General features: G+C 48.8%; 50 protein-coding genes (2 of these 50 only partly in view). 16 read left to right on the forward strand and 34 right to left on the reverse strand.

What is annotated here, in order from left to right; translation table 11 throughout:
* The 6 genes from gcvP to GA0116948_RS01640 form a co-directional block, all read left to right on the forward strand.
* Positions 1-1,250, forward strand: the 3' end of a protein-coding gene (gene gcvP, locus GA0116948_RS01615; RefSeq protein WP_089708341.1) for an aminomethyl-transferring glycine dehydrogenase. 1,612 nt of this gene lie to the left of the window's left edge; the window shows 1,250 of its 2,862 coding nt (coding positions 1,613-2,862); its start codon lies off the left edge, out of view; its stop codon occupies positions 1,248-1,250.
* Positions 1,251-1,480: 230 nt separating this feature from the next.
* Entirely contained in the window at positions 1,481-2,020 is a 540-nt protein-coding gene (locus tag GA0116948_RS01620) for a hypothetical protein (protein WP_089708344.1), read from the forward strand.
* A 33-nt stretch (positions 2,021-2,053) separates the two neighbouring features.
* Positions 2,054-2,968, forward strand: coding sequence for a hypothetical protein (locus tag GA0116948_RS01625; protein WP_089708346.1), 915 nt, complete (start codon positions 2,054-2,056; stop codon positions 2,966-2,968).
* A 139-nt stretch (positions 2,969-3,107) separates the two neighbouring features.
* The gene (locus GA0116948_RS01630) at positions 3,108-3,452 is read left to right on the forward strand and encodes an MmcQ/YjbR family DNA-binding protein (RefSeq protein ID WP_089708912.1); all 345 of its coding nucleotides are present in this window, start codon (positions 3,108-3,110) and stop codon (positions 3,450-3,452) included.
* Between the two features lie 32 nt (positions 3,453-3,484).
* A complete protein-coding gene (locus GA0116948_RS01635) occupies positions 3,485-5,368 on the forward strand; it encodes a CocE/NonD family hydrolase (protein ID WP_089708348.1) in 1,884 nt (627 codons plus the stop codon).
* A 49-nt stretch (positions 5,369-5,417) separates the two neighbouring features.
* Positions 5,418-6,128, forward strand: a complete 711-nt coding sequence (locus GA0116948_RS01640; protein ID WP_089708350.1) for an FKBP-type peptidyl-prolyl cis-trans isomerase — start codon at positions 5,418-5,420, stop codon at positions 6,126-6,128.
* A gap of 74 nt (positions 6,129-6,202) precedes the next feature.
* On the opposite strand, the gene GA0116948_RS01645 is transcribed toward GA0116948_RS01640, so the two are convergent.
* From GA0116948_RS01645 to GA0116948_RS01680, 8 genes are all read right to left on the reverse strand, one after another.
* A complete protein-coding gene (locus GA0116948_RS01645) occupies positions 6,203-7,198 on the reverse strand; it encodes a chorismate synthase (protein ID WP_089708352.1) in 996 nt (331 codons plus the stop codon).
* A 36-nt stretch (positions 7,199-7,234) separates the two neighbouring features.
* Positions 7,235-8,503, reverse strand: a complete 1,269-nt coding sequence (aroA, locus tag GA0116948_RS01650) for a 3-phosphoshikimate 1-carboxyvinyltransferase (protein WP_089708354.1) — start codon at positions 8,501-8,503, stop codon at positions 7,235-7,237.
* Between the two features lie 43 nt (positions 8,504-8,546).
* A complete protein-coding gene (aroB, locus tag GA0116948_RS01655; protein WP_240619111.1) occupies positions 8,547-9,575 on the reverse strand; it encodes a 3-dehydroquinate synthase in 1,029 nt (342 codons plus the stop codon).
* Positions 9,576-9,580: 5 nt separating this feature from the next.
* Positions 9,581-10,669, reverse strand: a complete 1,089-nt coding sequence (locus tag GA0116948_RS21385; protein ID WP_089708356.1) for a chorismate mutase — start codon at positions 10,667-10,669, stop codon at positions 9,581-9,583.
* An 81-nt stretch (positions 10,670-10,750) separates the two neighbouring features.
* Entirely contained in the window at positions 10,751-11,590 is an 840-nt protein-coding gene (locus tag GA0116948_RS21390; RefSeq protein WP_089708358.1) for a prephenate dehydrogenase, read from the reverse strand.
* Complete coding sequence (locus GA0116948_RS01670; RefSeq protein WP_089708360.1) at positions 11,587-12,744, reverse strand: pyridoxal phosphate-dependent aminotransferase; 1,158 nt, start codon at positions 12,742-12,744, stop codon at positions 11,587-11,589. Before GA0116948_RS01670 ends, GA0116948_RS21390 begins: the two co-directional genes overlap by 4 nt.
* A gap of 512 nt (positions 12,745-13,256) precedes the next feature.
* Positions 13,257-14,081 (reverse strand): prephenate dehydratase, encoded by an 825-nt coding sequence (locus GA0116948_RS01675; protein WP_089708362.1) that lies wholly within the window; start codon positions 14,079-14,081, stop codon positions 13,257-13,259.
* 558 nt (positions 14,082-14,639) lie between these two features.
* Positions 14,640-14,852 (reverse strand): hypothetical protein, encoded by a 213-nt coding sequence (locus tag GA0116948_RS01680; protein ID WP_089708364.1) that lies wholly within the window; start codon positions 14,850-14,852, stop codon positions 14,640-14,642.
* A gap of 152 nt (positions 14,853-15,004) precedes the next feature.
* On the opposite strand from GA0116948_RS01680, the gene GA0116948_RS01685 reads away from it, so the two are divergent.
* Together GA0116948_RS01685 and GA0116948_RS01690 are read left to right on the forward strand one after the other, a co-directional pair.
* Positions 15,005-15,571, forward strand: coding sequence for an RNA polymerase sigma factor (locus GA0116948_RS01685; RefSeq protein ID WP_089708366.1), 567 nt, complete (start codon positions 15,005-15,007; stop codon positions 15,569-15,571).
* A gap of 11 nt (positions 15,572-15,582) precedes the next feature.
* Positions 15,583-16,689 (forward strand): S1C family serine protease, encoded by a 1,107-nt coding sequence (locus GA0116948_RS01690; protein WP_089708369.1) that lies wholly within the window; start codon positions 15,583-15,585, stop codon positions 16,687-16,689.
* 72 nt (positions 16,690-16,761) lie between these two features.
* Here GA0116948_RS01690 and GA0116948_RS01695 read toward each other — a convergent pair whose 3' ends face one another.
* The 12 genes from GA0116948_RS01695 to GA0116948_RS01750 form a co-directional block, all read right to left on the reverse strand.
* Positions 16,762-17,478, reverse strand: coding sequence for a carboxypeptidase-like regulatory domain-containing protein (locus GA0116948_RS01695; protein WP_089708371.1), 717 nt, complete (start codon positions 17,476-17,478; stop codon positions 16,762-16,764).
* Positions 17,479-17,742: 264 nt separating this feature from the next.
* Entirely contained in the window at positions 17,743-18,678 is a 936-nt protein-coding gene (locus GA0116948_RS01700; RefSeq protein WP_165798314.1) for an aldose 1-epimerase, read from the reverse strand.
* A 168-nt stretch (positions 18,679-18,846) separates the two neighbouring features.
* A complete protein-coding gene (locus GA0116948_RS01705; protein ID WP_089708374.1) occupies positions 18,847-20,529 on the reverse strand; it encodes a sodium/sugar symporter in 1,683 nt (560 codons plus the stop codon).
* 270 nt (positions 20,530-20,799) lie between these two features.
* Positions 20,800-21,957 (reverse strand): NAD(P)/FAD-dependent oxidoreductase, encoded by a 1,158-nt coding sequence (locus GA0116948_RS01710; RefSeq protein WP_089708376.1) that lies wholly within the window; start codon positions 21,955-21,957, stop codon positions 20,800-20,802.
* A 144-nt stretch (positions 21,958-22,101) separates the two neighbouring features.
* Entirely contained in the window at positions 22,102-22,503 is a 402-nt protein-coding gene (locus GA0116948_RS01715) for a DoxX family membrane protein (protein ID WP_089708917.1), read from the reverse strand.
* 159 nt (positions 22,504-22,662) lie between these two features.
* Entirely contained in the window at positions 22,663-23,919 is a 1,257-nt protein-coding gene (gene ilvA, locus GA0116948_RS01720; protein ID WP_089708378.1) for a threonine ammonia-lyase IlvA, read from the reverse strand.
* 170 nt (positions 23,920-24,089) lie between these two features.
* Positions 24,090-25,133, reverse strand: coding sequence for a ketol-acid reductoisomerase (gene ilvC, locus GA0116948_RS01725; RefSeq protein ID WP_089708381.1), 1,044 nt, complete (start codon positions 25,131-25,133; stop codon positions 24,090-24,092).
* Between the two features lie 108 nt (positions 25,134-25,241).
* On the reverse strand, positions 25,242-25,775 hold the full coding sequence (gene ilvN / locus GA0116948_RS01730; protein WP_089708383.1) for an acetolactate synthase small subunit: 534 nt from the start codon (positions 25,773-25,775) through the stop codon (positions 25,242-25,244).
* Positions 25,776-25,804: 29 nt separating this feature from the next.
* Positions 25,805-27,553, reverse strand: a complete 1,749-nt coding sequence (ilvB, locus tag GA0116948_RS01735) for a biosynthetic-type acetolactate synthase large subunit (protein WP_089708385.1) — start codon at positions 27,551-27,553, stop codon at positions 25,805-25,807.
* A complete protein-coding gene (gene ilvD, locus GA0116948_RS01740) occupies positions 27,519-29,198 on the reverse strand; it encodes a dihydroxy-acid dehydratase (protein WP_089708387.1) in 1,680 nt (559 codons plus the stop codon). Before ilvD ends, ilvB begins: the two co-directional genes overlap by 35 nt.
* Before the next feature lie 408 nt (positions 29,199-29,606).
* Entirely contained in the window at positions 29,607-30,518 is a 912-nt protein-coding gene (locus GA0116948_RS01745; protein ID WP_089708389.1) for a branched-chain amino acid transaminase, read from the reverse strand.
* Between the two features lie 380 nt (positions 30,519-30,898).
* A complete protein-coding gene (locus GA0116948_RS01750) occupies positions 30,899-31,798 on the reverse strand; it encodes a sugar phosphate nucleotidyltransferase (protein WP_089708391.1) in 900 nt (299 codons plus the stop codon).
* 341 nt (positions 31,799-32,139) lie between these two features.
* On the opposite strand from GA0116948_RS01750, the gene GA0116948_RS01755 reads away from it, so the two are divergent.
* Together GA0116948_RS01755 and GA0116948_RS01760 are read left to right on the forward strand one after the other, a co-directional pair.
* Positions 32,140-33,042 (forward strand): 1-aminocyclopropane-1-carboxylate deaminase/D-cysteine desulfhydrase, encoded by a 903-nt coding sequence (locus tag GA0116948_RS01755; protein WP_089708393.1) that lies wholly within the window; start codon positions 32,140-32,142, stop codon positions 33,040-33,042.
* Between the two features lie 160 nt (positions 33,043-33,202).
* Entirely contained in the window at positions 33,203-33,952 is a 750-nt protein-coding gene (locus tag GA0116948_RS01760) for a hypothetical protein (RefSeq protein ID WP_123891679.1), read from the forward strand.
* A gap of 96 nt (positions 33,953-34,048) precedes the next feature.
* On the opposite strand, the gene lipB is transcribed toward GA0116948_RS01760, so the two are convergent.
* Complete coding sequence (gene lipB, locus GA0116948_RS01765) at positions 34,049-34,780, reverse strand: lipoyl(octanoyl) transferase LipB (RefSeq protein ID WP_089708919.1); 732 nt, start codon at positions 34,778-34,780, stop codon at positions 34,049-34,051.
* A 72-nt stretch (positions 34,781-34,852) separates the two neighbouring features.
* Between lipB and GA0116948_RS01770 the strand changes: the two genes are divergently transcribed.
* Together GA0116948_RS01770 and GA0116948_RS01775 are read left to right on the forward strand one after the other, a co-directional pair.
* Positions 34,853-35,932, forward strand: a complete 1,080-nt coding sequence (locus GA0116948_RS01770) for an RluA family pseudouridine synthase (RefSeq protein WP_089708397.1) — start codon at positions 34,853-34,855, stop codon at positions 35,930-35,932.
* Between the two features lie 390 nt (positions 35,933-36,322).
* Complete coding sequence (locus tag GA0116948_RS01775) at positions 36,323-38,065, forward strand: T9SS type B sorting domain-containing protein (RefSeq protein ID WP_089708400.1); 1,743 nt, start codon at positions 36,323-36,325, stop codon at positions 38,063-38,065.
* A gap of 66 nt (positions 38,066-38,131) precedes the next feature.
* Here the strand turns inward: GA0116948_RS01775 and GA0116948_RS01780 are convergent, their stop codons facing one another.
* The 8 genes from GA0116948_RS01780 to GA0116948_RS01815 all read right to left on the reverse strand — a co-directional run bounded on the left by GA0116948_RS01780 (position 38,132) and on the right by GA0116948_RS01815 (position 43,980).
* Complete coding sequence (locus GA0116948_RS01780) at positions 38,132-39,064, reverse strand: hypothetical protein (protein WP_123891680.1); 933 nt, start codon at positions 39,062-39,064, stop codon at positions 38,132-38,134.
* Between the two features lie 237 nt (positions 39,065-39,301).
* The gene (locus GA0116948_RS01785) at positions 39,302-39,571 is read right to left on the reverse strand and encodes a hypothetical protein (RefSeq protein WP_089708404.1); all 270 of its coding nucleotides are present in this window, start codon (positions 39,569-39,571) and stop codon (positions 39,302-39,304) included.
* Between the two features lie 348 nt (positions 39,572-39,919).
* Positions 39,920-40,789, reverse strand: coding sequence for an anti-sigma factor (locus tag GA0116948_RS01790; protein WP_123891681.1), 870 nt, complete (start codon positions 40,787-40,789; stop codon positions 39,920-39,922).
* A gap of 17 nt (positions 40,790-40,806) precedes the next feature.
* Complete coding sequence (locus GA0116948_RS01795) at positions 40,807-41,358, reverse strand: RNA polymerase sigma factor (RefSeq protein WP_170876062.1); 552 nt, start codon at positions 41,356-41,358, stop codon at positions 40,807-40,809.
* 62 nt (positions 41,359-41,420) lie between these two features.
* Positions 41,421-41,999 (reverse strand): peptide deformylase, encoded by a 579-nt coding sequence (def, locus tag GA0116948_RS01800; protein ID WP_089708411.1) that lies wholly within the window; start codon positions 41,997-41,999, stop codon positions 41,421-41,423.
* A gap of 77 nt (positions 42,000-42,076) precedes the next feature.
* Positions 42,077-42,484, reverse strand: coding sequence for a Holliday junction resolvase RuvX (ruvX, locus tag GA0116948_RS01805; RefSeq protein WP_089708413.1), 408 nt, complete (start codon positions 42,482-42,484; stop codon positions 42,077-42,079).
* A gap of 63 nt (positions 42,485-42,547) precedes the next feature.
* Entirely contained in the window at positions 42,548-43,414 is an 867-nt protein-coding gene (locus GA0116948_RS01810) for a UbiA-like polyprenyltransferase (protein WP_089708921.1), read from the reverse strand.
* Between the two features lie 32 nt (positions 43,415-43,446).
* Positions 43,447-43,980 (reverse strand): RNA methyltransferase, encoded by a 534-nt coding sequence (locus GA0116948_RS01815; RefSeq protein WP_089708415.1) that lies wholly within the window; start codon positions 43,978-43,980, stop codon positions 43,447-43,449.
* Between the two features lie 154 nt (positions 43,981-44,134).
* Here GA0116948_RS01815 and mutS point away from each other — a divergent pair, with 154 nt between their 5' ends.
* Complete coding sequence (gene mutS / locus GA0116948_RS01820) at positions 44,135-46,741, forward strand: DNA mismatch repair protein MutS (protein WP_089708923.1); 2,607 nt, start codon at positions 44,135-44,137, stop codon at positions 46,739-46,741.
* 7 nt (positions 46,742-46,748) lie between these two features.
* Here mutS and GA0116948_RS21175 read toward each other — a convergent pair whose 3' ends face one another.
* Positions 46,749-46,895 (reverse strand): hypothetical protein, encoded by a 147-nt coding sequence (locus tag GA0116948_RS21175; protein ID WP_165798315.1) that lies wholly within the window; start codon positions 46,893-46,895, stop codon positions 46,749-46,751.
* Between the two features lie 485 nt (positions 46,896-47,380).
* Positions 47,381-47,869 (reverse strand): DUF6702 family protein, encoded by a 489-nt coding sequence (locus GA0116948_RS01825; protein ID WP_089708417.1) that lies wholly within the window; start codon positions 47,867-47,869, stop codon positions 47,381-47,383.
* Positions 47,870-47,938: 69 nt separating this feature from the next.
* Between GA0116948_RS01825 and GA0116948_RS01830 the strand changes: the two genes are divergently transcribed.
* The 3 genes from GA0116948_RS01830 (at position 47,939) to GA0116948_RS01840 (ending at position 51,961) form a co-directional block, all read left to right on the forward strand.
* Positions 47,939-48,598, forward strand: coding sequence for a HupE/UreJ family protein (locus GA0116948_RS01830; RefSeq protein ID WP_089708419.1), 660 nt, complete (start codon positions 47,939-47,941; stop codon positions 48,596-48,598).
* Between the two features lie 62 nt (positions 48,599-48,660).
* Positions 48,661-51,000, forward strand: coding sequence for a M1 family metallopeptidase (locus GA0116948_RS01835; RefSeq protein WP_089708420.1), 2,340 nt, complete (start codon positions 48,661-48,663; stop codon positions 50,998-51,000).
* 139 nt (positions 51,001-51,139) lie between these two features.
* Positions 51,140-51,961 (forward strand): alpha/beta hydrolase, encoded by an 822-nt coding sequence (locus GA0116948_RS01840; RefSeq protein ID WP_089708422.1) that lies wholly within the window; start codon positions 51,140-51,142, stop codon positions 51,959-51,961.
* Positions 51,962-52,147: 186 nt separating this feature from the next.
* Here GA0116948_RS01840 and GA0116948_RS01845 read toward each other — a convergent pair whose 3' ends face one another.
* From GA0116948_RS01845 to GA0116948_RS01855, 3 genes are all read right to left on the reverse strand, one after another.
* Positions 52,148-53,773 carry a RagB/SusD family nutrient uptake outer membrane protein gene (locus GA0116948_RS01845; RefSeq protein ID WP_089708425.1) on the reverse strand — a complete coding sequence of 542 codons (1,626 nt, stop codon included), beginning with the start codon at positions 53,771-53,773 and terminating at the stop codon, positions 52,148-52,150.
* Positions 53,774-53,795: 22 nt separating this feature from the next.
* Positions 53,796-57,164 (reverse strand): SusC/RagA family TonB-linked outer membrane protein, encoded by a 3,369-nt coding sequence (locus GA0116948_RS01850; protein ID WP_089708427.1) that lies wholly within the window; start codon positions 57,162-57,164, stop codon positions 53,796-53,798.
* Positions 57,165-57,619: 455 nt separating this feature from the next.
* Positions 57,620-57,671, reverse strand: partial view of a FecR family protein gene (locus tag GA0116948_RS01855; protein WP_089708429.1) — the 3' portion only. Its footprint extends 959 nt past the window's final position; 52 of the gene's 1,011 nt are visible here — the last part of the coding sequence; its start codon lies beyond the right edge, outside the window; the stop codon is at positions 57,620-57,622.

The following is a 57,671-nucleotide window of genomic DNA, read 5'->3' on the forward strand; positions in this document are numbered from 1 at the left end:
ACTACCAGATTGTAGACGAACTGAGCGACTATCTTTGTAAAATCACCGCCTTCGACGCCTGCTCTTTACAGCCCAATAGCGGCGCCCAGGGCGAGTTTTCCGGACTGGTGGTGATCCGTAATTACTTTGCCAGCCGTGGCGAAGACCACCGCAATGTAATCCTCATCCCCATCTCCGCCCATGGCACCAACCCCGCCTCCGCCGTAATGGCCGGCTTTAAGGTGGTAGTCGTGAAAGCCCTGGAAAATGGATATATAGACGTAGAAGACCTGAAAGCCAAAGCGGCCCAGCATGCCGATCACCTGGCCGGTATTATGATCACCTACCCGTCTACCTACGGCGTGTATGAAGAAAGTGTGAAAACCATCTGCGACATCGTACACCAGCATGGTGGACAGGTGTATATGGACGGTGCCAATATGAATGCCCAGGTAGGCCTTACCGCCCCGGGACTCATCGGTGCCGACGTTTGCCACCTGAACCTCCACAAAACCTTCGCCATCCCCCATGGCGGTGGCGGCCCTGGTATGGGTCCCATCTGTGCACGTGCCCACCTGGCGCCTTTCCTGCCAGGCCACGTTTCGCTGGGCGGTCAGCAGCAGCACGCGGTATCCGCCGCCCCGTTTGGCTCCGCCAGCATTCTGCTGATCTCTTACGCCTACATTCGCCTGCTGGGCGCTCAAGGGGTAAAACAAGCCACCAACTACGCCATCCTGAATGCCAATTATATGAAGGCCCGCCTGGAAAAAGATTACGAAATACTCTACACCGGTTCTAACGGCACCTGTGCACACGAGTTCATCGTAGACCTGCGCCCCTTCAAAGCCACTGCGGGTATTGAAGCCGAAGACATCGCCAAACGGTTGATGGACTATGGCTTCCACGCTCCTACCATGAGCTTCCCCGTAGCAGGTACCATCATGATTGAACCTACCGAAAGTGAAGACAAGGGAGAGCTGGACCGCTTCTGCGATGCCCTGCTGAGCATCCGCGAAGAGATTCGCGCCGTGGAAAATGGCCTGGCCGATAAACAGGACAATGTGCTGAAGCACGCGCCACATACCCAGCCCGTTATTACCGCCGACGAATGGACGCGCCCCTACAGCCGCCAGCAAGCCGCATTTCCACTGCCTTATGTGAAAGAAAACAAATTCTGGCCCTCCGTAAGCCGTATTAACAATACTTATGGCGACCGTAACCTGATCTGCACCTGCGAACCGGTAAGCGCTTATGAAGAGGCTACTGCGTAAGACCATGTGCTTTTAAATATTTGTATCAAATCCCGCTTCTCATAAAGCGGGATTTTTTTTGCACACCCAACACGCTTCCGCCCCGCCATGGCGGGGTAGTAAGTATACTACTACCTTCCCAATAACCTATTGCTGTTTAAACACATATAAAAAATAGATAGTATTAAAATAATTTGCATATATTAGCATGGAAAACCTGGAAAACCGAATAACTGAAAACCCTTTTAACTATGTCTTTTATCACAACGGAGGAAAATTTCCTGCTGCAAGCCGCCTTGCGCCGGAATAAGTCCCGCATTATCAGCTTCGCGCTCATCGGCATTGCCTTGCTCTCGGTAGCTGCCATTGCGCCACCGATCATTTCCACCCTTACACATTCCGATGAAACAGCTGCACTTTCCTATACCAATATTTGGTTTTGGGCATGGGTATTTGCTTTTGATATTTCGCTGGTTTTTGCCCTGATTAAAGTAACAGACGTTCGCTATTGGGCCATTAAGAAAGATCTAATGACACTCGAAAAAGAAACTATGGAAGCACCTATTGAGGGCGTTTATTATGAAAATAACAACACGCAGACCAACTTCATGCTGCAACTGGCCGACAATAAAAAGAAAACATTTTATTACATGGATGGTGCCCTCCGTGATTATCAGCGGGGTTATAAGCTCAACATTACCTACGCCAAACAATCGCGCGTGATACTGGCCATCAATAATAAAATAGCAGAAAAAAAAGAAGCCATCACAGACACCGAAGTAGAAGCATAACAACCCGGCATATCATTTAACCTAACCTTTCCTATGAAAATACCTTTACAAAAAATCGCCCTGCTGCTCCTGTCAGGTATACTGACAATAATAGCCTGCAAGAAAGAGAATGGCCATACTGGTAAAGCCACCACTGGCACAAAAGACACGGCCTTCCTGCTAACCAGCATTCACCGCAATGGTATTACCCTCGATAGCCTGGTATACGATACCACTACCCTGCTACTCAAAACAATTGTGTCGCCTACGATAGATGGTACCGGCATTTATTCAATATTGGAATTTTCATACAATAATAACAACCAGGTACAGCGCATTGACCATTACAATGCAGATGGCCAGGAGTACCAAACCGATTCACTTTCCTGGAACAAGGAAGGATTTGCCGTATTTACTTCCACACCCGGCGCAGCTTTTACAGACAGTACCCAGTATACGCTCAATACCGATGGGCAGGCCACATCGGTAGGAAATAAAGATACCCTGATGTATCAACTAAACGGGGAAAACACCGTAGCCTACAGTATAGCACAACTCACGGGCGGTAATACCACTACTTTTGAACATTTTACCTACTATGGCATACCAGATAATTATACAACCAGTCATCACAAAACGGTACTGACCTACGACACGGGCCTCAACCCTTTTTATAATCTGTACCGCAATTGCCCTTTCCTGGTAGACTACTGGCAGCCACAATTAGATTATGCCTTTGATGCGATGAACAATCCGGCCACGGCCACTTACATCGAACAGGATTATACCTCTATTTACGACACGCAAAACGAGGTCACTGATAACACTACATTCACCTACGTATACGACAGTATTTCGCACTACCCGTTACAACAGTCGTATTCCGTATCGGTAAATAATCAAAACGGGCCGCATAAAGAGCAGTACGTGATTGATTTTAATTACACGACCATTGTTAAGCAAAAATAACTCCTACGAACCGATTACATTAACTGAGAAGGGCCGGGTGTTTCCACCTGGCTTTTTTATGCCTACCACCCATCCCCGCCTGCCTCCACTGGCCATCCCACTTTTGCAAAACCGCGCCCCTTGTCGTACATTACCGGCTATGAACATCGAAGCATTCCAGCAATATTGCAGCTCCCTGAAAGGTGTTACCGAAGAATTTCCTTTCGGCGAAAATACCCTCGTGTATAAAGTAGCCGGGAAAATGTTTGTACTCACCGATATCGACACCTTCGAATCCATAAACCTGAAGGCCGACCCGGAAGAAGTAATAGAACGCCAGGAGCGCTATAGCAGCGTAACACCCGGCTATCACATGAACAAAAAATACTGGATCACCGTTGAAACAAACGGTGATGTGCCGAATAAAATCCTCCAGGAATGGATCAAACAATCTTACGACCTGGTGGTAAGTAAACTGCCCCGCAAAGACCGGGAACAACTGTAATCACTGCTATCTCTTTAAATCGACATTTATTTATGAAAAAATGGCTACTGCTGGCCCTTTCAGCGTGCTGTTCCGCTGTCTATGCACAACAAACAATCGATTCTGCCTGGGTAACCTCCCATTTTGTGAAAAAAGAAATCAGGATTCCCATGCGGGATGGCGTACTACTTTTCACCTCCGTATACCTGCCCACCGACCATACGGAAAAACATCCCATCATTATGACGCGCACCCCTTACTCCTGCGCGCCTTATGGAGCAGATAAGTTTAAGGAGTTATGGAAAATGTCTAATAAAAATTTCCTGCGCGAAGGCTACATTCTCATCACACAGGATGTACGGGGCCGCTGGATGAGCGAAGGCCAGTATGAAGACGTACGCCCTTTCCTTCCCAATAAAAAAACCAAACAAGAGGTGGATGAAGCCAGCGATACTTACGACACCATAGACTGGCTGATAAAAAACCTGGAAGGCAATAATGGCCGCGTAGGTATTTATGGCATTTCCTATCCCGGATTTTATAGTACCATGGCGGCTTTGAGTAATCACCCCGCCCTAAAGGCGGTGAGTCCGCAAGCACCGGTAACAGACTGGTTTATTGGCGACGACTTTCACCACCACGGCGCTTTTTTCCAGATGGATGCGTTCGACTTCTACACCTCTTTTGGCGCACCCCGCCCACATCCTACCACCGAAGGGCCTAAAGGGTTTGATTATTACACAAAAGACAGTTATAAATTTTACCTGAATGCTGGCTCACTGCCAGGCCTCACCCAACTAATGGGCGATACCATTGCCTTCTGGAAAAGCCTGATGGATCATGGATCTTACGACGCCTGGTGGAAAGCCCGCAACGTGCGCAACTACCTGAACACCGTGAAACCCGCCATGCTGGAAGTAGGCGGCCTGTTCGACGCAGAAGATTGCTTTGGCGCATGGGGTGTGTACAAAAGCATAGAACAAAATACCAAGGGTGCTAACAACAAGATCGTGATGGGACCCTGGTACCACGGCGAATGGGCATCCCATGATGGCACCCACCTTGGCAACGTGCGCTGGGGCAGCAATACAGCCCGGTATTACCAGGACAGCCTGGAATCGGTATTCTTCAATTACTACCTCAAAGATAAAGGCAGCGATGATCTGGCCGAAGCCACTATATTTTTCACCGGCGAAAACCAATGGAAACACTTGCCCACCTGGCCGCCAGCGGCCATGCAGGAAACGCCCATATATTTGCAGGCAGGCAACCAGCTAAGTTTCTCCAAACCCGCTACCGGCGAAAGTTTCAGCGAGTACACCAGCGATCCGGCCAAGCCTGTACCTTATGTACCGGAAGTACATATGTCGCGCACCATTAGCTACATGACAGACGACCAGCGCTTTGCAGAACGCCGGCCCGATGTACTCTCTTTCCAAACAGCCGTACTCACCGACAATGTAACCCTGGCAGGCCCAGTGGTGGCAGACCTGGTAGCCAGCGTGAGCAGTACCGATGCCGATTTTGTGGTGAAGGTGATCGATGTATTTCCAGATGATTTTGCCTACGAAAGTAATGCGCCCACCGAACACCGCCGCCTGGTGTCCAGCACCTACCCCATGGGTGGTTATGAAATGCTGGTACGGGGCGATATTATGCGGGGCAAGTTTCGCAACAGCTATGAAAAGCCAGAGCCATTTGTACCCAACAAGCCTACCAACGTGAAGTTTACGCTGCCGGATGTGGCCCACACTTTCTTAAAAGGCCATCGCATCATGATACAGATACAAAGCAGCTGGTTCCCGCTGGTAGATCGCAACCCACAGGTTTTTACAGATATCTATCACGCCTCGCCCGCTGTTTTCCAAAAAGCCAGCATCCGCATTTATCACGATGCGGCGCATTCTTCCAGTGTGCTATTGCCAATTGTTAAATAGTTGTCTTTTTCACCTAATTTGCAGGACATTTATAAACCTACACGTCACTATGATGAAAAAATATTTATTGTTGGGCGCACTGGGAATGATCGCCGCACAAGGCTTTGCACAAACCAAGGCTAAACAAGCCGTAAAAAGACCAGTGGCTACTTCACCCTTGTTAAAGACTTCGCTAGACTCTGTGAGCTACGCTATTGGCCAGGATATTGCGAATAATTTTAAAGCACAGGGTCTCGACAATATCAATACCGCCATCCTGATAAAATCTATCCAGGATGCGCTGAAAAGTAAAACACCATTACTCACTAAAACGCAAAGCGATATGTCTATCAGCAATTATTTACAGCAACTAAAGGGAGAAAAAGCGAAGAAGAATAAAGAGGCCGGTGAAAAATTTCTCGCTGAAAATAAGACCAAACCCGGCGTGGTAACGCTTCCCAGCGGCTTAGAATATCAGATTCTGAAGGAGGGTACTGGCGCTAAGCCCACCATTAACGATAAAGTTAAAACGCATTATCATGGCACCCTGCTCGATGGTACGGTGTTCGACAGTTCCGTGGAAAGAGGTGAGCCTATTTCCTTCCCTGTAAGTGGTGTGATCAAAGGGTGGACAGAAGCCTTGCAGCTTATGCCTGTAGGTTCTAAATGGAAGCTCTTCATCCCTGCAGATCTTGCTTATGGCGACCGGCAGGCAGGCCCGAAGATTGGCCCTGGTTCTACCCTTATATTTGAAGTAGAATTGTTATCTATCGAACAATAACTTTCTGGCGACAACGCCTAAAAATGCCTTTCCAATTTAACACTGGAAAGGCATTTTTTATCCTACCATCCATTCTATTTCCAGATCCTGGGTATGCGCTGCACTTGCAGCAGCAGGTCTGCCAGTACCATGGCCGTTACGGCTTCCAGTACTACCGGTACCCGCAGGGCAATGCACAGGTCGTGCCGGCCCTTTACGCTAAACGTTTCCACTTCACCACTTTTAATGTTCAGCGTGTTTTGCTCCTTGGGGGTGCTGGACGTGGGTTTCACAGCAATGCGAAACACCAATGGATTGCCATTGGTTATGCCGCCCACTATGCCGCCAGCGTTATTGGTGGCTGTTTTTCCGGAGGCATCAATAATAGCATCATTATGTTCCAGGCCTTTCATCTTAGCGGCAGCAAAGCCAGCGCCAAACTCAATGCCCTTCACCGCCGGTATAGCAAATACTGCGTGGGCGATGAGCGACTCTACTGAATCAAAGAAAGGTTCTCCCAGGCCAATGGGCAACCCATCTACCGTACATTCTACGATGCCACCTACAGAATCTTTGGCTGCAATGGCAGCTTCCAGGCCGGCTGCTGCATCGGCAATGCCGCCTACTTCCGTAATGCGGGCCGTAACATGAATGGTATCTCCCAGCAGCTTCTTGGCAATAACGCCAGCCGCCACCAGGTTCAGGGTAAGGCGTCCGCTAAAGTGGCCGCCCCCGCGATAATCTTCGTAGCCACCAAATTTTTCCGTTGCTACAAAGTCTGCATGACCAGGGCGGGGAAACGCGCGCAGCTTTTCATAATCGGCACTGCGGGTGTTGTTATTTTCAAACAGGATGGTGATGGGCGCACCGGTAGTGTGATCATTAAACACGCCGGATTTAAGATGGGGTAAATCTTCTTCTTTGCGTGGCGTAGTGCCACGGGCGCCGCCCTTACGGCGTTCCAGGTCAGGCAGGAAATCTTCTACCGTAAGTGGCAGGCCAGCCGGCACCCCGTCTATATTCACGCCCACACTGGCGCCATGCGACTCTCCAAAAACATGTACCCTGAATAAGCGACCAAATGCGTTCATTATAACAATTGTATTAAGTAGTAGGTAAAAATTATTCTATGGCACCGCCACTTCGCTCACCTGTGCGCCCAGTTGCTGCAAGTGATCAAAAAACTCCGGATACGATTTATTAATGGCATCCGCTCTTTCAATCGTTACAGGCGCATCGGCAGTGAGTGCGGCCACAGCGCAGGCCATGGCAATGCGGTGATCGTTGTGCGAATCTACCACTGCCCCTTTCAGGCCGGTGCCACCATGTACCAGCATTTCATCGCCATTCAGGGTTATACGAATACCCATTTTGCCAAACTCCTTTTGCAGCGTTACCCCGCGATCACTCTCTTTGTGGGCTAGCCGGCTCACGCCGTAAATTTTCGTAGTGCCGTGGCAGTTAGCCGCCAGCGCTACCAGCGGAGGAAAAAGGTCGGGGCAGTCTGTGGCATCGAAGGTAAATGACTGTAGCGGAGCCTTGGTAATGTCTATGGTGAATACACCGGACAACAGTTGCGCCCCCGCGCTTTCCAACGCCTGGAGGATGGCCTTGTCTGACTGTGCAGAATGGATATTGATGCTGCTGACTTCCGCTTTGCCCGCCACAGCGGCGGCCACCAGCAGGAATGCGGCGCCGCTCCAATCGCCTTCCACGCTGTAATCAGTAGGCTTATACGTTTGGCGCGCACCGAAGTGAAACTTTTCAAAGTTTTCGTTCTCCACCTTCACTCCAAAAAGTTCCATGATCTGTAAGGTGAGATCAATATAGGGTTTGCTCTTTAAGTCTTTCACCGTAATGGTTACATTTTCTGCCACGGCACCATAGGCCATGAGCAGGCCAGTGAGAAACTGGGAACTAAGTGAACCATCTATCTCAATATTTTTGGGTTGCAAGGGTCCTTTGATGAACAAGGGCAGTTTGCCCTGTTGTGTTTTGCATTCCACATCCAGCAATGGCAGTACCTGCTCAAAGAAGTCCATAGGGCGGGTCGTTAAACTGCCGTGACCATTAATGCTGATGCCGAGTGAAGACAGCGCTGCAATGGGCGTAAACATGCGAATGCCCAGGCCAGACTCCCCGCAATTGATCTCATCATAAAAAGGTTCCACTCCTTTGCTGGATACTTCGTAGTGGCTGGCCTCCCGGCGCACCATAGCACCGAGATTTTCCGCTACTTCCAGTGCAGCCAGGCAATCGTTGCTCAGGCCGGGATTGCGGATAATTGTTTTACCCTTGCTTAGCAAAGCCGCTGCCACAGCGCGTTGCATAGCGCTTTTGGAGGGATTTGCGGTGACCGTGCCTTTGATCACGGAGGGTGATACCGTTACTTGCATATCTGTTAATTCCCCGAAGGATGAAGATGATGAATAAGTTTTGTTACAGCATTTCCAGCAGCTGTTGCAGCTCCGTTAGCAAGATCGGCTCCGTAGTAGCCTGCCCTATGCTTTCGAGTAATACAAAATGAATGAAGTCTTTTTCCCGCTTCTTGTCCAGCCGGAAAATATCATACACAGCCTTTTTATCGGATGTTAATGCCACAGGCAATTGATAGGCTTGCAGTAAGCGGATAAGCCTTTGCGTTTGAGCCGGCGGCAATCCCTTCTTGATTTCAGAAAGCCGGGAAGCCGCCACCATGCCAATGCTCACTGCTTCTCCATGCCCTATGTGTTCCAGCTTCTCTACCGCATGTCCCAGGGTATGACCAAAGTTCAACCAGCGCCGTATGCCGGTTTCAAATTCGTCTTCCAGTACAATGCGGGTCTTGGTATTCACAGAACACTCCACCAGGTATTGCAGTACAGCTACATCACCATGCAAAGCCTGGTCTACATGCGTTTCCAGATACTCAAATAAGGCTGCGTCCTGAATGCAGGCGTATTTAATGATTTCAGCAAATCCGTTATGCCATTCCGCCGGCGGCATGGTACTGGGCAGTGTATAGTCGAACAAAATAAAAGCTGGTTGGCGGATAGTACCCAGCAGGTTCTTATGCATGCCCTGGCTCACGCCGTTCTTGCCACCCAGGCTGGCATCTACCTGCGCCAGCAAGGTGGTGGGCACAAAACCAAAGGGTACACCCCGCATATAAATGGCCGCTACAAAACCAGTAACGTCGGTGGTCATCCCGCCGCCCACACCTACCAGTGTGGTCTTGCGGTCGGCTTCCAACGCGGCCAGCTGGTCTATTAGCTGGCCTACTACGGCCATGTTTTTATGATCCTCTCCTGCCGGTACAATTATTTTTTTCCATCCTTCCAGTGCAGCGGCATAGTGCCGGTTCACGTTCTCATCCACCAGCAGCACACTGCGCTGCGGGTCTGTAAAAGTACCGAGGTTGGCCAGGGTTGCCCCCAGGTGATACAAGGTAGTATGTTGCGAGAACCGGTGCGTTTCAGTCTTCATCATTATTTTTATTGTTCGTTCATCACACGGTTCTGGCGGCTGATAGATTCCAGGTGTACAGCATCGAAATATTTTACGATAAATTCCTTGGTCAGACCTACCTTTTCGCCTTTCCTCACACTACGCTCCAGTATTTCGTTCCAGCGGTTAGTTTGCAGGATGGTAATGTTATTTTCTTTTTTGTATTGGCCAATTTTTTCTGCCACGCGCATACGGTTGCCCAGCAATTGTATGATCTCATCATCTATCTGGTTAATCTGGCCACGCAGTTTGTCTAGAGCAGAATTAAACGCTGCTTTGTCGCTATGTTCCCGGCGCCATTGTATACCATCCAGCAGTTCGGCCAGGCGTTCCGGCGTAATCTGTTGTTTGGCATCGCTCCAGGCGTGATCGGGATCTACATGTGTTTCTATCATCAGGCCATCGTAATCCAGGTCTATCGCTTCCTGTGATACTTCCTGGAGAATGTCGCGGCGTCCGCTAATGTGACTAGGATCGCAGATGATCGGCATGCCTGGCAGGCGGCGTTTCATTTCGATGGGCAGATGCCACATCGGAGCATTGCGGTATTCAGTATTGCCGTAGCTGGAAAAGCCACGGTGAATGAGTCCTACTTTCGTGATACCCGCGCGCTGTACACGTTCTACAGCACCCACCCACAGTTCCAGATCGGGGTTGATAGGGTTCTTAATCAACACAGTGGTATCTACACCACGCAGCGCGTCGGCGATTTCCTGCACAGAGAAAGGATTCACCGTGCTGCGGGCCCCAATCCAGAGTACGTCTACGCCAAAGTGTAAGGCGTCTTCCACCTGCTTGCCGGTAGCCACTTCCACGGTGATGGGCAGGCCGGTTAGCTCTTTAGCTTTTTGCAACCATACCAGGCCCTTGGTACCAATGCCTTCAAAGGAACCGGGGCGGGTACGGGGTTTCCAGATGCCGGCGCGCAGCATGTCTACCTTGCCGGTCTTAGCCAGCGCCAGGCAGGTAGCCAGCGTTTGCTCTTCTGTTTCTGCACTGCAGGGCCCTGAAATAATCAGCGGCTTTTTGTCCGAAGCGGGGTCGGAGAACTTTGTTTTGGAGAGGATCTGTTCCATGATATTTTGTAATGTTTTAAAGTTACGGATTTTATGATGATCAGCGGAAGTGGCCGCCGTTATTGGTTTATACGTGTATTGTTACTTCAGTATTTTCTTAATCTTATTGGCCCGCTGAATGGCTTTGTAAAAGGAATTGTAGTCTTCATTTTCAAGCATGCTTTTCATGGACTGCAATTGATGGATATGCTCATCCAGTACGTCCAGCACATTATTGCGATTGTGTTTAAAGATAGGCACCCACATATCCGGCGAGCTTTTAGCCAGGCGCACGGTAGATGCAAAACCTCCGCTGGCCAGTTCAAAAATACGGCCTGCCTCCCTTTCCTTTTGCAGCACGGTAAGCGCCAATGCAAAAGAGGTGATGTGCGAAATGTGCGACACATAGGCCGTATGCAGGTCATGCTCTTTTGCATTCATATACACAAGGCGCATCTGCAATTTTTCTACCAGGTCTTCCACCATTTCCACAGCGTCTTCATCGCTGCGCTTCACATCGCACAGCACCATGGTTTTGTGGAGGAAGAGTTGGGACGTTGCGGCATCCGGCCCCGAATATTCGGTACCGGCCATGGGGTGGGCGGCTACAAACCGGCCACGGTGGGGATGGTCTTTCACCAGGTCCAGTATTTTTTCTTTGGTAGATCCTACGTCCATGATTACCTGTTTGGTGGCCTTGTCCAGTAAGCCTGGCAGCAGGTGCAGCACGGCATCTACCGGTATGGCCAGGATCACCAGGTCACTTTGTGCAAAGGCTTCGTCCAGCGGCAGATAAGTATCTATTAAACCGAGTGCCTTGGCGCGTTCTAGGTTGGCCTGGTTATTATCTACCCCGATGATGGTAGTGGCCAGATGCTGCTCCCGCAGGCTGATGGCCAGCGAGCCGCCAATTAAACCGGTACCGATGATGGTGATGGTCATTGTTTTTTTGCTTTTTTAATACGGCGGATCGCCTCTTCAAAAACTTTTTCGTCCTTACATAAACTCACCCGCACATAGCCGTTGCCGTTAGTTCCGAAGATGCCGCCGGGTGTAATAAATACAAATGCCTGCTGCAATACCTCATCGCTCAGCGCGTACCCGTCTTTATAACCGGCAGGAATTTTTGCCCACACGAACAGACCTACTTGTTGTGGATCGTACTGGCAGCCCAATACATCCAGCAGTTCCAATACTTTTTTACGGCGGCCTGCATAAATTACATTAAGGCCATCGTACCAATCTTTGCCAAGCTCCAATGCCTTTACAGCAGCAGCTTGCAAGGGCTGGAACATACCGGAATCCATATTGCTTTTAAAGCGCAGCACTTCGTTAATATATTGTTCCTTTCCTACCAGCATACCTACCCGCCAGCCAGCCATGTTAGACGATTTGCTGAGGGAGTTCAGTTCCAGCACCACATCTTTAGCACCTTCTACCGCCAGCAAACTTTGGGGCCGATCGTTGAGGATAAAGCTATATGGATTGTCGTGGCAGATTAAAAGCTGGTGTTGTCTGGCAAAGGCTACTAGTTTTTCGAAAAAGCCTCTATTGGCCTGTGCGCCGGTAGGCATATGTGGATAGTTCACCCACATGATCTTCACCTTGCTCAGATCGCGCTTGCCCAAAGCATCCAGGTCGGGCAGCCAGTGATTGGCTTCCGTTAGGTCATAATCCACCACAGTGGCCCCACTTAACTCCACCGCTGAGCGGTAGGTGGGATATCCGGGATTGGGTACCAAGGCTTCATCGCCCTCTTGTAAGTAGGTCATGCAAATATGCATAATACCTTCCTTAGAGCCAATCAGCGGCAGCACTTCAGTATCGGGTTGCAGCGTTACATGGTAGAAACGCAGGTACCAGTCGGCAATAGCCTTTCGCAGGGCAGGAATACCCTTATAACCCTGATAAGCATGGGTATCGGGCCGGTGAGCCTGTATGGTCAAGGCCTCTATCACCGAAGCATGGGGCGGCAAATCAGGACTTCCAATCCCCAAATTAATCACGTCTTTACCTTCCGCATTCAACTGATCTATTTCCCTCAGCTTCCGCGAGAAATAATACTCTTGCGTCCCTTGTAATCTTTTCGCGACCATTTAATTAATTATGAATTGTGAATTATGAATTATGAATTATGAATTATGAATTATGAATTATGAATTATGAATTATGAATTATGAATTATGAATTGTGAATTGTGAATTATGAATTATGAATTATGAATTGTGAATTGTGAATTGTGAATTATGAATTATGAATTATGAATTATGAATTATGAATTGTGAATTGTGAATTATGATTTCGTTTACGAATTACAAGTAGGAACTACGCACCAAGCATTTATAATTCATAATTCATAATTACTGTTTACTAATTTCATTTCGTTTACGAATTACAAGTAGGAACTACGCACCAAGCATTCATAATTCATAATTCATAATTCATAATTACTAATTTCATTTCGTTTACGAATTACAAGTAGGAACTACGCACCAAGCATTCATAATTCATAATTCATAATTCATAATTACTAATTTCATTTCGTTTACGAATTACAAGTAGGAACTACGCACCAAGCATTCATAATTCATAATTCATAATTCATAATTCATTTCGTTTCTCCTTTTTGGTAGATGCCTAGCACTTTTAGGCCGGGGACTAGGGGGAGAAGGGAGGCCTTGGCTTTTTCGAAATGGGCCAGGTCGTTGAATTCCATGTCTGCGAGGAAATAGTAGTTCCATTGCTTAGCAGGTATGGGAAATGATTGCAGTTTAGAGAGGTTGATGCCTGCATCTGCAATACTGGTAAGTACTTTGGCCAGACTGCCAATGCGGTGGTCTGTTTCAAAATATACAGATGCTTTGTTGGCGTCTGCGGTGGGTGCTACCGGTATTTTGGAAATAGCCAGGAAGCGGGTATAATTATTTTTTTCGGTTTGTATGTTCGGAGCAATGATGTCCAGTTCATAAATTTCGGCGGCCAGCTTACCGGCTATGGCGGCAGTGCTTTTCAGTTTTTTGGTACGTACGTTTTTAGCACTAAGGGCCGTGTCTTCCGTTTCCACCAATTTAATGTGGGGATATTTTTCCAGGAACTGTATGCACTGCAGCAACGCCATGGGATGAGAATGCACCTCGCGGATGTCGTTTATCGTTTGGCCTGGCAGCACCATCAGGTTTTGTTTGATCTGGAGATAGATTTCGCCGGTTACATGCAGCCCTGAATTTTTGAGCAGGGTGTAATTGGGCAATATGCTCCCGGCAATAGAGTTTTCGATGGCCATGATACCTGCATCGACTGTTTTCTCTGTTTTAACCTTTTTAACCAGCTCCGCAAAAGAGGCGCAGGCCTCAATGGTGGTGTGCTTTCCGTAATAGCCCTGTGCTGCGATCTGGTGAAAACAGCCTTCGAATCCTTGAATTGCGATACGCATATCGTACTGTTATTAATGAATGGAGTTTTTAATTTGTTGCTTTACCAACCAAATGGTCCCTGAAACGAAAAGGGGCCGCCGCTGTGCGGGACCCCTTTTTTTCGTTGAAAGATTTTTATGCTTCAAGTTATTACAAAAGAGTCCCGGTCTTCCCTGCAAAGAAGAAGTAATAAAACTCAAAGTAATAACCGAAAGACTTTTGTAACATAAAACGTATAATGACTTAAAATAAAAAAAGGCCCCTTTGAAGGAGGCCTTTGTAGTTTCTTTTATATGTATACTTACAAACGACCTCCTATTTCCGGAACCAGAAATAGTAAAAACCAAAATAGCTAAAAGTCGGATGTAAAGACATGTGCATTGTTGAATTGTACTACAAAAATACAATCCACTTTTAAATATCCAATACCAAAGGGAGAAATTTATATATTATTCAATAAAAATTGGGAAAGCTGTTCAAAAATCTAATTAAGGAACAACATTATGGTATATGGTTATAAAAAAACCGCTACGTAGCAACGTAGCGGCCAGGTATTAATACCTTTATTTCTTGCGAAATTATTTCTTCAGCGTGTCAACAGCAGCTTTAGCGGCAGAGTCAACGGAAGTTGCTACAGAATCAATTGGCTTAGCAACAGAGGTAGCAGCAGAGTCGATAGTGGTAGAGGTAGCTACAGAATCAGTGCTTTCGGATTTAGTACCGGAACCGCAAGAAGTTACAAATACGCCCAGGGCGATTGCGAAAAGACCAACTTTCAGGAAATTTTTCATCGTACTATGTTTTAAAGTTTAAAGTTATTTATCCTTTATACCTGGAAATAGGAAAAGGTAACCCGGGATCACCCATTTTTTTTTAAAAAGATTTTTGCCCTACTTTGGGTTACAATAAGGCATAAACCCGTATTAATAAGCAGATACTATACGTGAAGCATCAACCGTACATAGAAAGGGATAGATTATTACTGGAAGGATTGGTGAGTAACAAGGATAATGCATTGGAAATCATTTATTTGGAAAATTTCCCCGTTATTCTTAGGATGATTTTACAACACCGTGGCAGCGAAGACGATGCCCGGGACGTGTTTCAGGACGCCATGATTGTATTGTTTGAAAAGGTGCAACGGGGGGATTTTACCCTGTACAGCCAGCTAAAAACTTTCCTTTATTCGGTATGCCGCCATCTCTGGCTCAAAAAAATGCAGGGCCCCCAATCGCTGGAATTGCATGTATCGCTGGAAGAGCAAACCGCCATGGAAGATGCCGTGGAGGAGAAAGTAAAAAAAGATGAGCAGTTTTATGTAATGGAAAAGTCGCTGAACAACATGGGCGAACCCTGCCGGACCATCCTCGAAGATTATTACCTCCGTAAACGCTCTATGCAGGACATTGCCGATAAATTTGGCTACACGAATGCAGAAAACGCTAAAAATCAGAAGTATAAGTGTCTGATGCGCCTTAAAAAAATGTTTTTTGACCAATATAAAAGATAAGGAGAAGTACCGTGAAAGACGATCTGAATCTCATAAGAGATATTGAACGTTACCTGGAAGGGGACATGAGCGAACAAGAACGTAGCGCTTTTGACGCCCTGCGCCGTAAAGATGCAGTGGTAGATGCCGAAGTGGCCCGCCATCAGTTGTTCCTCCAGCAGTTCAGTGATTTTGGCCGCCGCCAACAATTACAAGAAAATTTAAAACGCATTCATAGCGCCATTGATATGGATCGCCTCCGGGAAGCCGTATCGCCCGAGGAAGCACCCGTTTCGGGGAAGGTGATCTCCTTCCGCCGCCGCGTGTTTACCGGGGTGGCTGCTGCTGCCTGTATTGCCATTGTAGCCTCGTTGTCTACCATTGCCTGGACGCAGCACAACGCCCGCCGCAGCACCAATGCACAATATGAAGACGTACGCCGCGTACTTAGTAATATACAACGCTCGCAGAATGCCATTATCAACGATATTAATAGTAAGAACCACGCCCCCCTGAACCCGGGTACTTATGGCGGAACAGGCTTTGCTATCTCCACCAAAGGTTACCTGGTAACTAATTACCACGTGATCAAAGGTGCCGATTCTATGTACGTGCAGAATAGCAAGGGCGAGTTTTTCAAGGCCATCAGCGTCATGGAAGACATTTCCAGCGACCTGGCCATCCTCAAAATCAGTGACTCTACTTTTAAAGGTCAGCCCCTGCCCTATTCCATCCAACCACAAAAAGTGCAATTGGGCGAAGAAGTGTTTACCCTGGGTTTCCCCCGCGACGAGGTTGTATACGGCAAGGGCTACATCAGTGCCCAAACCGGATTTAATGGCGATACCGTAGCCTACCAGGTATCTATCCCAGTGAACCCTGGCAATAGCGGCGGCCCCCTCATCAATAATAAAGGAGAGGTTATTGGCGTCATCAGCGGCAAGCAAACCACCGCCGACGGTATAGCCTTCGCCGTAAAATCTGCTCACCTGAAACGCCTGCTGGAAGAAATTCCAAAGGAAAAATTGAACCGCAAGGAATGGAGTAATCACAATTACCTGGAAGCAATGAGCCGCCAGGACCAAATATCCAAACTACAGGATTTTGTGTACATGGTGAAAGTGTACAACAGTCATTGAACTACTACGAAGTATCTATAAAAAGGCGCATCTACCTGATGCGCCTTTTTTTTATGGAAGGACCCATATTCTTTATTTCTTGATCCAGCCGTGGTAATTATCCGCTATCCAATAAATCAGCTCTTCACTGGGTTGCTGGCGCAACACATTGTACTGCGGGCGGAATTTCTGCATAAACAATAGCAGCGAATCACCCTTCATGCCGGTTACATGACTTACCAGCAGCGGCGTATAGCGGGAGTCTATGTATTTCTCCATTTCATTTTGTACGTAGATCTTCTGGAATTTACGCTTGTCTTTTTCCTTGCGGGAAAAACGGGTGATAGGGCTCACAGATATACCGAAGCCCTCGGGGGTAGCATTGCCCGCCAGGGGAATGTCTTTTGCATCGAGCCAGGGCTGAAACTGGGCGCGACGGTCTATGGAGTCCAGTTGATAAGGTGTGTATTGCGACTTTACTTCCAGGCTTGGCAGAAAACGCTGCTGCTTGTCCAGCAAGATGTTTTTGGTGTAAGTGCCACTGGACTGTGGCACGGCAATGGTCTGGGTAATGTAACCAACGAAAGTAAAAATAATGCTGTCGCCCTGGTGAGCGTCTATCTTGTAGAAACCACCAGCGTCGGCGTAATTGCGTTTGCCCGTATTCTTATTAAGGACAGAGGCTCCCGGCATTACTAGTTTGTTTTCATCCAGCACGGTACCTGTAACGGTTACCTGCTGGGCTTTTGCTTGTGCCATGGCCATGCAGGCAACGCCGATCAGTACGGCAAATTTTAATCTTACGCGCATATTTGTGGTATAAAGGTCAATAGTTCCGGGTTACCTCAAAGTTCAGTCTTTTACACTTACAACCTAACACAATTTTTGCACCGGAATATTCTAAGTAGGTCAATGACAACATAATGAGGTATACATAGAATTATCTACAGACCAAGCGACCAGCATGCGGTAAGCCAATATCGATGCAGGGGTGATAGGAAACTGTGGGTTATAAAAAAGACTCAAGGTGTTGCCGTAACGGTGACCTTGCAGGTGTACTCTATACAAACCTTACTATTGCCTGATCTTATAAGTAGTTCTAAAAGTCTTGCTTTCGCCAGGCGACAGTTGCACCAGGCCTATTTTGTTGTTGAAAGCATCCGGGGCGCCACTGAGGCATTCCACGGCTATGCTGCGGCGGTGTGGTGGGGTGTACACTTGCAGCACAGGATAACTGGCATCCGGGTAGAACTCGATGGCCAGGCCTTTTTCCGGATCATACAGTCCTGCTGCCGGAGCGGGTTTGGCAAGATCACGCAGAAAAGAATTATCAAGTTCTACCCCGGTAAGGGTGCTGCGCTGGCGAAATTTATCGTAAGGCAGCAATTGCCCCGTAGGTAATAATTTTTCGTTGAACGCTACCAGGTGGGTAGCTGCAAATTGTAGTTCCAGTGCATCTATACTGCCACCGGTGGTAAAATAAGGATGCCAGCCGTCCATGATAGGAATGGGTACATGACTATGGTTTTCCAGCGTGGTAGTTACGGCCAGTTGATGTTCGGGCAACAGGCGGTATTCTACCAGGCAATCGTAATTAAAAGGATAACCGGCATCATCTGCGCGATAGGTGTACTGCAAGGTGATGGCGGCATAAGATTCGATGGCAGTTTGCTGCACCAGTTCAAAACTCACATCAAACAGCAGGCCGTGTATATCGCTTTTCAGGATCTCATAATGCTGCCCGTTCCAATTGTATTGGCGATCCGTCATCCGGCAGGCGAAGGGACTGAGTTTTACATTTTTAAAACTATTGGTAAGATCGGCCTTAAGTGCAGCGATATTTTTATAACTGTCTATCACATTCAGTGGCTGGCCTTTATGCTGCACCACAAATGCGTGCAACATAGCCCCATGTGCCGGCACTACCTGCACTTCCGTGCCAGTACTGTTGTCTTTTAAAACGATAATGTCTAGTCCTTCCTGCGATACTGGAGAAATGCTAAATGCCACGTTAAATGTTTTACGGACAACCAAGTTAATAAAATATTCCAAATAGCGCCGGGCCCCACAACGTACACAACCGTTTGTGCAGGTACTAAAAAACACATCCGCTTTTTTTATTTCCAAGAACAGGAAAAATAAAAAGCGGATGTTAACAGCTTTCCCCTAAAAACGCATTTACCAGAATACGGTATACAACGCCGTAATCATACCCACCACCAGTAGCGCAATCACCACGAAGCCCGTGGAAGGCTTGAACATAGCGGCGTCTACTTCCAGGCCGCGCGGATTATGCTTACTCTTCGGATCCAGCAGCGATATAATGATCATACCAATGATGCATATCACAAACACAATACCCATCCGGTCTATGAAGGGTATTTCAAAGTGCCGGCTGGAAGGGTCTGGATTAAATTTAGACCAGCCACTGGCAGACAGCGCGGAGAGGTCTGCAAACTTAGGCAGCACTTTTAGGATGAGCGACATTACAAAACCACCTATCATGGCAAACATGGCTGCACCAGCGTTGGTACGTTTCCAGAAGAAGCCCATGATAAACATGGCAAAGATACCTGGCGATACAAAGCCGGTGTATTCCTGGATAAATTGAAAGCCGCCTTTTTTATCAATGCCCAGAAAGTTAGATATCACCACGGCCAGTATCATGGCCACGATCACGGTAACCCGCCCAACGGAAAGGATTTTCTTTTCATCTGTTGCGGGGTATAATTTTTTGTAGATATCCAGGGAGAAGATGGTAGAAATACTGTTGGCCTTACCCGCCAGCGAAGCTACTACCGCCGCCGTGAGGGCTGCGAAAGACAAACCTTTCAGGCCTGGCCCTAATAAGTTAAGCAACACGGGATAAGCCTTGTCTGGGTTCTGCGCTGCCCCTACACCGATGGTCTGCTGAAACTCTCCGTGCTGGTACAACACATAAGCAGCAATACCGGGTAATACCACGATGATAGGCATGAGCATTTTGAGGAAACCGGCAAAAAGCAACCCATTGCGTGCCGTTTTCAGGTCGGCGCCCAGGGCGCGTTGCGTGATGTATTGGTTACAACCCCAGTAGTTCAGGTTCACAATCCACATACCACCTACCAGCACAGAAAGGCCGGGCAGGTCCAGGTAATTGGGATTGTCTTTATCCAGGATCATGTGAAAATGATCCGGCGCTTTTTCGGTGAGAAGGTGAAATTGGTTCATCAACCCATGCACGGCAAACTTGTCGCCCACCAGCCCCAGGGCCAGGTAGGTGGTAGCCAGCCCACCCAGGATGAGGAAAAACACTTGAATAACATCGGTGAAGCCAATTACTTTCATGCCCCCCAGGGTAATGATAACGGCAAAAACCGCCAGCGCAATCATACAGGTATAAAACTCTATCCCAGAAACGGCGTGAATGGCAATGGCCCCCAGGTACAGGATGGAAGTAAGGTTCACCACCACATAGAGCAGCAACCAAAACACCGCCATGATAGCCGCCACCGTGTTCCCATATCGCTGGGAGAGAAATTGGGGCATGGTGTAAATCTTGTTCTTCAGGTAGATGGGCAGAAAAAATACGGCCACGATGATCAGCGTGGCAGCAGCCATCCACTCATAGGTGGAAATGGCCAGGCCCATCTTAAAACCAGATCCAGACATCCCGATCATTTGCTCCGCAGAAATGTTGGACGCAATAAGCGATGCCCCGATGGCCCACCAGGTGAGCGAGCCTTCTGCCAGGAAAAAATCCTTACTGTCGGAAATGGCTTTTTTCTTTTTGTTGTAGATGTAAATACCGTATCCCGCTACAATAACGAAGTAGACAACAAATACGATAATGTCGAATGGTTGCAATAAATTCTTTTGCATAATATTTCAAACGTGGTTGTAATGTATAATTCGTGGACGAATAATTGTTTTTTAACGCGGATCAAGATAGCAAAGAAAAATAGATAAATGTACAGTTTACGCTTAAAAATTATTAATTGTCATATTGATATTTTTTATCGGGAATTAAAAACAAGCTACAAAGCGATGGTAAACTAATTTTATTTGCGGATTCATGCAAACGTTTGCATTAAATCCTTAATAACCGGCTACCAGTAAGCATTTCCTGCTTTTCAAGAGATGTTTTTGGGTCTAAAAAGTATAAGCCGTAGCCTCCGATTCCGGCACCATCATCTCTGCCAGTCGCTCTCCTACTGCCGACCCGATAGCGACCCCCATGCCCCCCATGCGCACACCCAGGAAAATATGGGGCGCTTTCTCTTCCAGGATGGGCTGCTTGCTGGCACCAAAGGCCATGATACCCGTCCACCGGCTGTCGATGGCTACCTTACGCCCGGGTAATATTACCGTGTGCAACTTGTCTTCCAGCGCCTCCTGTATAACCGTATTCAGCGCAAAATCGGTGGTAGCCTCCCCGGCAAAGTCCAGGTTTCGGCCGCCGCCCAGCAGTATCCGGCCTGCTATTTCCCGGAAATAGAAATATCCTTCCTCCAGGTGAAATATGCCTTTAAAGGGCAGGCCGGGTACCGGTGCCGTAATGAGCACCTGTCCACGGCCAGGTTGCAGATCCAGGTCGGGGAACAGGGTTTTGGTGAAGGCGTTGGTGCATACCGCTACGGCCTTTGCTTGCAAGGGTACCGGCGGCAGGCCGCTGGCCTGTATCTCCACGCGCACACCTTGTGTCAGGGAGTGCAGTGCTGTAACATTGCACCCGGTTTGTATTGCTATGCCTTGTTGCAACGCCAGGTCCAGCAGGCTGCGCATCATGCGGCCGGTATGCAGGCCACCTTCAAAATTGTTGCGTACCAGCGCGGCCACATTTTTTTCGGAGAAACCAAAGTCTTTTATGGCGGGATTGTAGAGGGTAAATGCGGCTGCTCCCAGCACCGGGTACAGCAACGTATTAATTTCTTCCAGGCGGTTCAGTGCAGGCAAAGCGGCGGTGGCGATCAGCTCATAGCTGCCCGCCTCCTCATATCCTATGCGGTCGTCTCCCAGCCGGGCGCGCAGCAAGCGCAGGCCCTCCCGGCGAAAAGCCACCAGCGCGGCCACTTCGGCCGCCGGCATGGTTTGCAAGTCGTTCAGTAATTCGGTAAGGCTACCGATGCAGGCAAAACCTGCATTCCGGGTACTGGCCCCCGCCGGCAGCACACCACGCTCCACCACCAGCACCCTGGCGTTTGGCTGCCTGGCCCGCAATGCCAATGCGGTAGATAACCCTACGATGCCGCTGCCAATCACAATATAGTCGTACTGCAAAAAACTTTCCTGTTCCCAAAAGCTTAACATAGCTGTAAATTAAGGCATAGCCACCATTTTGGGGGCGCGGCAGGAAATTAATCGGCCTTCATTTCCACCTGCCTACTGCAGGGCCAAGGGGCCAAGGGTCCTAAAGCCCGGTCAGCGGTACTGCGCAGGTAGCCGCCATTAGTCTTATCGCCTTAGCAGGTTATCCACCGCGTAGGCATTCTGCGCCAGGAAACGCAGCAGTATAAAGTACAAGCCGCCATACAATAATTGGGTGCCAATGGCTTCCCAGTTTTCTTTTATGGCGCAACCAAAGATCAGCAAGATCATGAGTAGCGCACCGGCAATAAGGGCGTAGCGGGTGAGCAGGCCCAGGATGAGCAAGGCTCCGATGGCAAATTCAACGAAAGGAAGCGCATAGGCAAAAGGGGTTACCAGCGCCAGGGGCAGGGTGCCATCGTAGCCCTTTATCATACCGCCGGCAAATACAGACAGCTTGGGTATACGCACCAGCCCATGCCCAAACATGGCCATTCCTATGGTAATGCGCAGCAGTGCGTAAGACAATTGTTCATTGGTAATTTTCATGGTCGGAAAAAATTTACGGGTAATACAAAGCGCAGCAACGCCCATGCGTGGCACTGGTATAATACTACGGAAAATTAGTAAGTCATGCCCAAAAAACAAATACCGCTTTATACAAGGTCTTCAGCTTGCATAAAGCGGCTTTTTATATTAAGCAATAACTTACACTAAATAGCCAAATAAGTCGTCGTGCTTATTCAGTTCTGTATAATTGAGTTTATACCGTTGCATGTTGGCAATGAGTGCCTGGTAGTCGTCGCGATGTTTCAGCTCAATGCCTACCAGGGCAGGGCCGGTATCTTTGTTCGTTTTTTTAATGAACTCAAAACGGGTAATATCATCATCCGGGCCCAGGATATGGTTGAGGAATTCCCGCAATGCGCCGGGGCGTTGGGCAAAACGTACAATAAAATAATGCTTCAGCCCTTCGTACAACAAAGACCTTTCTTTGATCTCCTGCATACGGTCTATATCGTTGTTGCTACCACTTACTACGCACACTACCTTTTTGCCTTTGATGGCATCGGCCATATCGTCCAGGGCGGCGATAGACAGGGCCCCTGCGGGTTCTACCACGATAGCGTCTTCATTATATAATTTCAAAATGGTGGAACATACTTTGCCTTCCGGTACGATCACCATTTTATCCAGCACCTTTTCGCAGATCGCATAATTGAGATCTCCTACTCTTTTCACCGCAGCGCCATCCACGAAGCTGTCTATGCCGGTAAGCGTTACGGGGCCGCCTTCGGCCAAGGCCCGCGTCATGCTGGGCGCACCTTCCGGCTCCACGCCTATCACCTGGGTCTGCGGGCTAAAGGCCTTGAAATAAGTGCCGGTACCTGCTGCCAGTCCGCCACCGCCAATGGGTACAAAGAGGTAGTCAAAGTTTTGTTGATCTTCCAGTATTTCCACGGCCACGGTACCCTGGCCGGCAATGATCTTTGGGTTATCAAATGGCGGAATATAGGTCATGCCATTGGCCTTGGTAAAAGCCTGGGCTTCTGCCGAACAATCGTCGAAGGTGTCTCCCACTAGGCGTATCTGGATATTGTCGCCCCCGAACATGGTGACTTGCCTTACTTTTTGATTGGGGGTAATGATGGGCATGAATATAACGCCTTGCATGTTTAATGCCTTGCAGGCGAATGCAAATCCCTGTGCATGATTGCCTGCGCTGGCCGTTGTCACGCCTTTGGCAATGAGGGAAGGTTCCAGGTTGCGGATCATATTGTAGGCACCCCGTAATTTATAACTGCGTACAACCTGCATGTCTTCCCGCTTCAGGTACACATCGCATTGATAACGGCGCGATAAAGTGGCGCTATAAGTAAGGGGGGTACGGTTTACCACGGGTTTTAACAGCGCTGCTGCTTCCTGTATTTGTGCTACCGATACAAGGTTCTCTACTAACGACATAAAATATTTTTTCCAGGTTCACCAGCCGCTTATGGGGCATGATGAGCAGTGAACTAAAAAACGAAAACCGGAAGCCCATACTGCAAGAAAGCGTAAAGCCCTTTACAGTTTTGTACTTCCGGCATCTTTATCCGTGGAGGAAGGAAGGGTCTGTTACGCTTCCATTCCGCTTATTTACCCGGACGCAGTTTACGTACTGCTGCACCTGCCTGCCACATTTCGCTTTCGCGCAGTTCTTTGAGTTCTGCGTCCAGCTTTTCGCGGTAATCAGGGGTGCTGTTGGAAGCGATAGAACGGGCGGCTTCTTTGCCCGCTGCCACACTGGCGTACAGTTCTTCAAACACGGGTTGGGTAGCTGCTTTAAATTTCTTCCACCAGTCTAGCGCACCGCGTTGGGCCGTGGTAGAACAGTTGGCGTACATCCAGTCCATCCCGTTTTCTGCCACCAGCGGCATCAGCGACTGGGTCAGTTCTTCTACGGTTTCGTTGAAGGCTTCTGAAGGAGAGTGGCCATTTTTGCGCAGCACTTCGTACTGTGCGGCAAAAATTCCCTGGATGCAGCCCATCAGCGTACCACGTTCGCCGGTAAGATCGGAGTATACTTCTTTCTTAAAATCTGTTTCAAACAGGTAACCGGAACCAACGCCAATACCAAGGGCCACTACGCGGTCTTTTGCCTTACCGGTAGCATCCTGGAAAATAGCATAACTGGAGTTCAGGCCCTGACCCGCCAGGAACATGCGGCGCAAAGAAGTACCGGAGCCTTTAGGCGCCACCAGGATCACGTCTACATCTGCAGGCGGGATAATGTTGGTTTGTTCTTTATAGGTAATACCAAAGCCATGGGAGAAGTATAACGCTTTACCCGGCGTGAGGTGTTTTTTCAAACTAGGCCACAGGCTAATCTGGCCTGCATCAGACAGGAGGAACTGGAGAATAGTACCTTTTTCAGCAGCTTCTTCGATCTCGAACAGCGTTTTGCCAGGCACCCAGCCATCAGCTACGGCTTTATCCCAGGTTTTAGAATTTTTACGCTGACCAATGATCACGTTAAAACCATTGTCTTTCAGGTTCAGTGCCTGGCCGGGACCTTGCACGCCATATCCAATGATTGCAATGGTGTCGTTTTTCAGCACTTCTCTTGCCTTTTCCATGGGAAATTCTTCCCGGGTGACTACTTGTTCCTGTACGCCTCCAAAATTGATGGTTGCCATGTAATATTTGTTTGTTTAAGCGGTTTTAAAATCAGCTGCGGCCTTAGGACGGCAGCGCTTTTTAAAGCGGATGAAGAAATGATGGAATTATTCGTGTATGCGTATACGTTAGAACTCAGCCTCCTTCAGCGACAGGTCTTTCAAATGCTCGTGGAAACGGCGGCTCCATTTTACAATGGCTACTCGCCCGCTCTTAGAATATTCGATCAGCCCGTAAGGTTCCAGTTGCTTCAGCATGCTTAGTAGCTCCTGCTGGTGGCCGGTTTTCTCTATCACCACATAATCAGGGGTGATGGTGAGAATACGGGCATTGTTATCGCGGATCAGTTGTTCTATGTTGTTATTATGCAGCCGTGTGGTGGCTATTTTGTACAGCGCCAGTTCCTGGTATACCACATCTTCCTCCTCGTGTACAAAGGCGCGGTGTATTTCTATCAGGCGTTCTATCTGGCCTACCACCTTTTCCAGCTTTTCCCGGGTGGATAGTACGGTAATAATGAACTTATAAACCCCCGGGATTTCGGTTTCTGCGGTGGTGAGGCTCGTGATATTTATTTGCCGGCGGGTAAAGATCACCGTGATGCGGTTGGTGATCCCGATCCGGTCTTCTGTGTACACCGTTACTGTATATTCTTTTTGCATAAAATCTGGGTTGTGAAAGTAGGTAATGATTAATCCAGCCGAATGTCGCCAACGCCGGCACCGGTGGGCACCATTGGAAACACGTTCTCTTCTTTTTCCACCACCACTTCCAGCAGGTAGGCGCCTTCATGCGCCAGCATGGTGTCTATAGCGTCGTCTATGGCATCGCGGCTGCTTACTTTCTGGCCCGGTATGAAAAACCCTTTTGCAATCTGTATAAAGTCGGGGTTTATCATTTCGGTAGACGAATAGCGCTTATCAAAAAATAGTTGCTGCCACTGGCGCACCATGCCCAGGAAGTTATTATTCAGGATCACGATCTTCACGCCGATCTTCGATTGGTTTATAGTACCCAGTTCCTGTAAAGTCATTTGGAAACATCCATCTCCAATAATGGCCACTACTTCTTTATGAGGGGCACCCATTTTAGCGCCCATGGCGGCTGGCAGGGCAAAGCCCATGGTACCCATGCCACCGGATGTAATGTTGGTATTAGGTTCGGTAAATGCATAGTAACGGGAAGCTACCATCTGGTGCTGGCCCACATCAGTAACGAGGATAGCCTTGCCTTGAGTTTTCTCTGAGATACGGCGAATCACTTCCGCCATTTTCAGTTCGCCACCGGCAGGGTACAGCTCGTGCTTTTTCACTTGCTCGTATTCCAATTGATCGCCTTCGCGGAAAGTGGCCACCCAGGCAGCGTGGCTGGCGGCCTGCACTTGCGGCAGCAGCGCTTCTAAAGCAGCTTTAGCATCGGCATGCACCGGTATATCGGCAGGAATAATTTTATTGATCTCGGCGGCATCGATCTCGATGTGGATCACTGTGGCCTGGCGGGCGTATTGCTCCACATCTCCGGTTACCCGGTCGTCGAAACGCATGCCTACGGCGATGATCAGGTCGCACTGATTGGTGTTGATGTTAGTGGCATAGTTACCATGCATGCCCAGGTAACCTACGTACAGCGGATGGTTTACCGGTACGGCGGAAAGCCCCAGCAGGGTGGAAGCGATGGGGATGCCAGCTTTTTCTGCCAATGCGATCAGCGCTTTTTCCGCACCGCTCAGCAACACGCCATGGCCACACAGGATGTAGGGGCGTTGGGCCTTGTTAATGGCCTGGGCCGCCGCGGCAATCTGGTCTGGATTGAGCGTGGGCAAAGGCTGGTAGCTGCGAATGTATTGACAGGGTTTATAATCGAAATCGGTTTTGTCAAATTGGGCATTCTTGGTAATGTCTACCAGCACGGGTCCTGGACGGCCACTCTGGGCAATGTAGAATGCTTTGGCCAGGGCACCGGCAATATCTTCTGCCCGGGTTACCTGGATGTTCCATTTGGTGACAGGCATGGTAATACCAATCACGTCGGTTTCCTGGAAGGCATCGGTGCCCAGCAGCGCTGCCGCCACCTGGCCTGTAATGCATACCAGGGGGGTAGAATCTACATAAGCATCGGCTATGCCCGTTACCAGGTTAGTAGCACCCGGCCCACTAGTGGCAAACACTACGCCTACCTTGCCATTGCTGCGGGCATACCCTTGCGCGGCATGTACGGCGCCCTGTTCATGGCGTACCAGGATATGATGCACCCGGTCCTGGAAATCGTAGAGGGCATCGTAAATGGGCATAATAGCGCCGCCGGGATAACCGAAAATAGTTTCTACCCCTTCGGCCACCAGGGAACGGATCACGGCTTCTGCACCGGTTATATTTTTAGCAACGGTAACTGCCGGAGCGGACGATTTAGGCTTCGTCGGTAACACATCCTTCTGTTGCATCTTTTACAGTTTTAGCATATTTAAATAATACTCCTTTAGTAACTTTCAGCGCGGGCGCTTTCCATTGGGCGCGGCGTGCTGCCAGTTCTGCATCAGAGAGCAATACGTTGATGGTATTATTTACGGCATCGAGTTCTATCACGTCGTTATCTTGTACCAGCGCAATCCCGCCACCTTCAAAGGCTTCCGGTACAATGTGGCCTACTACGAAGCCATGTGTACCACCAGAGAAACGGCCGTCGGTGATCAACGCTACGCTTTTGCCCAGCCCTGCCCCGATGATAGCCGAGGTAGGTTTCAGCATTTCCGGCATGCCGGGGGCGCCTTTTGGGCCCACGTAGCGAATGACGACGACATCGCCATGTTGCACCCTGCCCGACTGTATGCCTGCAATCAGTTCAAACTCTCCGTCGAACACGCGGGCGGGGCCGGTAAATTTTTCGCCTTCCTTGCCGGTAATCTTGGCCACAGAACCTTTGGTAGCCAGGTTGCCATAGAGCATTTGTATATGCCCGTTGATCTTCAATGCCTGTTCTACCGGGGCAATAATATGTTGGGTGTCAAAATCAATGTCTTTTACATCTGCCAGGTTTTCTGCGATGGTCTTACCGGTTACGGTCATACAATCCCCATGCAGGTAGCCTTTTTTAAGCAGGTATTTCATCACTAGGGGTACTCCGCCTATTTTGTGCAGGTCTTCCATCAGGTATTTGCCGCTGGGCTTCAAATCGGCCAGCAGTGGCGTACGATCGCTGATGTCCTGAAAATCTTTGAGGGTAAATGGCAGGTCTACCGATTTGGCAATGGCAATGAGGTGCAATACTGCGTTGGTACTGCCACCCAGTGCAATAACCATGGTGAAGGCGTTTTCAAATGCCTTACGCGTCATGATGTCCCTGGGCTTAATGTCGCGCTCCAACAAGAGGCGAATGTATTTGCCAGCCGCCAGGCATTCTGCTTCTTTATCCTTGCTGATAGCCGGGTTAGAAGCGCTATAAGGCAGGCTCATGCCCATTGCTTCTATGGCAGAACTCATGGTATTGGCCGTATACATGCCGCCACAGGCGCCTGCGCCGGGGCAGCTATGCTGAACGATGTTTTTAAAATCGTTATCGTCCAGGTTCCCCGCCATTTTCTGACCCAGGGCTTCAAAGGCGGAAATAATGTTGAGGTCTTGTCCTTTGTATCTGCCGGGGGCAATGCTACCACCGTACACCATAATGGAAGGACGGTTTAGCCGGCCCATGGCCATCAGCGAACCAGGCATATTTTTATCGCAGCCGGGAATAGTAATAAGGCCATCATAATACTGTCCACCGCAAACGGTTTCAATGGAATCTGCAATCAGGTCGCGGCTCACCAGCGAATAGCGCATACCATCGGTACCATTGGTCATGCCATCGCTTACACCAATAGTATAAAAACGAAAGCCCACCAGGTCGTTGGCCCATACCCCTTGTTTCACAATATCTGCCAGCCCGTTCAGGTGCATATTGCAGGGATTGCCATCATATCCCATACTTACAATGCCTACCTGGGCTTTTGTGAGGTCGTGTTCTGTAAGTCCTAACGCGTAGAACTGGGCTTGGGCAGCCGGTTGTGTTGGGTCTTGTGTGAGCGTTTTGCTATACTTATTGAGTTCCATTTATTAGTTATTTCCGGTACCAAATTACCCGGCAATGCCGGTTAGGTCAAATCGACTATTGCTGCATTCCCGCTGTTCAAAACCCGGCAATTTTCGTCAAAACGCCCATTGGCAGGGCATTTCAGGTAAGCCGTTTTACGAGTTTCAACCCGCGGGGATATTTAAAAAAGATTACTTCCACTGTGAAAGGGCCATCCTTCCTGCCGGCCACCCGTTGCCCTGCTGCTGTTTCTCCTTCCGGGTATGCTCATCCGCCAGGGCGGTAATGAAGCCGGTAAGGAGTATTGAATGCGGGAAAAGGGTAGTTTTTCCAGATTCATTTCCACAAACCGGCACGGCAAAGCAGCAGGTGTATGGAAATGGCCGGATGGTAATAAGATAAAGACATTAAGCCTGTACGGGTAAGATTTACACGACTTCGGCTGGTTTATATACTTCCTTGAACTCCGCTTCCAACACACGGGCTTTGTAGGCTTTCTGAAGGTATTTACCTAAAGAATCGGCCCAGGGCTTAGTAAAAGGCTGGCCATCCAGCGATTCCCAGCCAATCAGTTCGGCAGCGGTACCACAGAAAAAGGCGCTGTCTGCTGCGCGCAATTCTTCGATCGTCGATAATTTTTCTTCTAGTGGAATATTGAGTTCGTGGCAAAGTTCAATAACAGTGGCGCGGGTAATGCCAGGGAGGATGTTGCCAGTGGGCGGGGTAATAATTTTACCGTCTTTTTCGAAGAAGACATTAGCACCGGGGCCTTCCGCTACATAACCATTGATGTCCAGCAGCAGCGCTTCATCGTATCCTTTTTCTTTGGCTTCCTGCGAAGCCAGGATAGAATTTACATATAGGCCAGAAGTTTTGGATTCTATTGCAAATGCTTTCGGGTTAGGGCGTTGGTAAGAGGAAGTCATTACCCGCAGTTGTTTTTCACCCAAATAAGCGGCCCAATCCCATGCGCAGATCAAAATTTCTGTTTCCAAAGCCGCCTTCAGCGTCATATTCGGCGGACAGAAAGCCAGCGGGCGGATGTAGGCTTCTTCCATTTTGTTTAGCTCCAACACCTTGTAACAGGCGGCGATCAGTTCGTCATTATTGAACGGGTATGGCATATGTATCAGTTCACAAGAACGTTTAAAGCGGTCGAAGTGTTCTTGGGCTTTAAAGATCTTCACTTCTCCTTTTATGGTTTTGTAAGCACGGATGCCTTCAAATACAGCATAACCATAGTGCAATGATTGTCCATACAGGTCGGTTTTTGCTTCGGCGGCTTTCAGGTACTCGCCATTTAGATACAAGACGGTGTTTTGGTCGTAATAACTATACATTTTTTTCAGGTTGTTGATTGCAAATGAAATTACAGGGCATAAAAAAAGCCTTCCTCGTGGCGGAGGAAGGCGTTCTATATCGTTCTATGATTATACACGTTTACCTATCCTCCGATCTGGTGGCTAATAATGACAATGACTATCACGACGAGGCTAATGGCCCAGTTTAACTGAGGAACGATGTGATTAATTTTTATATTGTCTTTATTTACCCACATAGGAGGTATCGTATTTTACGACTTTTACAAAAGTATAGCCCGTTAGATTATAAAACAATAACCTTTTAAATGTTTAGATAAATATCAAATTAAGTAAAATTCCTTTCGATTATTTCAAATTCACCCCTAAAACATGCAAAAGTTTTAATAAAAACACGTTTTTTATTTCCACAACACCGGTGGATACTCGCCAGCGGTTACCAAAGCACTTAGGCTGGCCTGCACGCCGGGGGCGTCTTCTTTGTAAGTAACGCCAAACCACTGGGCGCTAGTGGGCAGTATGTTTACCACCCCTTTACCGTGAATGAAATCGTCTACCACGATCGGGATAAAGAACTCTGATTTGGGTTCCTGTCCTTTTTCGGTGAGGAAGGTTTTAAATAAGCCTTCGCTCAGGCTAAACACGGAGGGTGCAAAGCCCCAGAAGTTCATAGATACGGGGGTTTTAGCGTCCAGGGGATGCTTGCCGGCGGCATCTTCATACACAATCTGGTCTGCATCTTTATACACTTTGGTCCGTTCGTTAATGGCGGCCAGGTTGCCCTTGCCATCGTCTGCACATACTCCGCGCGATACCGAGCCGTGTTCGCTGATGGTTTTGCCCAGCTCATAACCCACTACGCTATACACATTCTCTTTACAATCAGTAGAAAGGAATTTGGCCATTTTTTCAAAAGAATCACGACCATAGAAATCGTCGGCGTTAATCACCGCGAAAGGCTCATTGATGGCGTTTTTAGCGCACAAAATGGCATGTGCAGTACCCCATGGTTTGGTACGGTCTGCCGGCAGGGGATAATCGCCCAGGAAGGCGTTCATTTCCTGATACACATAGGCCGTTTCTACCCGGCCCTTGAGCTTAGGCTCAAAAATATCTTTAAAATCCTGTTCGAAATCTTTGCGTATAATAAATACGATTTTGCCAAATCCGGCGCGGATGGCATCGTAAATAGAATAATCGATAATCGTTTCTCCGCCAGGCCCAAATTGCTGGATCTGTTTGAGGCTACCGTAGCGGCTGGCCATACCTGCTGCCAAAATCAGTAATGTAGGTTGTTGCATTGCGAGTTATTAACGTTTATGAGGACTAATTCCCCGGCAAAAAATCTGGGGTTAAAAGTAAGGATTAAATTGGTTTTGTTGCCATGCAACGGCGGTCTGGCACTCCCCGGAACACGCCGCTACCAAGGCGGCACTGCTACATCAAACACAATGCCCGAAAGCCCGGCTAATTCCTTTTAGCACGCAAGCCCTTGCTACGCTTAGGTATCAGCCTTTCTGCAACTACTTGTTATGCTGCCGCAACGGGGCGCTGGGAAGAAAAGATTATTTTTACCGGCACTGAAAAAAAGTTTTCTATCTAAATTCTTGAATTACAAGCGTTCAGCATACACTTATTCAATATGATACTACCGGTTTTCCCATCCCCACCTGTATCATCTTTACAGCCAGACTGGCTGCCGGTGGGCATTACCGCCCACATGTTGCGGCTGGATCAATTGCACTCCACGGTATCGGGCAATAAATGGTACAAGCTCAAATACAACCTGGAAGCGGCATTGGCCGAAGGCCGGGACACCCTGCTCACCTTCGGCGGCGCATGGAGCAATCACCTGGCCGCCACTGCGGCGGCCTGTAACATGCTGGGTATGCGGAGCATAGGCGTGGTGCGCGGGGAGCGCCCTCCAAACCTGAGTATTACGCTGCAGCAAGTGGAGGCAAATGGCATGGAACTCGTATTCATTTCGCGGGAGGAGTATCGTCACGCAACCACTGCTCAATGGGCCATCCGCTATCCCAATGCATTTGTTATTCCAGAAGGGGGTGGTAATGCATGGGGCGTTAGGGGTTGTGAGGATATATTGAGCGGTGTGCCGGCGCATGCATCTTATTCGCACATCATGTGTGCAGGCGGCACCGGCACCACCCTGGCGGGCCTTATCAACAGCGCCGGGACGCACCAGGAGGTAATCGGTATACCGGTATTGAAAAATGCCGGGTGGATGCAGGCTGCCATTGCCGCACTGCTGCGGGAAGATACAGACCTGCCCCGGTGGCAGCTTTTTAGGGATTTTCATGGCGGTGGTTACGCCAAAACCACTACTGCCCTGATAGCTTTCATTAATAATTTTTACACCCAGACCGGTATCCCACTGGATATTATTTACACCGGAAAAATGGTGATGGCCTTCCAGGAACTGGCGCTGGGCGGGCATTTTGCCGCAGGCAGCCGCGTACTGCTGGTTCACACCGGCGGCCTGCAGGGCAATCTTTCCCTGGCTCCCGGCGTTCTAACTTACCAATAACACCCATACCCTATCCGGATGAGTGCGCCACAACCCGCGCCTGTTGCTGCTTGCTGCGTAACCCATCAAGTTTACACGGGTCGTTTTATTAATTAATGAACTACAATTGTATTTTTGCGACCGTATGAAGCAATTAGCGAGATTAGCCTTACTAACCGGCATGATGTCATTCATCCTGCTTACTGGCAAAGCACAACAAACGGCACCAGTAGACCCCTCCCAACCGCCGCCGGTGCTACCCAATTTTTCCGCCCTTATTAAAACGGGGAAGATCCAGTTAGACTGGCTTTCGGGTTTTGCCAATGTGAGAGAAATCGGTATACAGCGCTCGCTTGATAGTGTGCTTAATTTTTATACTATTGGTTATGCCAGCAGCCCTGCCGAAACACGCAATGCCTATCTGGATAACAAACCACTTCCCGGCAGCAACTACTACCGCCTGTTTATCCTGCTGAAAAATGGCCGTTACTTTTTCTCCAATGTGGTGTTGGCCATTGCCGACAGTACCATTAAAGCTACGGATAAGCTCACTTCGCCCGATATAGGCCCCCCGCCAGTAGCCGGTGGTGTACAAAAGGCTCCGCAAACCAATGCCAGCCGCCCGCCCCTTGCCAACGTAACACCCAAGGATGAAAAACCACCGGTGTGGAAACCTTCGAATTATATTTATACTACCGCCGATGGAAACGTGAATATTAAACTGGCTGATGCTGCCACCAAGGCTTATTCTATTAAATTTTATGAGCCTAATGGCACGTTCTTGTTCGATATTCCAAAGGTGAAAGATCCCTTTTTGATTTTGGAAAAAGCGATCTTCCTGCACGCCGGCTGGTTTGCCTTTGAGCTGTTTGAAAATGGCAACCTGAAAGAGAAATGGACGTTATTTATTCCACTGAACTATAAAAACTAGCCAACACAAAAAATGCGATCCTCCCAGATCGCATTTTTTGTAAGCAGCAGGCAAAGACCTGCTGTTTAATAGTTGCCAAAGGTATGCAGCACTGCCTTACGCGAATGTTGTTATTACGGAGTTGGGGGCTGACTCCACTATCACTGCATCAAATACCTCCCCGAAGTACTTTATCATCCTCCCACGTACTTCATCCATGGGTACTTTGCGGCCCAGTTCCTGCTCCAGCGAGGTAACTTTTTTGTCCGTAATGCCGCAGGGAATTATGTTGTCAAAATAACGCATCTCTGTATTTACATTCAGTGCAAACCCGTGCATGGTTACCCAGCGACTGCAGCGAACACCCATGGCGCATATCTTGCGGGCCTGCGGGGTACCGGGGTCCAGCCATACGCCGGTTTCGCCCGGGGAGCGAAGCCCGGTAATGCCGTAATCGGCCAGGGTGCGGATGGTGATCTCTTCCAAAAAGCGCAGGTATTTGCCGATGTCAGTAAAAAACTGCTCCAGGTCCAAAATAGGATAACCCACCAACTGACCCGGGCCATGGAAGGTGATATCGCCCCCCCGGTTAGTTTTTACATATTGGATGTGGCCCTCGGCCAACTGTGTATCGCTGATCAGAAGGTTGCTTTCCTGTCCGCTTTTGCCCAGGGTGTACACCAGCGGATGCTCGCAAAACAGCAGGTGATGCGCAGGCGCTTGCACCCCTTCATCTTCGGCCATGCGCTGGCGCTTGGCCGTAACCGCCTGCTGCAGCAGTTGTTCTTGTAAGTCCCAGGCGGCCTGATAGTCAATGCTTCCTAAATTGGTAACGGTTATCTTATTCAAAATATATCGTGTATGAACCAGCACAAATTTACGGCTTCCGGCTAAAGTTCTACCTTTGTAAAAATTTAATACATGCAAGATGCGCTTTACGGGCCGGAGGATGAGCTGGAAAACGATGCCGACACCCTGTCGGAAGGTGAGTCGTTGTATGAAAGACTGAACTTCCTGGTAGACAAGGGCCAGGAACCGTTGCGCATCGACAAGTTTTTGCAGGCACGGATAGAAAATGCCACCCGTAGCAAGGTGCAGCAGGCCATTGATGCGGAAATGGTGCTGGTAAATGAAAAACCGGTAAAGTCTAATTACAAGATCCGCCCGCTGGATCATATTCTGGTACTGTCTAACAAAAACCCGGAAGGACACGAAGTATTGCCCGAAAATATTCCCTTGCCCATCGTGTATGAAGACGATGATGTGCTGTTGGTAGATAAAAAACCAGGCATGGTGGTACATCCCGGCAGCGGCAATTACACCGGTACACTGGTGAATGGGCTGGCCTATTACCTGAACGATGATAAAACCTCCCCCATTCCCGAAAATGCGCGTTTCGGGCTGGTACACCGTATTGATAAAAACACCAGCGGCCTGCTGGTGGTGGCCAAGTCGGATAAGGCCATGAGCGACCTGGCCAAACAATTTGCCGACCATACCGTGCAACGCCGTTACCTGGCCCTGGTGTGGGGTGATTTTGAGGAAGACGAAGGCACCATCGTGGCCCACGTGGGCCGTCACCAGCGCTTCCGCAAAATTATGGATGCTTACCCCGATGGAGAATATGGCAAGGAAGCCATTACCCATTATAAAGTGCTGGAGCGCTTTAACTATGTGACGCTGATAGAATGCCGCCTGGAAACGGGCCGTACCCACCAGATCCGGGTACACATGCAGCATATTGGGCACTCGCTTTTTAATGATGACACGTATGGGGGCAACCGTATTGTGAAAGGTACTGTATTCGCGAAGTACAAACAGTTTGTGGAGAACTGCTTTGAGGTAATGCCCCGCCACGCCCTGCACGCCCGCACCCTGGGCTTTGTACACCCCCGCACCCGGCAGTTCGTACATTTTGAAAGTCCTATTCCAGACGATTTCACCCAGGTGGTGGAACGATGGAGAAGGTATATTGCGGCCAGGCCACTGGATGCGCAATAATAAAACGGGCGTATCTAAATGGATGCGCCCGTTTTATTTTAAAGCACCGTTATTATACAACTACTGTCCATATGCGTCAAAAAAAAGCAACAGGGCTAGCTCCTACCCTTCGCCCTATTGCCTTTGGTGTAGTTCTATGCTTGCACACGGAACTACTGCCCAAAAGTACCGGGTCAAAATGACGCAATAGCTAACTAGATGTTAATGGACCCGTAAAATAATAAATTACTTTCTCCCACATAAAGATCAGTGCGTAGGCATGCCGCTACAATATAGTGGCGGAACCTGGCGTTTTATCACATTACGTGAATATAAAATCTGTTAAAAATCTACTATATATTTTTATTTCGACTAACTTACGGTTCATAACCATTTCTACTGAAAGGCCTGATGACAAATCGCCCTATAAGAACGCTACTGCTACTATTGCTATGGCTGGTGAGCCTCCCCACTTTGTACGCAAAGGATCTTAAATCCCCCCTGCATGTTGTGGATCACCGGGTAGATGATCCTTTTACGATCAACACCACCTGCCTGGGCGACTCCGTAAAATTTACCATCACCGATACTTCCACCATCACCGCCGTGGAATGGGATTTTGGCGATCCGGCTTCCGGCGCACTGAATACCAGTACCATCAAAAAAGCCTTTCACCAGTACAGTGCCATTGGCACCTATACCGTAACGCTCACTGCTACTCATGGTGCCACTACCACCGTGACCACCCAGGATATTACCATCGTAACGCCCGTCAATACCCCATCGCTGGGACCACAGGATCTTACGCTTTGCGAAGGCAAACCGTATCAACTGGTGGCTCCTAATGTACCCGGCGCCACCTACCAGTGGCAAGATACGGTGACCACCACCCCTACCTATGATGTAGTGAAGGAAGGCACTTACCGGGTAAAGATCAACGGATGCCTGGACCCGGACTCGGTGAACATTTTTTTTTCAGAGATACCGGTAAATTTTGGCATTGGTGGCGATGAAACGCTTTGTCCTGGCCAGAGCATGTACCTGGATGCTACGGTGAACAATGCCACGTACGAGTGGTATAAGGACACCCCCGGCGCGCCCGTTATTGCTACCACCCCTTCCATCAATGTTAATACTACCGGGCATTATTACGTAAAGGCTACGGTGCAGGGTTGCGGCGATTATACTGCCGATGCTACGATCACCATTGCCCCCGGCACGCCGGTACCAGCCAGTAGTTTTCTGGGCCTGGACACTATGCTTTGCCCCGGCGAAACCCGCACCTTCACCGCCAACCTGCCCAGTGCCAGCCGCTGGCGCTGGAATACAGGCGCTACTACCCCCAGCATTACCGTAGCCTCCCGGGGCAACTATAGCGTGTTTGTAGACATCCCGGCGCCGCTGGGTGGCACCTGCAGTGTGATAGACAGCGCCAAGGTGGATTATTATTCCTTCGGTAAGCTGAACCTGGGTGGCGACACCACTATCTGCAAGGGCGAAACACTGGTGTTATCTGCAGATCGTGGGGTAGGCAATTATCTATGGCAGGATGGCTCCGACCAGGCGGTATATTATGTAACCCAGGCAGGATATTATTTTGTGGAAGCCAAGATAGCCCGCTGCCCTCCCCTGCGGGATACCATACAGGTGGCGTTTGATGATACCCTTCGCGTAAGGCTTCCGCTGGATACCATGTTGTGCAACGGCGAAACCCTGCGCCTGCTGCCCATTGGCGCCGGCCCGCATTATAAATGGCAAGACAGCAGCAGCATCAGTACTTATAACGTTACCAAGGCCGGCATTTACGCCGTGGTGGCTACTAATACCTGCGGTAAGTCTGTAGATTCGGTAACCGTGTACTACCAGAACTGCGATTGCCAGGTAGTATTGCCTACCGCTTTTTCGCCCAACAACGATGGCCATAACGATCTGTTTCGTCCCGTGTTCCGCTGCCCCATTACAGATTATACCCTCAGCATTTACGATCGTTGGGGAAACCGGGTATATTTTGCCAACGACCCTACCTTGTCCTGGAATGGGCTGCTGAATGGTAAAGTGGCCACTATGGGTGCCTACGCCTGGGTGATGCAGTATCGCAACCCGCAGAACGGGCAAATGGTGATGAAAACAGGCAGCGTAACCGTGGTTTATTAAAGCTATCGCTGCATAAAAAAATCCGCTGTGATCACAGCGGATTTTTTTATGCAGCGAAGCAATTACTTACTGGTTAAAATTGCCAAAGCGAGCAATGAAGGAAGCCGTTTCCCGTTTCTTAAACGCTACATCCCAGGTACCATCGTAGGTTACGAGTAGAGGTATCAGCAAGTCGTTTACCTTCGTCATTTCTACATTCATTTGCACTTTAAAATCGAATAACACGGTTTTGTAAGACAAGGAATATTTGCGGCTCACGATCTCGAAATTTTCTTTATTAAAATACGTGATCAGTTCATCGATCACAATATCACCACGATCAAATAAGCCCAGGTCTTTTTTGGCGCGGGCGGTAAAAACATAACAGGAAATGCTGTCGTGATAGGTAGCTGCGATGATGGAAAAATCGTAGAGGCGTTGTACTGCCGGATCAAAGATGGCTACTTTACCGCCCACAATAGGCACACCTTTGATGGGTTTTCCCGGGTTAAAAATAAGTTGTTTTAACTGTCCTTTGTGTTTGTCTAAGGAAGATTTGCTGCCCGTTACAGCCTCTTCGCCACACACGGTGCCTTGGGTAAAAAACAGGTTGGCATACAGCGCTGCGGTATAGTAATTATATCCATGGTCTTTCGTATAAAAATTGCCGGTGGTTTTCTCACTCAGTGTTTCCATGTGGCGGCAGTTGCCGTTGATGAGCTGCCGGGTTTTACTAAGCAGGGAGGCCTTTATGGCGCTGCGGTCTTTATCATACACACGAATGTCGTTACTGGCTGTAAAGCCCACGCGGTGCAGGTTTTTAAAGGCCCGGTAAAAAGTGGTATCATCTTCCACCCGTTTAATAAAACTGTTCACATCGAAACCTACGCGCTGGGCGGCCACTACGACTTCGTCGAGGTTTACCGTCATGCCACGGATGTTGGTAGTAGTATCCTGGGCCAGCATTTTTCCATAGCAGACAAGGGCCAGGATCATGATAAAGAGCAAGCGTTTTCGCATGCTCAAATGTAGTTATGAATTATGAAAGTATAACACAGACTAGTATGCCGGAATAAGGTGTGGGTACTGCTGTAGGGATTAGCCTGCTTTAATGGCCTGTTACAATGCTATGCAGGCCAGTAAGTAATTGCAGCAGGCATCGCCATATACAGCAAGGGAAATGAACTATGCAGAAAGCAACCCTGCATCGGCATGGGTAACATAAAAGTGTTATGCCGGCACAGCCAGCCACAGTGTTCAGCTATGCCGTAGCACTGCATCCCGCAGGGTGGGTGGTGGGGGAATGGCCTGTAAAAACACATAGTTTTCAAAGTCCTGCAAACAGGCTACTACGGCAAGGTGTACTTCCGCATAGTTTTGCATGGCGACCTCCAGTTTTTCTACATCTTCCTTTGATGCCAGGCCGCTTGCATACATTTCGATAATACCGGATGAAATAAAATGCTTTACATCCACGTCGCTATAAAATTTAAAAATTATTCCGTAACACGTTTGTGTGCTACGCATGTCGATTTTAATTAATGGCAATGGGTAAATGAGCCGTGGTGGCAGTTTTACAATGTGTTGAGCTTATAAGAGCAACCTGGCATAGTATGTCGGCATGTGCTACTTGCCATAATGTACGGCAAGGAAAATGCAACGGTTTTCTGTGAAATTGTTAAAGTAGGATTACATCGTGGGCGCAAAAGCCACATCTGGCTTTAACAGATTGATTGTCATTATTTTGACACCCATAAAAAATACCATAAAAACCTTGTCACAATTGCGTTAAAAGATAAAGCAGGCTTCTAAAAAAAACACCCGCATCCATTTAGGTGCGGGTGTTGATATTTTAGTGGGAAACCATTCATTGTTTTAACTACCTACTTTGCCCATCACGAACAGCTGGCTGAGGGTGGGAGCAGCCGCGCCACCGGCTTGTTCCAGGGTTACCTCAAAGGCTTGCATACCAACCATACTTTTCATTTTTTGCAGGCCTTTGGCCATATTACTTACCGTGAATACCCCTGCACTTACGGGCTTGCCGGCTACAATTGCCCACAGTTGGTACTGCTTGTCTGCGGCAGGCTGCGGCAGATTTTGCGACAGCAAGTATACATCCTGTGATTTTGCGTTCCAGTAGATGGTGGCTATATTACCCTCGTGGCCTTTGAGGCCTAGCATCCTGATAGGTTGGAAATTTGGATCACGCATTAATGCCAGTTCATCGGAATATTGCTGTAGTTTGGTTTGATAAGATTCGTTGTCTTTAGTAAGCCTGGCCTGTGCCAGTAACAAGGCATCGTATTTACCTTTTAGGTTGCTGTAATTATTCAGGTATACATAGTTAAAGGCCAGGCTGCCAATCAGCAGCACTATAAAGATTACTGCTACCAGGCGCCATTTGGCGTCTACCACATGGCGTAAAGGCTTATTACCACCCATTAATCCATGGGCCATATGGAACGCTGGAGCGGGAGCAGCAGGATCAGTTGATGGACCGTTTGCAGCCTCTTCTTCTTCGGCGGAGAGGCGTGCCAGGATGCTGGCTTTAATGGAAGGCGGCGGCGTAATGGCCTGCAAGCCGATGTACGACTCCATATCAAGGCGGCAGGCTTCCACCTGGGCACGGACTTCCGGGAATTGGGCCATGGTAGCTTCCACTTCCGATGCCTCCTGGCTCGAAAGCAACCCTACAACATAACTCTCAATTATTCCGGATGATATGTAGCGCTGTACATCCACTGATCAAATGGTTTTTTCTATGAATTCTTTAAAATATTACGCAATTGAATGATGGCATTTCGCATCCTTGTTTTCACGGTTCCCAATGGGATGTCCAGCACTTTGGCAATTTCCTCCTGGGTACATCCTTTGTAATAGGCTAGGTCTATGATAACACGTTGGTCTTTGTTGAGCTTTTCCAGCACTTTTACGAGGCCAATGTGGTCTACGGACTGCGTTACTGCTAAATGGTTTGTATAAAAATGGATATCATCTCCAATGTCCTGCACTTTTTGTTCCAGCTTATGCGCTTTAGAACGCAGGGAATCGATGGCGGTATTCCGGGTTATGTTCAGCATCCAGGTAAACAAGCGACCTTTCTCTTCGTCATATCGGTCGATGCTGCGCCAAATTTTGAGGAAAACCTCTTGTAGTACATCTGCTGCCGAATTTTCATCATTCAGCACTTTCAGGGCTACGCCAAAAAGCGCCGGAGAATAATGATCGTACAGGTAACCAAATACCTTCTCATCCCGGGCTTTAAGACCACGGACCAATTCTGCTTCAGTGTATGTAAGAATGGAGCCCAAGATAGGTACTGAGGTTAGATTACATGCGTAAAATAGCATATATCCTTTACATGACAAAAATTTTATTTATTAAACGTCATCTTGTAATCCACGTTTATCTTGCCTTTGGTGATATCATCCAACTTGCTTTTAATCATGCGGCGCTTGATGGGTTTCAGGTAATCTATAAACAGCTTACCATCAATGTGATCATACTCGTGGAAGATAACGCGGGCAGTTACGCCGTTAAAAGTTTGTTCGTGCGGCTGGAAGTTTTCATCCACATAACGGATGGTTACTTCCTCGGGGCGGTATACATCTTCCCGGATGCGGGGAATGCTCAGGCAACCTTCGTTATAAGACCATTCATCGCCGGCGGCGTTTATAATGCGGGCATTAATAAAAACTTGTTTAACACCCTTATCATCGGGGTATTCCTTTTTTTCATCTTCTTCCAGGTTCTCCAGGATCTGAAGGCTGTCTACCACGAACAGGCGGATGGAACGGTTAATCTGCGGAGCAGCCAGGCCCACCCCGTTAGAGGCGTACATGGTTTTCCACATATTATCGATCAGTTCCTGAAGGCCCGGATAGTCGGGGGTAATGTCTTCTGCTACTTTTCTCAGTACCGGGTGCCCGTAGGCTACAATTGGGTATATCATCGTGCTAAAAATTCTTGTCAAAGTTACTAAAAAGCCACGCCTTCCGCGAAGGTGGGTATTGGTCGCAGACTGGATGCTTACCGGAACTGCAGGTATTCCTGTAAGATAATGCAGGCGCTTACTTCATCTACCAGGGCCTTGTTCTGCCGGTCTTTCTTTTTCACGCCGCTGTCTATCAGCGAGCGAAAAGCCATTTTGGAAGTGAAGCGTTCATCCATTTTTTTCACCGGGATATCCGGGAAGTTTTTTTGGAGGATGCGGATGCACTCCGTTACCAGCGCGGTGCCGTGGGTATCTTCGCCGTCCAGGTTCTTTGGCTCGCCAATTACGAATAGCTCCACCGGTTCCTGGGTCATATATTTTTTCAGGTAGGGAATCAGCTCTTGGGTCTGCACGGTGGTGAGTCCTGAGGCAATAAGCTGCAACGGATCAGTGACGGCAAGTCCCGTACGTTTTTTCCCGTAATCGATGGAGAGTATGCGCATAGTTTAAATTTGTATTCACGGCCTGTTTAGCAGGCAGTATGATGGTAAGCGGTTATGCCACTGCTATCTGAAAATAAAGAGATCTGCGATGGTAAATACGGCAAATACCACGCTGGCAATACCGTTGGTCGTCATAAAGGCCAGATCTACTTTGCTCAGGTCATTGGGTTTTACGAGGGCATGCTGGTAAATGAGCATGCCGATATACACGGCGGCGCCTATCCAGAATATCCAGTGCAGGCCGGCTATCAGGCCCAGGCTAATTACCAGGGCGGCAGCCACCACGTGCAGCAGTTCAGAAAAACGAAGGCCACCGGCTTTGCCCAGCCAGGCGGGAATAGAGTTGAGTTGCTGGGCGCGGTCAAAATCTTCGTCCTGCAGGGCATAAATAATATCGAACCCCGATACCCAGAACAATACGATGCAGCTCAGTAGCACCGGCAACAGGGCAAAATGCCCGGTCACGGCCAGATAAGCCCCAATAGGCGCCAGCGACAGGCCAAGGCCCAGCACCAGGTGGCAAAGCGGGGTGAATCGCTTGGTATAACTATACCCTAACACTACCAGCAATGCCACCGGTGATAACAGGAAACAGAGCAGGTTAATGAACCAGGTGGTGAGTATAAAAAGGCCGCTGTTGATGATCACAAACAGCAGTGCATTTTTTGGGGGAATAACACCGGCTGGTATCTCGCGGCGGGCGGTGCGGGGATTGCGGCCATCAAATTCGGCATCCAGCCAGCGATTGAAGGCCATGGCAGCGCTGCGCGCAAACACCATGCACAACACCACTTCCAGCAGCAGCATCCAGGAAAAATGCGCATCCGGTTGCAAAGTGGCCAGGAAAAAGCCGATCAGTGCAAAGGGCATGGCAAAGATGGTGTGACTGAACTTTACGAGCGACAGGTATTTGTTGATGGTTCGGATCATAAAAAATAAGCTTTTAGCAATCTCAAGTCTTTCTAAAGTGAATGTTTCCATTTGGTGAAAATATCCCATACCACAATACCGGTACTCACGGAAATGTTGAGGGAATGTTTCATGCCCAGTTGCGGTATTTCCAGGCAGCCGTTCACCACGGCCATCACGCTGGCTTCTACCCCACTTACTTCGTTGCCAAACACCAGTGCGAGGGGCTGCGCGCCCGGCTGGAAGGCATCCAGCATGATGCTGCCGGCGGCCTGCTCTACGGCCAGTACCTGGTAGCCCTGCGACTGCAATTGCTGTACGGCCTCCAGGGTGGTGGGAAAATATTCCCAGGCCACAGTATCCGTAGCGCCCAGGGCGGTTTTGTGGATATCGCGGTGGGGTGGCACCGGGGTGTAGCCACACAGGGCTATGCCTTGCAATAAAAAGGCATCTGCCGTGCGGAACACAGACCCTACGTTATGCATGCTGCGGATATTATCCAACACGAGTACAAGGGGCGTTTTATCGGCTGTTTTAAACTCACTGACCGACTTGCGGCCCAGTTCTTCCATACTCAATTTGCGCATAAGAGGGCAAAGGTACGCAATTGTACAATGTACCCATACCGTACAGCCAGGCCCCGGGGTGCTGCACACTATGAAAATGCCCCGGCAGGCAGGAGCCGGCACCCGATCACCAATGCCTGGCATTTTGTACAAATTCCCGCCCTATATTTGCGCCATGGCAAAAACCAAAAGCGAAGAAACCCCGCTTATGCAGCAGCACAAGGCGATCAAAACCCGGTACCCCGACGCCGTACTGCTTTTCAGGGTGGGCGATTTCTATGAAACATTTAATGAAGACGCCATTATTACCGCCAAAGTGCTGGGCATCACCCTCACCAAGCGGGCCAACGGGTCGGCTACTTATGTAGACCTGGCCGGCTTTCCCTATCATGCCCTCGATACTTATCTCCATAAGCTGGTGAAGGCGGGCTACCGCGTGGCCGTGTGCGACCAACTGGAAGATCCAAAGATGGTAAAAGGCATTGTAAAACGCGGCGTTACCGAAATGATAACGCCTGGGGTAGCGGTCAATGATAAACTGCTGGAAAACGGGTCCAATAATTTCCTGGCCGCCGTGCATTTTGGCAATGGCATGACCGGGGTGGCCTTCCTGGATATTTCTACCGGCGAATTTTTTATTGCCCAGGGCAACCTGGAATATGTAGACAAACTATTACAAAGTTTCCGCCCGGCGGAGGTGGTATTTGCCAAACAACAGCAGAAAAATTTCCGCCAGGTATTCGGCCATAAATTTTACACCTACACCCTGGAGGAATGGATATTTACCCACACCTATGCCGATGAGGTGATCCGCAAACATTTTGCCACCCACTCGCTCAAAGGCTTTGGCATAGAAGGGCTGAACGAAGGAATTATTGCCGCCGGCGCCGCCCTGCACTATCTGCGCGATACAGAACATCCCCACCTGCAACATATTACTTCCATCCAGCGCATTAACCAGGAAGATTTTCTCTGGATGGACCGCTTTACAGTGCGCAACCTGGAACTGCTGCAAAGCAGCGTGGAAAACGGACAAACCCTGCTAAAAGTACTGGACAATACCGCCTCCCCCATGGGCGCCCGCCTGCTGAAACGCTGGATAGCCTTTCCACTGCGCCAGCAAGCCGCTATTGAGGAAAGGCTGGATGCGGTGGCGTTTTTAATTAAAGAAGCAGACCTGGGCAAAGCCCTGCACCATCATTTAAAACAACTGGGCGACCTGGAAAGGCTGGTGTCTAAAATACCGCTGAAGAAAATAAATCCCCGCGAAGTAATGCAACTGGCCCGTGGCCTGGAGCAGGTAAAGGCCATACAGGAATTAATGGGCGGCGTGGAAAACGCTTACCTGCAACGACTATACGAAAAGCTGGATTGCTGCCCCCCCATGCTGGAAAAAATAATACAGGAGCTTCAGGAAAACCCGCCGGTGCAAACCCACAAGGGCGACGTGATCCGGGCCGGGGTACATGCCGAACTGGACGCCCTGCGCAAGATAGCCCACAGTGGAAAATCTTACCTGCTGCAAATACAACAACAGGAATCAGAAATAACCGGCATTCCCTCGCTGAAGGTTGCGTTCAATAACGTTTTTGGCTACTACCTGGAAGTAACCAACACCCACAAAAACAAAGTACCCGCCTCCTGGATCCGCAAGCAAACCCTGGCCAATGCAGAACGCTACATTACTCCGGAACTGAAGGAGTATGAAGAGAAGATTGTAGGCGCTGAAGAAAAAATACTTACCCTGGAACAGCAGTTGTTCGACGCCCTGTTGCAAACTTTACAGGATTACATTGCGCCCATCCAGCAAAATGCGCAGCTACTGGCGCGGCTAGACTGCCTGCTGTGTTTTGCACACAATGCTGTACAGTATAAATACCACCGCCCTACCCTCTCCGACGATTATGTGCTGGACATTAAAGAAGGCCGCCACCCAGTGATTGAACGGGGCCTGCCGCCAGGTGAGTCTTATGTGGCCAATGACATACTGCTGGACAAAGACACGCAGCAGATCATTATTCTCACGGGACCCAACATGAGTGGTAAATCTGCTTTGTTGCGGCAAACGGCCATTATCACCCTCATGGCGCACATGGGTAGTTTTGTGCCGGCCACTACGGCCCACATTGGCCTCACCGATAAAATATTTACCCGCGTAGGTGCATCGGATAACCTGAGCGGGGGCGAATCTACCTTCATGGTGGAGATGAACGAAACGGCCAGCATTATCAACAATATCAGCCCACGCAGCCTGGTGATACTGGATGAAATAGGCCGTGGTACCAGCACCTATGATGGCATTTCCATCGCCTGGAGCATCGTGGAGTACCTGCATGATATGACAGCCCACCATCCCAAAACACTGTTTGCCACCCACTACCATGAGTTGAATGAACTGGAGAATAAACTGGATCGGGTGAAGAACTATCATATTACCAATATGGAAAGTGGCAATAAGGTGATCTTCCTGCGCAAACTGGCGCGGGGCGGCAGCCGGCACAGCTTTGGTATTCACGTGGCCCGGATGGCGGGCATGCCGCCCCAGCTACTGGAGCGGGCCAACGAGGTGCTGGCACAACTGGAGGAAAAACATATAGAAGCGCCCTTGCAGCAAAACATTAAAAAGGTGGCAGAGAAAAGCACCCGCCTGCAGTTAAATATTTTTGATGCCCACAGCGATACTTTCCGCGACATCCGGGAGAAGCTGGAAACGGTAGACATTAACCGCCTTACCCCGGTGGAAGCGCTGATGAAACTCAATGAGATCAAGGGGATGTTATAGTATGGGGTTATTTCAGTTTAGAAAGGCGTAGGTACATGGTGTCATAAATCCCCTTGGGTTGCTGTAATAACATTTCCCAGGTCATCTGTTTTTTATCCTGTTCCCGGATGGTAATCTGCGCTGTGCGTTCCGTGCCTTGCTCATCGTTCAACATTACTGTTATTTTTTTAGCGTCCTATTGCATATTGCCGGTCAATGCGCGTTGCGATTCCAGCACATAATTCTCTTCGTCAAATGCTAACGGCACGGGACGTACGCAATAAAGCACAAAAAAAGCCGCAGTAAAAATACTGCGGCCGTTCTCATTTACATAGTTTCCGTTTATAAAAAAATTGCGAGGAAATAACAAAATCGATTTAGCTGTACTAACTTAGGTAATTTATCTGGAATATCCCAACCCCATTCTGCAGTTATTGCTAAATCGATTTGGTTAAGGATTAAAACATATATGTATTAATTATAATACGTATTATACCACCCGGTGAAGAAGCCCGGCAACAGGGCAACAGCGGTTATACAGAGCTGGAATAACCCGTAAAAAAACAGCCGGAAAATAATTGTTATCTTTTTTAAAACGCCTGTTGAAGATGTCGCTGGGGAAGGCGCCTGGCTGGTATACACGAGGTAAGGAAAGCGCTGCTAGAAACTAAATGAGGCCGCCGCTGCGGGGTTATCCAGCTTGGTACTCTTGCGCTCACCGCCTACTATTACATGAATCATGTTGATCTGTTCCGCATGTTCGTTATACAGGATATCATCCTTTACCTGCACCTGTTTGGCAGCCGGTACAGCTTCGGCTACGAGGTAGCACCACGCAGCTTCTTCTTCTATCTGGTAGCCAAGATACTTTACCACTACCGTTTTACCATCTACGCTGATGAGGAGGTGCTTGCCCAGGTAGTCTGCCACCAGGGCATCTACCGATTTCCTGTTTGCCGGGTGCAGGATATCTACCGGGGTTTTATAGTGGGTCTTTAACGCGTTTTCCAGGTCGTCGTAAAAGATGCGGCAACTTACTTGCAGCTCTTTTTTTGCGGCATCGTGTTTAATTTCCGTAACACTTACAAAGAAAGGATGGAACAGGGAAAACCAGGCCGGCATGAACCATTTACATAATAATAGTCCCATTGAACTTGAAAAATTTGAATTATTACGGCAAACTTTTTATCATTACAAAACTAGACAATTATAGGGGTAATGCAGGACTTTGGGTTGTATTTTGAAATGGGGTGGCAGCATATCCTCGATTGGAATGGCTACGATCATATTCTTTTTGTAGTGGCTTTATGTGCCCTGTTCTTGTTACAGGATTGGAAAAAAATACTGGTACTCGTTACGGCTTTTACCATTGGGCATTCTATCACCCTTGCACTGAGTGTATTACACTATTTACACATCAACCGAAATTTGATTGAGTTCCTGATACCGGTTACTATTGTGGTTACTGCTTTTGCCAATATTATCCGGCTGCCCGCTACCAAAGAACGTGGCAAGGCCGTTTTCTCTTATAGTACGGGGCGGCTTAAAATACAGCCCGCTGCCTTAAAAGGCCGGGTGCAGTTGAATTATTATTTCGCTCTTTTTTTCGGCCTGCTGCATGGGCTTGGGTTTTCCACCTACCTTAAAAGCATGCTGGGTGCGCAGACTAACATTGTGCTGCCCTTGCTGTCGTTTAACCTGGGATTGGAAGTTGGCCAGCTTGTAATTGTGGGGGGAGTGCTGCTATGCTCCACCCTCGTAACAGGTGTATTCCAGGTATCGCGGCGCGACTGGAGTTTTTTCCTATCGTCCGCCATTTTCGGGATAGCCCTGCTAATGATGATCACCCGCGCCCATACACTGCTCACCGGCCACTAGATCAATTATCTTTTAATGCGCTGCTATCGTAGCATACCAACCTCTAAATACAACAAACGCTTATGACAAAAAGAACGCTATGCCTTGCTTTGGGGATCAGCGCAGCTACATGGGCCCAGGCACAGGATATTATGAACAATCCTGGTGCTAACCACGGCAACCGTTTCGAACAGTTAGGCACCATCCTGCCCGATCCCAATGGTTACCGCAGCGCCTCCGGTGCGCCTGGACCACAGTACTGGCAGCAACGCGCCGACTACGACATCTCCGCTACCCTGGACGATATTCACCAGAAAATAACGGGTGCCGAAACGGTCACTTATTACAACAATTCGCCCGACCCACTCTCCTATCTGTGGCTACAGCTTGATGAAAATGAACACCGGCCCAGCAGTGATAACAACAGTTTCGACGGCAGTAAAATGTCCGATAAAATGAGCCTGCGTGCCGTGAATGGCCTGGTAGGCCATGATGGCCCGGTACTGGGCGATAGTATCTTGTCTATTACTGATGCGGCGGGCAACAAACTGCCTTACACCATCAACCAAACGATGATGCGTGTAGACCTCCCGAAAGCGCTGGCGCCTGGTGCCAAAATTGTGTTCAAGGTGAATTGGTTTTATAATATTTCCAACCGTATGGTAGAAGGGGGCCGCGGTGGCTATGAATATTTTAAAGAGGATGGCAACTACCTCTATACCATTACGCAGTGGTATCCCCGCATGGCGGTGTACAGCGATTTTCAGGGCTGGCAAAACAAACAATTTACCGGCCGTGGTGAGTTTGCCCTGGCTTTTGGTAATTTTAAAGTACACATGACCGTACCCGCCGATCACATAGTAGGCGGTACCGGCGAGTGCCAGAATTATAAGGAGGTGCTTAGCCCCGCGCAGTTTCAGCGCTGGCAGCAAGCGCAAAGCAGCAAATCCCCCGTGGAGATCGTAACGCTGGATGAGGTGAAGAAAGCCATGCAAAGCAAGGCTTCCGCCACCAAAACTTATGTGTTTGAGGCGCATAATGTGCGCGACTTTGCCTGGGTATCTTCCCGCCGCATTGTGTGGGACGCCATGGCGGCCAATGTAGAAGGCAAACACGTAATGGCCATGTCTTACTACGGACCGGAAGCCTACCCGCTATACAGCCGCTATTCTACCAAGGTGGTGGCACATACCATTAAAAGTTATAGCAAACATACCATTGCCTATCCCTACCCGGTGGCTATTTCCGTAGAAGCCTCCAACGGGATGGAATACCCGATGATCTGCTTTAACTATGGCCGTGCGGAGAAAGACGGCACGTATTCCGAAGCGGTGAAAAACGGCATGATCGGCGTGATCATCCACGAAGTAGGCCACAACTTTTTCCCCATGATTGTAAACTCCGACGAGCGCCAGTGGACGTGGATGGACGAAGGGCTGAACACCTTCTGCCAGTTCATGGCCGAGCAGGAATGGGATAAGAACTATCCCAGCAGCCGCGGACCCGCACACAAGATTGTGGACTACATGAAGCTGCCCAAAGACCAGTTGGAACCAATCATGACCAATTCTGAAAACATCATTGGTTTTGGACCCAATGCTTACGCCAAGCCCGCCACAGGCCTCAATATTTTGCGTGAAACCATTATGGGCCGAGAGCTGTTTGATTTTGCATTTAAGACCTATGCACAACGCTGGGCCTTTAAGCATCCTACTCCTTCCGATTTCTTCCGCACCATGGAGGATGCCTCTGCTGTAGACCTGGATTGGTTTTGGAGAGGATGGTTTTATAGTACCGAACCGGTGGATATTTCGCTAGACAGTGTAAAACTGTACCGCATGAACACCCACAATCCAGAGATTGAAAACAAACTACAGCAAACTGCCTACAACCAAAATGCAACGCATATTGCCAATACCCGCAACCGCGCCGCAGGCGTGCCTTTCACGGTAGACCAGGACACTGCCTTGCAGGACTTTTACAGCAAATACGACCGCTTTGAAGTAAGCAGCCAGGACAAAGCCGCCTACAAACAGTTTTATGATAATCTTTCGCCCGAAGAAAAACGGCTGTATGACAGCAACAAAAATTTCTACGAGCTTTCGTTCACCAACAAAGGCGGTATGGTAATGCCCCTGATCATTGAATGGACGTATGCCGATGGCAGCAAAGAAGTAGAGCGTATTTCGGCTTACATCTGGCGTAAAAACGAAAACCAGGTAAGCAAGGTGTTCGCCAAAGACAAGGCCGTGGTAGCCATCCGGCTGGATCCTTATCGCGAAACCGCAGACATCGACGAGCGCAACAACAGCTATCCGCGTACGGTAGAACCGTCCCGCTTTGAGCTGTTCCGCCAGGAGCAATTGCCGCGAGGCGCCTCCGGCGGTGGTAATCCTATGCAGCAAGCATTGAGCAAGCCTTAAGGTAAATATCATCCCAAGCGGCTGTCTTCCCGGTGAAGGCAGCCGCTTTTTTGTGTCTTAGGGACAACGGATATCCATTGTATTTTTTTAAAATTCCCCGGTTGTTGTAATTTGGAGGTCCATGCAAATTATTAGAACAATGAAAAATATATTAAGTACCCTGTTACTGTGCTTTGTACTACTAGGCGCCCATGCTGCCCGCCTGGATACCGTGCTGGTGCCAAGCGCCGCCATGCAGAAGGCTGTAAAATGCGTAGTGATTGCGCCCACTGGCACCGCTAAACTTAAAAACCTGCAAGTGATATACCTGCTAAATGGTTACAGCGGAAACCATAGCGACTATGCCAAACACATGGGCGCTTACCTAAAACAACAGGCAGACGCTCACCATTGGATTTTTGTATGTCCTGATGGTAATAATAGCTGGTACTGGGATAGCCCCATAGATCGCAGCTTCCGCTACGAAACCTTTATCAGTGATGAACTACCGGCTTATGTAGACGCGCATTATCACACCCTGGCCAACCGGAGTGGCCGCGCCATTGCCGGCCTTAGCATGGGCGGGCATGGGGCTTTATTTAACGCCATCCGCCACCCCAACGTGTTTGGCGCTGTAGGGAGTATGAGCGGCGGGGTAGATTTCCGGCCATTCCCGGCCAACTGGGACATTGCTAAACGCCTGGGGGCGCTGGATACCGCTACGCATAACTGGGACGCCTATACGGTACAGGAACAGGTATCCCAATTAAAAAATGGGGAACTGGCCATTATCTTCGATTGTGGGGTGAAGGATTTCTTCCACACGGTAAACCATAACCTGCACGAGCGATTGCTGGCCCTGGGCATTGACCATGATTATATAGAACGCCCCGGGGAACATAACTGGGACTACTGGAATAATTCAATTTCATTTCAACTCCTCTTTTTTCAGCATTATTTCGACAAGGCCAGCAAGCCATAACGCAGCTTACCATACCTTTTTTCAAAAAGTTCTGCCAGCACCCGGCAGGACTTTAATTAGGATGGTAAGCTATTGTAAAAATTTTCATAGATGTACTTTTATTTCAGACCCTCTGTAACAAAATAGTCCCGCCATGAAGGCAGGACTATTTTGTTTTGAGTATGCTAACAGCGAAAGGTGAAAGACCTATTGCTTATCCCACCAAAGGCGGGTACCACCATTGTCAGGGCCACCCAGCAGGGTTACAGCCTTGGCTACCTCTGCCGCGTTGAGGTTCTTCTCATCGGTGGTAAAATTAATGCGGCGTATCTGGATTTCGCTGCTGATGGTGCCACCACTCAGGTTATGCACCACGGGAAACAATTTGGGGTAGCCGGTGCGGCGGTATTCAGACCAGGCTTCTTGTCCTTCGGGGAACATGGCAATCCATTTCTGGGTGATGATGCGTTCCAGTTTTGTTTCGAAAGGGGCGGCATCATCCCATTTTATCGTAAGGGTGCCCATGGCGTCTATATTATTTTCTGCGTTTTTTGGATCAACGTATTTAATGGGTTTGCTCACGTTATCTGAAATATAAGCAGGCGCTTTATCGCCGACGTCCCATTGCAGGAAGGAAGTAGTAATCCCTTTTTCATACAGCTCCTCCGGCGTACCACCTGCGTTAGCATAATTGCGCAAGGCAGCTTCTGCACGCAGGAACCATACTTCTGCCGAAGTCATGAGCTGTAGTGGTGTCTGGGCATCCGTAAAAGTAGCCGTGGCAGAATAAGCCAATGTGGAGAAACCGGTATAACCCGGCTTGGCACTAACGTTACTACCTATACGAATACCCTTAAATTGTCCGGCAAAACTATTATCAGTAGCCGGGTCAAAATACACGCTGATGCGGGGATCTTTATACCCTACCAGGTAAGATTCCATACTGGCGCTCATACTGATATCCGTCCATGCAGCTGTGATCGTGTACAACGGATGTTTAATGCCAAAGCCGCTTACTTCCACGTCTTCTTTCACCGTTTCCATCAGACCACCGGCACCAGGGTCCAGGGCCTTTTCGGCTTCGCTTTTAGAGAGTGCAGGTTCTGCCTTCACGATACGCATGGCCAGGCGAAGACGCAGGCTGTTGGCAAACTTCAGCCATTTAGTATAATCGCCGGCATATACCATATCAAATTTAGCGAAGGGTTTCTTACCGGGATATTTATCGATGTAAGCCTTCAGGTTTGTGACGGCTGTATCCAGCTCCAGGAAGAAGCGATGGTACACCGTCTGTTGGTCGTCGTACACAGATTTTGTTGCGTCTTCGCCATAGTGAGAGTACGGTATAGGTCCGTAAATATCCGTAACGCGGTGCATTGCTTCCACTTTCAGGATAAGCGCCACTGCCCAGAAATCGGGGGCGTCGGTGCGGGCGCCCTGCCGGGCCACATAAGCCACCGGCGACATTACGTTGGCATAGGCCAGGCTAAAGGGATAACCGTTCCAGCCGTCTACCAGTGAGTAGTTCAGGTTACTGATATTGCCGCGAAAGGGGTCTGGGCTCATCATGTAGCCTGAGTACACGTCGGCAATGAGGTTTTGCTGCAATTGGTACTCCCAGGTGGTATTATTGTAATTATAGTAAATAGAAGATTGAATTTGCGGGAAGGCTGCCCCGATGTATTGGAAGTCGGGGTTTAGCTGGTCAGGGGTAAGGTTGGTATTGGTGGTGTTGTACGTCCCAAAGTTTTTCGTACAGGCTTGCAGGCTTAGCACCGCGGCCACACCGGCTATCCAGGCAAAAGGTTTGCGAAAAATATAATTGATCTTCATAATTGCGGATTGATAAGTTTACTTAAAATGACACGTTCAAGCTGGCGCCAAAACTGCGCATGGCCGGTAAGCTAAAGGCGTCTACACCAGACAGCCCATTGCCGGTAGACATGGTGATCTCCGGATCGTAAGGCGCTTTTTTATAGAAGTAGATCAGGTTCTTTCCGATCAGCGAGATCTTGATATTTTTGATAACCCCATTGCCCAATGCGCTGCCCGGAATCACATATCCAATGGCTGCTTCGCGCAGGCGCACTACAGAGGCGCTGTACATGTATTCACCACTCACACCATCGCGTCCGCCTATTGTGGTATACCAGGTTTTGGCATCGATAGTTGTTACGTCTTTGCCAGTGGGGTCTACCGCTTTCACTTTTACTCCACCTGCATTCCTTGCATCTGCGGTAACCTGCGATACACCATATTTGTCCAGTACGCCCTGCGTGGTAGACATTACCTGTCCGCCAAATTTGCCATCTACCAGGAAGTTTACGGTGAACTTATGGATCACGAAGCTATTGTTCCATCCGGCCTGCCACTTGGGGTTAGGATTGCCCACCAGCCGCAGGTCTGCGCTCACCGTAGGTTTGCCATCGCCGTCCAGGATCACCCGGTTTTGATCGTCTTTCAGCAGGATTTTCCCGTAAGTGTCGCCATAAGCGCCGCCCAGGGTGAGATAGGAACCATAGGTATTAGAATTGGTTAACTGGAATAGGGGTTGGTCTGGAGCCAGTTCCAATACCTTGTTTTTATTCTGCGAGTAATTGATGGTGGTGTTCCAAGTAAAATTTTTCGTGGCCACCAGGTTATAACCTACCAATACTTCTATGCCCTGGTTCTGGATATTGCCGGCGTTGATGTAACGGTATGGATATTCAGAACCCACCGCAGGTACGGCAAAATACTGGTTGATGGTATTGGTCTTATAATAAGTGAAGTCTGCGGTAAGTTTATTGTCGAAGAAGTGCCACTCTGTACCAAGTTCCAGGGAACGGCTTTTTTCAGGTTTCAGCCGGGTATCTGGATCGTATTTATTTAACTGCACCTGGGTGCCGGAAGCATTGAGTGAACTCAGGGGCAGCGTTACGCCATAAGGTACTGTGTTGCCCACCACGGCGTAGCTGCCACGTATCTTGGCGTAGTCGATCGCTTTGGGAAAATGGACAAACTGATGTAGCAATAATGAACCACCTACAGATGGGTAGGAGTACGAACCATTGTTTGTAAAGCTCAGGTTGGAAGACCAGTCGTTGCGAAAGCTACCATCTATAAAGAAAATATCTTTAAAAGAAATATTAGCATTCACAAATACAGCCTGCAACTGAGAGTGTGCGCTGGGCACAGTCTGGAAGCTGCTGCCCGACAGCATGTTTTGCAAAATAAATACATTGGCAATGTTCAGTCCTCCTCCATAAGAGTCGGCCTTCATACCCACGGTTTGTGCATCCGTGATAGAAGTACCTGCCAGACCGGTAATTTTAATGACTTTAAAATCGTGGTTAAAGTTCAGGATAGCATCTCCATACAATTGGGTGGTGGTAAGGTTGCTGGTAATATAACGTCCGTTGCCACTGGGTTCCAGCACAGGGTGTGTACCTGCATAGATCTCGCCATCGTACACATCGGAGGTGCGATCCATATTGCCCCGCAATTGGAGCGACAGCGATTTGCTGAACTCATATTTGGCGGCAGCGCTGAAAAGGGTGCGGGTTCTGCGCGCCTGGCTTTTATCGCGGTTAATGATCCAGTAAGGATTTTGCTGAATATCTTCATTGATCGGCCAATTCTGCCAATAGATCTGGCGGGAAGAGTCGAACAGTTCATAGTGCTGGCGGTAAGGTGCCAAAGAAACACCGCGGGGAAATAAATACAAACCGGTGAGCGGATTAAAGTATAAGCCGGTGCTAGGCCCATTGGTTACCTTCTGGGTAATGAGGCTGGCGCTGCCATCCAGCGTGAGCTTGTCGTTCAGAAATCGGGCCGTTTGTCGAAAGGTAACATTGTGGCGGTCCAGTTTATTTTCGGGCATAATGCCTTTGGCGTGGGTATTGGCATAAGAAAAATAGGATTGACTTTTCTCCGTGCCACCGCTCAGGTTAAACCCGTTTACCAGCGTGGCGCCTGTATTAAAAAAATCTTTTACGTTGTTGGTGGCGCCATTTATTTTAGCGCCCCAGCTATCTGTAGCCAGTGAGTCGGTACGACCATATTGGCTTTGCAGCTTGGGCAGTGTTACGGCTTTATCAAACGTAGCGCTGGAAGAAAGGTCTATGCGGGTAATGCCTGCCTTGCCTTTTTTGGTGGTGATCAGGATCACGCCATTGGCGGCCTGGCTACCGTACAAAGCCGCTGCGGAAGCGCCTTTCAGCACGGAAATGCTTTCCACATCGTCGGGATTCAGGTTGGATATACCATCGCCGCCATCCCGGCCAGGTGAGTAGTCGTTACCACTGCCATCGCCCCCCCAGTTACTGTTAGGCTGCTGCGTGCTATAGTTGGTCATAGGAATACCATCTATTACATACAGCGGCTGGTTATTGCCCTGTGCCGATTTATTACCGCGCAGGATCACCTTTACGGATCCGCCCACGCCGCTGCTGCTGCGGCTCACGGTAATGCCGGCAGCCTTGCCAGACAAGGAGTTCATCAGGTTAGCATCTTTGGCGGTAGTGAGTTCTTCGCCGCCAATGCTTTGTGTGGCGTAGGTCAGCGATTTGGCACTGCGCTTCACACCTAGCGCTGTTACCACCAGTTCGTTCAGTCCATTCACGTTGTCAGACAGGATCACGTCTACCACTTCTCCCGCTGCCACTGTTATTTCCCGGGTCTGAAAACCCACGGAGCGAAATACCAGTATGTCGCCGGCATTGGCGTCCAGGGTATAACTCCCGTCGGAGGCGGTTTGAGTGCCTTTGGTGCTGCCTTTTACCATCACCGTAACGCCGGGTAGCGTGTTGCCTTTTGCATCACGTACGGTACCTTTTATGAGCTTGTCCAGCTCCAGGTTATTGATCAGCGCTACGGTGTGGATAGGGTTTGCGTTATGCGGCCCTACTATGATTTTATTGTTCTTAATGGTAAATACAAGGCCGGTTTGTGTAGACAATGCATTGAGCACATCTTCCAGTGGCATCTTGTTACAGTTAAGGGTCACTTTTTTAGTGAGGTCCAGCCCTGTTTTGTCGTAGTGGAAATTTAGCCCGGTTTTGTTCGTCAGGTCTTCCATCACAGCTTGTAATGGTTTGTTTTTTACCTGGATGCTAACGCTGATGGTTTTCACATCCGCTTGTGCAGCCGCAGTGGCAGTTAATGGCAGTCCAGCCGGCGATAGCACTCCTATAAGGAGCGTCATGGCCATGCAGACGGGTAGTGATTTTAGATTTTTTTTCATACTGGATGTGCTTTGTTAGTAAATGAACATGATTATGGAGTAAGGTGCTGGCATGCACAAAACATTACAGGAACAAAAAAAGTAAAACAGGGTCTACTTATCCTGCGCAGCAACAGCTGCGCGCAGGCAAATAACCAGGAAGGCGAAACACAGGGCCTCCTGTTTTTTTTATGAATCACCTATACTAGTTAACGCTTATTACAGGCAATAAAAGTACAGGCGCTACACCGGCAGCACAGGTCATCTATATGGGGAGCATGTTTTTACAACATTTTACCATGCTACATTTTCATGAATGGGAATGGCTATTTTGATTTTAGTTGATGGAAAGCGTTGACTGTGTCAATGGATCAAAAAAAAGATGTCTTTTTTTATATCCTACCGCCGTTTTTTGTCTTACGCCTGCATAGAAGGCGTAGCAGGCTAACAGAAGTACCATATTTTTTATAAAAAAATCAGTTCTTGAAATATACCGTGTCGTTGCTAATGTTGTAATTGATATTTTTT

It is taken from the genome of Chitinophaga costaii (assembly GCF_900094705.1).
In the GTDB taxonomy this organism is placed as follows: domain Bacteria; phylum Bacteroidota; class Bacteroidia; order Chitinophagales; family Chitinophagaceae; genus Chitinophaga; species Chitinophaga costaii.

Excerpts from the sequence above, each read along its gene's own strand:
- GA0116948_RS01620 (WP_089708344.1), top strand. The coding sequence starts at position 1,481 with ATGTCTTTTATCACAACGGAGGAAAATTTCCTGCTGCAAGCCGCCTTG.
- GA0116948_RS01625 (WP_089708346.1), top strand. The coding sequence starts at position 2,054 with ATGAAAATACCTTTACAAAAAATCGCCCTGCTGCTCCTGTCAGGTATA.
- GA0116948_RS01630 (WP_089708912.1), top strand. The coding sequence starts at position 3,108 with ATGAACATCGAAGCATTCCAGCAATATTGCAGCTCCCTGAAAGGTGTT.
- GA0116948_RS01635 (WP_089708348.1), top strand. The coding sequence starts at position 3,485 with ATGAAAAAATGGCTACTGCTGGCCCTTTCAGCGTGCTGTTCCGCTGTC.
- GA0116948_RS01640 (WP_089708350.1), top strand. The coding sequence starts at position 5,418 with ATGATGAAAAAATATTTATTGTTGGGCGCACTGGGAATGATCGCCGCA.
- GA0116948_RS01645 (WP_089708352.1), bottom strand. The coding sequence starts at position 7,198 with ATGAACGCATTTGGTCGCTTATTCAGGGTACATGTTTTTGGAGAGTCG.
- aroA (WP_089708354.1), bottom strand. The coding sequence starts at position 8,503 with ATGCAAGTAACGGTATCACCCTCCGTGATCAAAGGCACGGTCACCGCA.
- aroB (WP_240619111.1), bottom strand. The coding sequence starts at position 9,575 with ATGATGAAGACTGAAACGCACCGGTTCTCGCAACATACTACCTTGTAT.
- GA0116948_RS21385 (WP_089708356.1), bottom strand. The coding sequence starts at position 10,669 with ATGGAACAGATCCTCTCCAAAACAAAGTTCTCCGACCCCGCTTCGGAC.
- GA0116948_RS21390 (WP_089708358.1), bottom strand. The coding sequence starts at position 11,590 with ATGACCATCACCATCATCGGTACCGGTTTAATTGGCGGCTCGCTGGCC.
- GA0116948_RS01670 (WP_089708360.1), bottom strand. The coding sequence starts at position 12,744 with ATGGTCGCGAAAAGATTACAAGGGACGCAAGAGTATTATTTCTCGCGG.
- GA0116948_RS01675 (WP_089708362.1), bottom strand. The coding sequence starts at position 14,081 with ATGCGTATCGCAATTCAAGGATTCGAAGGCTGTTTTCACCAGATCGCA.
- GA0116948_RS01680 (WP_089708364.1), bottom strand. The coding sequence starts at position 14,852 with ATGAAAAATTTCCTGAAAGTTGGTCTTTTCGCAATCGCCCTGGGCGTA.
- GA0116948_RS01695 (WP_089708371.1), bottom strand. The coding sequence starts at position 17,478 with ATGCGCGTAAGATTAAAATTTGCCGTACTGATCGGCGTTGCCTGCATG.
- GA0116948_RS01705 (WP_089708374.1), bottom strand. The coding sequence starts at position 20,529 with ATGCAAAAGAATTTATTGCAACCATTCGACATTATCGTATTTGTTGTC.
- GA0116948_RS01710 (WP_089708376.1), bottom strand. The coding sequence starts at position 21,957 with ATGTTAAGCTTTTGGGAACAGGAAAGTTTTTTGCAGTACGACTATATT.
- GA0116948_RS01715 (WP_089708917.1), bottom strand. The coding sequence starts at position 22,503 with ATGAAAATTACCAATGAACAATTGTCTTACGCACTGCTGCGCATTACC.
- ilvA (WP_089708378.1), bottom strand. The coding sequence starts at position 23,919 with ATGTCGTTAGTAGAGAACCTTGTATCGGTAGCACAAATACAGGAAGCA.
- ilvC (WP_089708381.1), bottom strand. The coding sequence starts at position 25,133 with ATGGCAACCATCAATTTTGGAGGCGTACAGGAACAAGTAGTCACCCGG.
- ilvN (WP_089708383.1), bottom strand. The coding sequence starts at position 25,775 with ATGCAAAAAGAATATACAGTAACGGTGTACACAGAAGACCGGATCGGG.
- ilvB (WP_089708385.1), bottom strand. The coding sequence starts at position 27,553 with ATGCAACAGAAGGATGTGTTACCGACGAAGCCTAAATCGTCCGCTCCG.
- ilvD (WP_089708387.1), bottom strand. The coding sequence starts at position 29,198 with ATGGAACTCAATAAGTATAGCAAAACGCTCACACAAGACCCAACACAA.
- GA0116948_RS01745 (WP_089708389.1), bottom strand. The coding sequence starts at position 30,518 with ATGTATAGTTATTACGACCAAAACACCGTCTTGTATCTAAATGGCGAG.
- GA0116948_RS01750 (WP_089708391.1), bottom strand. The coding sequence starts at position 31,798 with ATGCAACAACCTACATTACTGATTTTGGCAGCAGGTATGGCCAGCCGC.
- GA0116948_RS01755 (WP_089708393.1), top strand. The coding sequence starts at position 32,140 with ATGATACTACCGGTTTTCCCATCCCCACCTGTATCATCTTTACAGCCA.
- GA0116948_RS01760 (WP_123891679.1), top strand. The coding sequence starts at position 33,203 with ATGATGTCATTCATCCTGCTTACTGGCAAAGCACAACAAACGGCACCA.
- GA0116948_RS01770 (WP_089708397.1), top strand. The coding sequence starts at position 34,853 with ATGCAAGATGCGCTTTACGGGCCGGAGGATGAGCTGGAAAACGATGCC.
- GA0116948_RS01775 (WP_089708400.1), top strand. The coding sequence starts at position 36,323 with ATGACAAATCGCCCTATAAGAACGCTACTGCTACTATTGCTATGGCTG.
- GA0116948_RS01780 (WP_123891680.1), bottom strand. The coding sequence starts at position 39,064 with ATGCGAAAACGCTTGCTCTTTATCATGATCCTGGCCCTTGTCTGCTAT.
- GA0116948_RS01785 (WP_089708404.1), bottom strand. The coding sequence starts at position 39,571 with ATGCGTAGCACACAAACGTGTTACGGAATAATTTTTAAATTTTATAGC.
- def (WP_089708411.1), bottom strand. The coding sequence starts at position 41,999 with ATGATATACCCAATTGTAGCCTACGGGCACCCGGTACTGAGAAAAGTA.
- ruvX (WP_089708413.1), bottom strand. The coding sequence starts at position 42,484 with ATGCGCATACTCTCCATCGATTACGGGAAAAAACGTACGGGACTTGCC.
- GA0116948_RS01810 (WP_089708921.1), bottom strand. The coding sequence starts at position 43,414 with ATGATCCGAACCATCAACAAATACCTGTCGCTCGTAAAGTTCAGTCAC.
- GA0116948_RS01815 (WP_089708415.1), bottom strand. The coding sequence starts at position 43,980 with ATGCGCAAATTGAGTATGGAAGAACTGGGCCGCAAGTCGGTCAGTGAG.
- mutS (WP_089708923.1), top strand. The coding sequence starts at position 44,135 with ATGGCAAAAACCAAAAGCGAAGAAACCCCGCTTATGCAGCAGCACAAG.
- GA0116948_RS21175 (WP_165798315.1), bottom strand. The coding sequence starts at position 46,895 with ATGTTGAACGATGAGCAAGGCACGGAACGCACAGCGCAGATTACCATC.
- GA0116948_RS01825 (WP_089708417.1), bottom strand. The coding sequence starts at position 47,869 with ATGGGACTATTATTATGTAAATGGTTCATGCCGGCCTGGTTTTCCCTG.
- GA0116948_RS01830 (WP_089708419.1), top strand. The coding sequence starts at position 47,939 with ATGCAGGACTTTGGGTTGTATTTTGAAATGGGGTGGCAGCATATCCTC.
- GA0116948_RS01835 (WP_089708420.1), top strand. The coding sequence starts at position 48,661 with ATGACAAAAAGAACGCTATGCCTTGCTTTGGGGATCAGCGCAGCTACA.
- GA0116948_RS01840 (WP_089708422.1), top strand. The coding sequence starts at position 51,140 with ATGAAAAATATATTAAGTACCCTGTTACTGTGCTTTGTACTACTAGGC.
- GA0116948_RS01845 (WP_089708425.1), bottom strand. The coding sequence starts at position 53,773 with ATGAAGATCAATTATATTTTTCGCAAACCTTTTGCCTGGATAGCCGGT.
- GA0116948_RS01850 (WP_089708427.1), bottom strand. The coding sequence starts at position 57,164 with ATGAAAAAAAATCTAAAATCACTACCCGTCTGCATGGCCATGACGCTC.